The 57,671-nt window shown below is 61.0% G+C and carries 47 protein-coding genes and 2 tRNA genes (1 of these 49 cut by a window edge); 25 read left to right on the forward strand and 24 right to left on the reverse strand.

Annotation, left to right across the window (positions count from 1 at the left end; all coding sequences use genetic code 11):
- The first annotated feature begins 248 nt into the window (after positions 1 to 248).
- The 8 genes from E4021_RS09365 to E4021_RS09400 all read left to right on the forward strand — a co-directional run bounded on the left by E4021_RS09365 (position 249) and on the right by E4021_RS09400 (position 7,711).
- On the forward strand, positions 249 to 1,055 hold the full coding sequence (locus E4021_RS09365) for a TIGR02757 family protein (protein WP_136458714.1): 807 nt from the start codon (positions 249 to 251) through the stop codon (positions 1,053 to 1,055).
- Positions 1,056 to 1,144: 89 nt separating this feature from the next.
- Positions 1,145 to 1,990: an alpha/beta fold hydrolase gene (locus E4021_RS09370; RefSeq protein WP_136458716.1), complete on the forward strand. Its 846-nt coding sequence runs from the start codon at positions 1,145 to 1,147 to the stop codon at positions 1,988 to 1,990.
- Between the two features lie 5 nt (positions 1,991 to 1,995).
- Positions 1,996 to 2,436, forward strand: a complete 441-nt coding sequence (locus tag E4021_RS09375) for a MarR family winged helix-turn-helix transcriptional regulator (RefSeq protein WP_136458718.1) — start codon at positions 1,996 to 1,998, stop codon at positions 2,434 to 2,436.
- A gap of 133 nt (positions 2,437 to 2,569) precedes the next feature.
- Entirely contained in the window at positions 2,570 to 3,151 is a 582-nt protein-coding gene (scpB, locus tag E4021_RS09380) for an SMC-Scp complex subunit ScpB (protein WP_136458720.1), read from the forward strand.
- Between the two features lie 9 nt (positions 3,152 to 3,160).
- The gene (locus tag E4021_RS09385) at positions 3,161 to 3,670 is read left to right on the forward strand and encodes a DUF2480 family protein (protein WP_136458722.1); all 510 of its coding nucleotides are present in this window, start codon (positions 3,161 to 3,163) and stop codon (positions 3,668 to 3,670) included.
- 35 nt (positions 3,671 to 3,705) lie between these two features.
- Positions 3,706 to 4,800: a PorP/SprF family type IX secretion system membrane protein gene (locus tag E4021_RS09390; RefSeq protein WP_136458724.1), complete on the forward strand. Its 1,095-nt coding sequence runs from the start codon at positions 3,706 to 3,708 to the stop codon at positions 4,798 to 4,800.
- Positions 4,801 to 4,861: 61 nt separating this feature from the next.
- Positions 4,862 to 7,444 carry an OmpA family protein gene (locus E4021_RS09395; protein ID WP_168797543.1) on the forward strand — a complete coding sequence of 861 codons (2,583 nt, stop codon included), beginning with the start codon at positions 4,862 to 4,864 and terminating at the stop codon, positions 7,442 to 7,444.
- Positions 7,445 to 7,711, forward strand: coding sequence for a DUF805 domain-containing protein (locus tag E4021_RS09400; RefSeq protein WP_136458728.1), 267 nt, complete (start codon positions 7,445 to 7,447; stop codon positions 7,709 to 7,711).
- On the opposite strand, the gene nadA is transcribed toward E4021_RS09400, so the two are convergent.
- A complete protein-coding gene (gene nadA / locus E4021_RS09405; protein ID WP_136458730.1) occupies positions 7,708 to 8,715 on the reverse strand; it encodes a quinolinate synthase NadA in 1,008 nt (335 codons plus the stop codon). The genes E4021_RS09400 and nadA overlap by 4 nt on opposite strands.
- A 141-nt stretch (positions 8,716 to 8,856) precedes the next feature.
- Here nadA and E4021_RS09410 point away from each other — a divergent pair, with 141 nt between their 5' ends.
- The gene (locus E4021_RS09410) at positions 8,857 to 9,885 is read left to right on the forward strand and encodes a Gfo/Idh/MocA family protein (RefSeq protein ID WP_136458732.1); all 1,029 of its coding nucleotides are present in this window, start codon (positions 8,857 to 8,859) and stop codon (positions 9,883 to 9,885) included.
- Positions 9,886 to 9,895: 10 nt separating this feature from the next.
- Here the strand turns inward: E4021_RS09410 and E4021_RS09415 are convergent, their stop codons facing one another.
- On the reverse strand, positions 9,896 to 12,940 hold the full coding sequence (locus E4021_RS09415) for a PVC-type heme-binding CxxCH protein (protein WP_168797544.1): 3,045 nt from the start codon (positions 12,938 to 12,940) through the stop codon (positions 9,896 to 9,898).
- Between the two features lie 93 nt (positions 12,941 to 13,033).
- Here E4021_RS09415 and E4021_RS09420 point away from each other — a divergent pair, with 93 nt between their 5' ends.
- The 4 genes from E4021_RS09420 (at position 13,034) to E4021_RS09435 (ending at position 17,646) form a co-directional block, all read left to right on the forward strand.
- A complete protein-coding gene (locus tag E4021_RS09420; protein ID WP_136458736.1) occupies positions 13,034 to 13,918 on the forward strand; it encodes a DMT family transporter in 885 nt (294 codons plus the stop codon).
- Positions 13,919 to 14,002: 84 nt separating this feature from the next.
- Positions 14,003 to 15,403 carry a BamA/TamA family outer membrane protein gene (locus tag E4021_RS09425; RefSeq protein ID WP_136458738.1) on the forward strand — a complete coding sequence of 467 codons (1,401 nt, stop codon included), beginning with the start codon at positions 14,003 to 14,005 and terminating at the stop codon, positions 15,401 to 15,403.
- 324 nt (positions 15,404 to 15,727) lie between these two features.
- Entirely contained in the window at positions 15,728 to 16,612 is an 885-nt protein-coding gene (locus E4021_RS09430) for an NAD kinase (RefSeq protein WP_136458740.1), read from the forward strand.
- Between the two features lie 299 nt (positions 16,613 to 16,911).
- The gene (locus E4021_RS09435) at positions 16,912 to 17,646 is read left to right on the forward strand and encodes a hypothetical protein (protein WP_136458742.1); all 735 of its coding nucleotides are present in this window, start codon (positions 16,912 to 16,914) and stop codon (positions 17,644 to 17,646) included.
- Positions 17,647 to 17,727: 81 nt separating this feature from the next.
- Here E4021_RS09435 and E4021_RS09440 read toward each other — a convergent pair whose 3' ends face one another.
- Positions 17,728 to 18,333, reverse strand: a complete 606-nt coding sequence (locus E4021_RS09440; RefSeq protein WP_136458744.1) for a superoxide dismutase — start codon at positions 18,331 to 18,333, stop codon at positions 17,728 to 17,730.
- Between the two features lie 342 nt (positions 18,334 to 18,675).
- Between E4021_RS09440 and E4021_RS09445 the strand changes: the two genes are divergently transcribed.
- The 3 genes from E4021_RS09445 (at position 18,676) to E4021_RS09455 (ending at position 23,012) form a co-directional block, all read left to right on the forward strand.
- Positions 18,676 to 21,126 (forward strand): DUF3536 domain-containing protein, encoded by a 2,451-nt coding sequence (locus E4021_RS09445; protein ID WP_136458746.1) that lies wholly within the window; start codon positions 18,676 to 18,678, stop codon positions 21,124 to 21,126.
- A gap of 9 nt (positions 21,127 to 21,135) precedes the next feature.
- Positions 21,136 to 22,131: a glycosyltransferase family 4 protein gene (locus E4021_RS09450; protein ID WP_136458748.1), complete on the forward strand. Its 996-nt coding sequence runs from the start codon at positions 21,136 to 21,138 to the stop codon at positions 22,129 to 22,131.
- Positions 22,132 to 22,208: 77 nt separating this feature from the next.
- Positions 22,209 to 23,012, forward strand: a complete 804-nt coding sequence (locus E4021_RS09455) for a 3'-5' exonuclease (protein WP_136458750.1) — start codon at positions 22,209 to 22,211, stop codon at positions 23,010 to 23,012.
- 4 nt (positions 23,013 to 23,016) lie between these two features.
- On the opposite strand, the gene E4021_RS09460 is transcribed toward E4021_RS09455, so the two are convergent.
- From E4021_RS09460 to corA, 14 genes are all read right to left on the reverse strand, one after another.
- Positions 23,017 to 23,232 (reverse strand): hypothetical protein, encoded by a 216-nt coding sequence (locus E4021_RS09460; RefSeq protein WP_136458752.1) that lies wholly within the window; start codon positions 23,230 to 23,232, stop codon positions 23,017 to 23,019.
- 151 nt (positions 23,233 to 23,383) lie between these two features.
- Positions 23,384 to 23,456: transfer RNA gene (locus E4021_RS09465), tRNA-Ile, on the reverse strand.
- Between the two features lie 22 nt (positions 23,457 to 23,478).
- Positions 23,479 to 24,210, reverse strand: coding sequence for a ferredoxin--NADP reductase (locus E4021_RS09470; RefSeq protein WP_136458754.1), 732 nt, complete (start codon positions 24,208 to 24,210; stop codon positions 23,479 to 23,481).
- Entirely contained in the window at positions 24,207 to 25,139 is a 933-nt protein-coding gene (locus E4021_RS09475) for a GYDIA family GHMP kinase (RefSeq protein ID WP_136458756.1), read from the reverse strand. The genes E4021_RS09470 and E4021_RS09475 overlap by 4 nt, the downstream gene beginning before the upstream one ends.
- A 73-nt stretch (positions 25,140 to 25,212) precedes the next feature.
- Entirely contained in the window at positions 25,213 to 27,366 is a 2,154-nt protein-coding gene (gene rpsA / locus E4021_RS09480; RefSeq protein ID WP_136458758.1) for a 30S ribosomal protein S1, read from the reverse strand.
- Between the two features lie 119 nt (positions 27,367 to 27,485).
- On the reverse strand, positions 27,486 to 30,179 hold the full coding sequence (locus E4021_RS09485) for a T9SS type A sorting domain-containing protein (protein WP_136458760.1): 2,694 nt from the start codon (positions 30,177 to 30,179) through the stop codon (positions 27,486 to 27,488).
- Between the two features lie 317 nt (positions 30,180 to 30,496).
- Positions 30,497 to 33,211, reverse strand: coding sequence for a T9SS type A sorting domain-containing protein (locus E4021_RS09490; protein WP_136458762.1), 2,715 nt, complete (start codon positions 33,209 to 33,211; stop codon positions 30,497 to 30,499).
- 277 nt (positions 33,212 to 33,488) lie between these two features.
- A tRNA-Cys gene (locus E4021_RS09495) sits at positions 33,489 to 33,559 on the reverse strand.
- A gap of 59 nt (positions 33,560 to 33,618) precedes the next feature.
- Positions 33,619 to 35,382, reverse strand: coding sequence for a T9SS type B sorting domain-containing protein (locus E4021_RS09500; RefSeq protein ID WP_136458763.1), 1,764 nt, complete (start codon positions 35,380 to 35,382; stop codon positions 33,619 to 33,621).
- Between the two features lie 103 nt (positions 35,383 to 35,485).
- Positions 35,486 to 38,002 (reverse strand): AsmA-like C-terminal region-containing protein, encoded by a 2,517-nt coding sequence (locus E4021_RS09505; RefSeq protein WP_136458764.1) that lies wholly within the window; start codon positions 38,000 to 38,002, stop codon positions 35,486 to 35,488.
- A gap of 23 nt (positions 38,003 to 38,025) precedes the next feature.
- A complete protein-coding gene (gene dapA / locus E4021_RS09510; protein ID WP_136458765.1) occupies positions 38,026 to 38,931 on the reverse strand; it encodes a 4-hydroxy-tetrahydrodipicolinate synthase in 906 nt (301 codons plus the stop codon).
- Positions 38,932 to 38,989: 58 nt separating this feature from the next.
- Positions 38,990 to 39,946: an acetyl-CoA carboxylase carboxyltransferase subunit alpha gene (locus tag E4021_RS09515; protein ID WP_136458767.1), complete on the reverse strand. Its 957-nt coding sequence runs from the start codon at positions 39,944 to 39,946 to the stop codon at positions 38,990 to 38,992.
- A 56-nt stretch (positions 39,947 to 40,002) separates the two neighbouring features.
- On the reverse strand, positions 40,003 to 40,932 hold the full coding sequence (locus tag E4021_RS09520) for a hypothetical protein (RefSeq protein WP_136458769.1): 930 nt from the start codon (positions 40,930 to 40,932) through the stop codon (positions 40,003 to 40,005).
- A gap of 107 nt (positions 40,933 to 41,039) precedes the next feature.
- Entirely contained in the window at positions 41,040 to 42,125 is a 1,086-nt protein-coding gene (corA, locus tag E4021_RS09525; protein WP_136458771.1) for a magnesium/cobalt transporter CorA, read from the reverse strand.
- A gap of 126 nt (positions 42,126 to 42,251) precedes the next feature.
- Here corA and E4021_RS09530 point away from each other — a divergent pair, with 126 nt between their 5' ends.
- The gene (locus tag E4021_RS09530) at positions 42,252 to 45,383 is read left to right on the forward strand and encodes a PQQ-dependent sugar dehydrogenase (protein ID WP_136458773.1); all 3,132 of its coding nucleotides are present in this window, start codon (positions 42,252 to 42,254) and stop codon (positions 45,381 to 45,383) included.
- Between the two features lie 73 nt (positions 45,384 to 45,456).
- Here the strand turns inward: E4021_RS09530 and accC are convergent, their stop codons facing one another.
- From accC to E4021_RS09555, 5 genes are all read right to left on the reverse strand, one after another.
- On the reverse strand, positions 45,457 to 46,809 hold the full coding sequence (accC, locus tag E4021_RS09535) for an acetyl-CoA carboxylase biotin carboxylase subunit (protein WP_136458775.1): 1,353 nt from the start codon (positions 46,807 to 46,809) through the stop codon (positions 45,457 to 45,459).
- 7 nt (positions 46,810 to 46,816) lie between these two features.
- On the reverse strand, positions 46,817 to 47,350 hold the full coding sequence (gene accB, locus E4021_RS09540) for an acetyl-CoA carboxylase biotin carboxyl carrier protein (protein ID WP_136458777.1): 534 nt from the start codon (positions 47,348 to 47,350) through the stop codon (positions 46,817 to 46,819).
- A 17-nt stretch (positions 47,351 to 47,367) separates the two neighbouring features.
- A complete protein-coding gene (efp, locus tag E4021_RS09545; RefSeq protein WP_136458779.1) occupies positions 47,368 to 47,928 on the reverse strand; it encodes an elongation factor P in 561 nt (186 codons plus the stop codon).
- Positions 47,929 to 48,012: 84 nt separating this feature from the next.
- Positions 48,013 to 48,735 carry a RadC family protein gene (gene radC / locus E4021_RS09550; protein WP_136458781.1) on the reverse strand — a complete coding sequence of 241 codons (723 nt, stop codon included), beginning with the start codon at positions 48,733 to 48,735 and terminating at the stop codon, positions 48,013 to 48,015.
- A 63-nt stretch (positions 48,736 to 48,798) separates the two neighbouring features.
- A complete protein-coding gene (locus tag E4021_RS09555; protein ID WP_136458783.1) occupies positions 48,799 to 49,224 on the reverse strand; it encodes an NUDIX domain-containing protein in 426 nt (141 codons plus the stop codon).
- Between the two features lie 120 nt (positions 49,225 to 49,344).
- On the opposite strand from E4021_RS09555, the gene E4021_RS09560 reads away from it, so the two are divergent.
- The 7 genes from E4021_RS09560 to crcB all read left to right on the forward strand — a co-directional run bounded on the left by E4021_RS09560 (position 49,345) and on the right by crcB (position 54,496).
- Positions 49,345 to 50,430 carry a PLP-dependent cysteine synthase family protein gene (locus E4021_RS09560; RefSeq protein WP_136458785.1) on the forward strand — a complete coding sequence of 362 codons (1,086 nt, stop codon included), beginning with the start codon at positions 49,345 to 49,347 and terminating at the stop codon, positions 50,428 to 50,430.
- A gap of 34 nt (positions 50,431 to 50,464) precedes the next feature.
- On the forward strand, positions 50,465 to 51,127 hold the full coding sequence (locus E4021_RS09565) for a sterol desaturase family protein (protein WP_136458787.1): 663 nt from the start codon (positions 50,465 to 50,467) through the stop codon (positions 51,125 to 51,127).
- A gap of 20 nt (positions 51,128 to 51,147) precedes the next feature.
- On the forward strand, positions 51,148 to 51,462 hold the full coding sequence (locus tag E4021_RS09570) for an MGMT family protein (RefSeq protein ID WP_136459263.1): 315 nt from the start codon (positions 51,148 to 51,150) through the stop codon (positions 51,460 to 51,462).
- Positions 51,459 to 52,142 (forward strand): tRNA (adenosine(37)-N6)-threonylcarbamoyltransferase complex dimerization subunit type 1 TsaB, encoded by a 684-nt coding sequence (gene tsaB, locus E4021_RS09575; RefSeq protein ID WP_136458789.1) that lies wholly within the window; start codon positions 51,459 to 51,461, stop codon positions 52,140 to 52,142. Before E4021_RS09570 ends, tsaB begins: the two co-directional genes overlap by 4 nt.
- The gene (gene truA, locus E4021_RS09580) at positions 52,139 to 52,906 is read left to right on the forward strand and encodes a tRNA pseudouridine(38-40) synthase TruA (protein WP_136458791.1); all 768 of its coding nucleotides are present in this window, start codon (positions 52,139 to 52,141) and stop codon (positions 52,904 to 52,906) included. The genes tsaB and truA overlap by 4 nt, the downstream gene beginning before the upstream one ends.
- Positions 52,907 to 53,006: 100 nt before the next feature.
- The gene (locus E4021_RS09585) at positions 53,007 to 54,122 is read left to right on the forward strand and encodes a glycosyltransferase family 4 protein (protein ID WP_136458793.1); all 1,116 of its coding nucleotides are present in this window, start codon (positions 53,007 to 53,009) and stop codon (positions 54,120 to 54,122) included.
- The gene (gene crcB, locus E4021_RS09590; protein WP_136458795.1) at positions 54,119 to 54,496 is read left to right on the forward strand and encodes a fluoride efflux transporter CrcB; all 378 of its coding nucleotides are present in this window, start codon (positions 54,119 to 54,121) and stop codon (positions 54,494 to 54,496) included. The genes E4021_RS09585 and crcB overlap by 4 nt, the downstream gene beginning before the upstream one ends.
- Here the strand turns inward: crcB and E4021_RS09595 are convergent.
- Entirely contained in the window at positions 54,453 to 55,901 is a 1,449-nt protein-coding gene (locus E4021_RS09595) for an O-antigen ligase family protein (protein WP_136458797.1), read from the reverse strand. The genes crcB and E4021_RS09595 overlap by 44 nt on opposite strands.
- Positions 55,898 to 57,013, reverse strand: a complete 1,116-nt coding sequence (locus tag E4021_RS09600) for a GumC domain-containing protein (RefSeq protein WP_136458799.1) — start codon at positions 57,011 to 57,013, stop codon at positions 55,898 to 55,900. Before E4021_RS09600 ends, E4021_RS09595 begins: the two co-directional genes overlap by 4 nt.
- A 306-nt stretch (positions 57,014 to 57,319) precedes the next feature.
- Here E4021_RS09600 and E4021_RS09605 point away from each other — a divergent pair, with 306 nt between their 5' ends.
- Positions 57,320 to 57,671, forward strand: partial view of a SusC/RagA family TonB-linked outer membrane protein gene (locus E4021_RS09605; protein ID WP_136458801.1) — the 5' portion only. Its footprint extends 2,558 nt past the window's final position; the window shows 352 of its 2,910 coding nt (coding positions 1–352); the start codon lies at positions 57,320 to 57,322; its stop codon lies off the right edge, out of view.

The following is a 57,671-nucleotide window of genomic DNA, read 5'->3' on the forward strand; positions in this document are numbered from 1 at the left end:
ACTTCCAGTCGTCATGCTGCCTGTTTTTACAGCAGCCTGCCTGCTCAAGCCCGCGCAACATTCGTGCTGCCAGTATTTACAGCCGCGTGCGTGCTATAGCGGCAAATTTCAGTGGCATACTCTGATATTACAGCAGCTTGCCGGCTCAAGCCGGCGCTACGGCTAATGCTGTCTGTATTTATAGCAGCTTACCGGCGCAAAGCCGGCGCTACCAACAACCATTTTCCGCGGGTACGGGTACTCATACCGTGCAGTTAAACCGTAAACAGCAGCGGCAACGCGACGTCCTCGAACACTACCACGACCGCTTCAACACGCCCGACTTTCTGCCCGACGACCCGCTGGGGCTGGTGCATGCCTTCGACGACCCGCGCGACCGGGAGATCGTTGGCTTCTGGATCGCGACCCTGGCCTGGGGACGCCGGGCCACGATCATCGACAAGGGGCAGCAGCTGATCGAGCGCATGGGCGGGGAGCCGCTGCAGTACATTCTGGCCTATGGCGACGATGCGGACCGCATTGCGACCGACCTGGGCGACTGGAAACACCGCACCTTCACCTTCGCCGATACCCGCTACTTTATGAGCTGGCTGCGGTGGTACTATCAGCGGCACGATTCGCTGGAGGACGCCTTCGCCCGGTATTTGTCGCCCGACAGCCCCACCATCGAGCCGGCGCTGCGCGGGTTTCACGATCTGTTCTTCGGTTTGCCGGAAGCGCCCCACCGGACCCGCAAACACGTGGCTACCCCGGCCCGGAAGTCGCGCTGCAAACGCCTGTGCATGTTCCTGCGGTGGATGGTGCGCCGGGACGACCGCGGGGTAGACCTAGGACAGTGGAAGCGTATCCGGCCCGATCAGTTGTGCATGCCCCTCGACGTGCACGTTGAGCGCGTAGGACGTTCCCTGGGCCTGCTGCAGCGTAAGCAATGCGACTGGCTCGCGGTCGAGGAGTTGACCCGGAACCTCAAGCGGTTCGACCCCCAAGATCCTACCCGCTACGATTTCGCCCTCTTCGGAATGGGGGTGGAGGGGGTCGCGCTGGATACCGTTTAGGCGGGCCGACTAAAGTGCTGATTTATAGGGGTGGGTCATACTTTAGGGGGCTGACGCTGTTGTACCCCAAACCCTGTGATTCCCGGCTTATGACTTCTGAATTCTGGCTGACCGGCAAATATCCCAAACAATACTCCGACGCACCGGACAACCGGCTCTACGTGCGGCAGTATGGCAACGGTCCGCATATCCTGATCGCCCTGCACGGCTTCGGCCGCAGCGGCGCGCGCCTCGAACGACTGGGTACACACCTCGGACGGCATTTCACCACCCTGGCCCCCGACCTTCCCTACCACGGGAAATCGGAGTGGTACAACGACCGATACGGGATCGAGGAGATCACGGGGATGATCCAGCAACTCCTGGATCGCTACCGCGACCGCCGCGTCTACCTGCTCGGCCACAGTCTGGGCGGGCGGTACCTCAGTGCCTGTCTGTGTAAACTCGAGCACCCCAACCTGCAGGATATGGTCCTCGTGGCCCCCGACGGGGCGGGCGGGCGGTATACCAACTGGATCGATACCCTGCCGCAAACCCTGATCCGGCCGCTGGCCAAACTGTCGGAGCGACCGCGCACCATATTGCGGCTTTCGCAGTGGCTGCAGAAGCGCGGGCTCATCAACGGATATTCGGCCGAATACCTGAAGTACAACCTCAACAATCGCCCCTTCCGCCGGCGGCTGGCCGGCACCCTGCGCAGCGTGCTCAAGTTTCCTCCCGCCCCGGATGTCTTCGAGCGGGCGCTCGACCAGCGGGGCATCCGCTGCACGGTATTCGTCGGAGATAAGGATCCGCTGCTGCACCACGACCGCCTAACGCGGATGTACGAGCCGCTGCCGTCGGTGGATATTCACCGGTACGTGGGCAGCCACTGGCTGCCGGAGCGGCTGCTGGCCGATTACTACTTGGATAGTTTGGTGGCAGTGTTACCTTAGCTGCCGTGAAACCCCTGGCTTACCCCAACGTCGGTACCATGCTTGACCGGACTACCCGGTTGCTCAAACAGCATTATCTGCGGGCCTTCCGTGAGGAAGGAATCGACCTGAGTACCGAACAGTGGGTACTGCTGGACCGCCTCTTCACCCAGGGAGATGCCAGTCAGACCGAACTGGCCAACGGAACCTACAAGGACGCGCCCACGGTAAGTCGCATCATAGACAAGCTGGCCCGCAAAAAACTCGTGGAACGCCGCCGCTACCCGAACGACCGCCGCCGCTACCTCGTTTCGATAACGCCCACCGGCCGGAAAATCCACGAACGGATCACACCCTACGTCCAGGATCTCCGGCAGCAAACCTGGCAGGGCCTTTCGGAAGACGACTTCCTGCGCCTGCAGGATATCCTCCGACATATCCGGGACAATTTTGAGGAGGAGGAATAGTTGAAGATCTTTGCCCGCACCGAGTGATGACCCTCACTGTGGTTGGCTCTGTGCGGAGGCAGTAAGCCTCTACTGGTAATACTCTTTGGCCGTGCAGCCGCCCCCCGTCCCGGACCATAATCCTGAAGAACAGATGAATTCCCTGCCCCAGCACATCGAAGCCCTCATCTTCGCCGCCCCCCAGCCGATCCCCCTTAATGAGATCCAGTCGGTACTCATGGACAGCGTCGGAATGGAGTTTGCCGAATCGGTGCTGTTGCAGGCTATCCAGGACCTGAAGCGCCGCTACGACCACGCGCAGCACAGTTTTGAGGTAGTGGAGATCGCCGGGGGCTACCAGTTCATGACCAAGGGTGCCTACCACCAGACCATCGGTGCGCACCTGCGGCAGCAGAGCACCAAAAAACTCAGCCGGTCGGCCCTGGAAACCCTGAGCATCATCGCCTACAAGCAGCCCGTGACGAAGTCGGACCTGGAGAAGATCCGCGGCGTGAGCTGCGACTACGCCCTGCAGAAACTATTGGAAAAGGAGCTTGTTACCATTACCGGTCGGGCCGACAGCGTAGGCAAACCCCTGCTTTACGGCGTGACCGACAAGTTTATGGATTACTTCGGCATCCGCTCCCTGAACGACCTGCCCCAACCCCGGGAATTCAAACTTCCCGAAAATACCATCGGGGAACCCGAGGAACTCATGGTGGACGCCGACAACTAGCACAGCCCCATGATGGTCAATAAAGTCGCCGCTTCCGGACTCATTACACTCAAACTTGAGGACTACTGGCCCAGCCGCCCGCTGGTGTCCTTTGACCTGAAGGATTACCTGTTTCAGGAACTGATCCTGAAGGAAAAGGACTTCCGCGACGCCATTAAGGAACACGACTTCGAACAGTACCAGGATAAGGTACTATTGGTCTTTTGCTCCGCGGATGCCATCATTCCCGCCTGGGCCTATATGCTGGTGGCCGCTTCCGCCGCTCCCTACGCGGCGGACATCTACCAAGGTACGGAAGAGGAATACCTGCGCGACTACTACCGGGAAACCATTGCCGGCTTTGACCTGGCCGACTACGAAGGGCAGCGTATCGTGGTGAAGGGCTGTGGCGACCGTCCGGTACCTCCCGCGGCCTATCTGGAAGTCACCGCGCGCCTGCGCCCCGTGGCCCGTTCGATCATGTTCGGCGAGCCGTGCAGTACCGTTCCGGTGTACAAGCAACCCCTGGTCCGCAAGTAAACCTTGGTGCTTATCTTGGGCCGTAAATATCGCCCATGCGACCCAGCCTTTACCTGCTTGTGGTACTGTCCTTATGTTGCTCGTTGGCAGTAAAGGCACAGGACACCCACTTTACCCTGCACGACTATAATCCCCTCTGGCTCAATCCGGCCCAAACCGGTGCGTTCAGCGGCTCTGTGCGGGTGGGCGGCATCTACCGCGGGCAGTGGTACACGCTGAACGGACTTAGCACGCCCAGCGCCTACGTCGACGCCCCCGTCATCCGGGGCCTGCGGCGCTATGACTGGATCGGGGTGGGCGCCAACCTCATCAATGACAAAGCGGGCATGGGCGCCGACCTGGGCCTGCAATCCAACTACTTCGGATTTTCGGCCGCCTACCACCTGTCGCTCGACAACAACCGCCGCAACGTGGTTACCCTCGGGGCCCAGTACGGCAGCACCACCTACAGCCTCGACGTGAACGGCATCAACCTGCTGCAGCAGCTCACCATCGATCCCGCGCTGGGCGGCGGCGGCCTCTCTCAGGGGGAGATCCGCATGAGCGAGGGCAACGGCTCGAACGAGAGTTACAACAACATCAACGCCGGTATCATGCTGCGTTCCGTACTCGACCCGGGCAAGGACAACCGCTTCGAGGCCGGGGTGGCGGTACTGCACCTGAATAACCCGAAGAAGAACACCTTGCTGATCGCGCCCACCGACAGTATGGGGATCGACAGCACCACCGTGGGCCGTTTCGATCCCGACGACCGCCGTCGTCGGCCCACGATCCACGCCCACGCGCGGCTCGACCTGGAAGTCAGCGACAACTGGCGGTTCCAACCTTCGGTCTTTGCTCAAAGCTCTTCATCGGTTACCTCCGTCTCGCTGCAGGCCTGGGGTAGCCGTGCCCTGAAGCCCGACGTCAACCTCCGTCTCGGTCTCGGCTACCGCACCGGCGATGCCGCCCAGATACTGGTGGGGCTCGACTACGAACAGCTGCGGGCGGCCCTCAGCTACGACATCACCCTGAGTCAGGCCCGCGTGGTCGACAATTACCAGGGGGCGTTCGAGCTTTCCGCCCAGTACATCCTCAACATTTACAAGAAGCCCACTGTCGTGCCCACGATGCTGTGCCCGAAAATCTGACGCCCCGGCGAAGGATACGCCCTGCGGCCCCGTTCTTATGGTTCACCTACTCCCGACCTCTATGACAAGTACCCTTACGGACACCCTTCGGAACCTGCGATGGCCGCTGGTGGCCGTGCTCGCGGTCGCCGCTCTCCCCCTGGTCGCCCAGCCGCTGGCCGGGAGTTCCAATCTGGAGCAGCTGCTGGCCGCTGCCGACTCCGCCCGGGTCTCCTACAACTGGTCGGTGGCCCTGGACAACTACCAGCAAGCGTACGACATCGAGGAAGACGAAGACCTACTGCCGCTCATCGCGCAGATGAATTACGAGCTCCGAGACGTAGCGGCCGGCATCCGGGGATATACCCGGGCGTTCCGCAAAACGGAAGCGTTGGATAGTACCAACAACATCCACCGCTTTTACTTCGGCCGCTTGCTGAAAATGGATAGGCAGTACGACGAGGCCGTCACCTACCTGCAAAACTTCCTGCAATTCAACCGCGATTCCGTGCTCGGCATCCTGGCCCGCGCCGAAATCGAAGGCGCCCGCCTGTACCGTGATGCCCCGACCGAAACCGGGGAGGTGGAACTTGAACTCATCGATCGCTCCGTCAATACCGTCTGGAGCGAATACTCGCCCGTACTTTCTCCGGACGGAAATTCCCTCTACTTCGCGACCGTGAAGGCCACCAGCCCCGTGGAATTGGTGGACGCCAACGACAGCGAGAAATTCATCCGCATCTTTCGCAGTGAAAAGAGCGAAGAAGGAGACTGGGAACGCCCCGAACCCCTGGAAGCGGAGGTCAACCGCCCCGGCGTGCACACCGCCAACCCCAACGTAAGCGCCGATGGCCGCCGGCTCTATTACAACCGGCTGCTGATGAACAGCAATAAGGTAGCCCAGGCCAAGATCTACTACAGCGACGTCGACGACGACGGCTGGAAGAGTGGCAACCCCGTCTCCGGCATCAACAGCGACGACTACCTGGCCCTGCAACCCGCTACCGGAGAGCTGTTCGGCAATGAGGTGCTCTTCTTCGTCAGCGATATGCCGGGCGGATTCGGGGGCTACGATATCTACTACGCCACCTACGAAGGCGACGGCCGCTACGGCTCACCCGTCAACCTCGGCGAGACTATCAATACCGTCGGCGACGAAACGACGCCCTTCTACTTCGACGGCACCCTTTACTTCAGCACCAACGGCCTGCCCACTATGGGAGGGACGGACCTGTTCTACAGCACCTGGAACGGCAGCAACTGGAGCGCGCCTACCAATATGGGGCCCGGCTTCAACAGCAGCGTGGACGATCAGAGCCTCAGCATCTACAACGAAGGCCTGGTGGGATTCATGACCAGCAACCGGCCGGGGGAAGGGCGATCCGTCAAGAGCCAGACCTGCTGCGATGACATCTACGCCTTCGAGGTGCCCCGGCTTTACGCCAACCTCGTTGTCGGACTGTTCAATACCGACCGCCAGCCGCTGAACAACGGGACCATCGAACTGCAGCCGATCCGCAACGGGCGGCCGGTCGGCAGCGGCAGCCAAAAAACCCGCGACGACGGCAACCGCTTCGATTTTGGCCTCGACCTGGAAACGGAGTACAGCATCGTGGCCTCCCACCCCGGTTATTTCCCCGACACGGTGGAACTGAGTACCCTGGGCCTGCAGGAGAGCAAAAGCTTCGAACAGGTATTCTTCCTGCGCGTCGACCCCTCGACGATCCCGGTGTACGATACGATCCAGATCGAGGAATCCATCGCCCTGGAGAACATCCTGTATGACCTCGATAAGTCCGATATCCGGCCCGATGCCGAAGGCGATCTTCAGGTGCTGGCCGACCTGATGAAGGAGTACCCGGACCTGGTGATCGAGTTGAGCTCCCACACCGACTTTCGCGGGCAGGACCGCTACAACGAGAGTCTCAGCAAGCGCCGCGCCGATTCCGCCCGCCGGTGGCTCATCACCAAAGGGGGCATCGAGGCTGCCCGCATCAAGTTTGCCGGTTACGGCGAAACCCAGCCCCTGGTCGTGAGCGAACGGCTGTCCCAGCGTACCGGAGGTGTCTTTACCGCCGGCGACACGCTTTCCGAGCCCTACATCAATGCCCTGCCCACCAACGAGCAAAAGGAACTGGCCCACCAGCTGAACCGGCGTACCGAGTTCAAGGTCCTGGAAGGCCCCACCGAGATCATCATCCGCCGTGACATCATCGAGCGGGTCATTGACGGTGCCAACCGCAACGGCAATCCGAAGCCCGCCGCCGGTCCTTCCCTGCCGGATTCGATCAGTCCGATGAGCAGCCTGCACGGCAAGCCCGCCGCCGAGGTGGCCGGTTTACCCGTTTTGGTCTTCGAGCAGCGTAATATCGATCTGGGTGCCGTACGGAAGGGGGAGCAGAAGAGCTTCACCTATTCCTTTATCAATCGGGGGAGTGTGCCGGCCAAGGTCATGCTCATCCAGGCCTGCGACTGTACGACCGTCACCCACGACGACAGCAAGGTGTACCAGCCGGGCGAGCGCGGGACCATCGCCGTCACCTTCGACAGCACCGAAAAAGAGGAAGCCGAGACCTTGGGCATCGATATTTTCCTGGAGCAGAGCCACCCCAACGGCCGGCCCGTGACGGAAATGATCGAGTACCGCTTCGACATCACGGAATAGGTGTCCTGGTCGCTGCGGTCCCTCCTGGAAGGTTACCGCGAAGGTTGGCGGCGCTATACCGATTTCACCGGGCGGAGTACGGTCGGGGAATACGTGGCGTTTCTGGTGGTCAATTTGCTGGTGGGGTTACTCCTGCACCTGCTCGAAAGCATTACCGAAGACGGCCTTTTCGGCTTTGTCGGTGGCGTATATGCCCTGGCGGCCCTGTTGCCGGGTATAGCGGTGACGGTGCGGGTTTTGCGAACCTGGCTGCGTCCGCGGCCTTAGAGTCCGGCCCGGGCCGAAATCTCCAGCATCCGGTCGATGCTCTTTACCCCCTTTTCGATGACCCACTCGGGCAGGATGATCTCCGGCTGCTCGTACTGCATGCACAGGTACAGCTTTTCCATGGTGTTGCGCTTCATGTGGGGGCACTCGTTGCAGGCGCAGGTATTGTTCGGCGGGGCGGGGTAGAAGACCTTGTCGGGGCTGGCCAGTTCCATCTGGTGAATGATGCCGGGCTCGGTGGCCACGATGAACTCCTGGTACTCGCTCTCGCGGGTAAACCGCAGCAGACTGGAGGTGGAGCCTACGTGGTCGGCCATGTCCAAAATGTGGGCTTCGCACTCGGGGTGGGCGATGAAGGCGGCGCCCGGGTGGGCGATCTTCAGTTTGGTCACCTTTTCGTGGCTGAAGATTTCGTGTACCATGCAGCTGCCGTTCCAGAGGACCATGTCGCGGCCGGTCTCCTTGACGAGCCAGCGGCCCAGGTTGACGTCGGGTGCGAAGATGATGGGCTGGTCTTCCGGGATGGAATCGATAATGTGCCGGGCGTTGGTGCTGGTGCAGCAGATGTCCGTCAGCGTCTTGAGTTCCGCCGTGCAATTGATGTAGCTGACCACTACGTGGTCGGGGTACTTCTCCTTGAACTTGGCGAATACCGGGGCGGGGCAAGAATCGGCCAGGCTGCAACCGGCCTTGAGATCGGGCAGGAGCACCTTCTTTTGCGGACTTAGCATCTTGGCGGTTTCGGCCATGAAGTGTACCCCGGCGAAGACTATGATGTCGGCGTCGGTGCTGGCGGCCTGCTGGCTGAGTCCCAGGCTGTCGCCGATATAGTCGGCAATGTCCTGAATCTCGGATTCCTGGTAGTAGTGGGCCAGGATCACGGCGTTGCGCTCCTTCTTCAGCCGGTTGATCTCGGCCGCGAGGTCGAGGGTAGGATCAACTTCGAGGTCAAGGTACCCCCGGCGCTTCAGGTTCCGGGTGGCGAGATCGAGATCGGCAGACATAGGTAGTGGTTTTACTTGCGGACGCGAATATAACAGCGGCTTTGCCGATAAGTTGCTTTGCTTTAAAGTTAAACTAAGTAAGGGGAGGTAGCCGGCATTCTGGGAATTCGTACTGCACCTGCGCGCCGCCGCCCCGCGTGAATGTGCTACATTAGCCGCGCACCAAACGCTACCGCCATCGCTACTTTCAACTGGGCCATCCTCGGCCTCGGCAAGATCGCCCGCAAGTTTGCCGAAGACCTGCAACGCATTGATGATGCCCGCCTCGTGGCCGTCGGTTCCCGCTCCCTGGAGCGTGCCCGGGCCTTTGCCGCTGACTTCGGGGCAGAGCACGCCGCCGGCAGCTACGCCGCCACCTTCGATGGGCCCCGGGTAGACGCGGTGTATGTCGCCACCCCCCACACCGGGCACCGGGAACTGACGCTGCTGTGCCTGGAACGCGGCATACCGGTGCTTTGCGAAAAGCCAATGGGACTGAACTACGCGGAAGTGGAAGAGATGGTCAACGCCGCGCGCCGGACGAACACCTACCTGATGGAGGCGCTCTGGTCGTGCTTCATCCCGGCTCTGGTGGAAGTGAAGCGAACCGTTGAGGCCGGAGCCATCGGTACGTTGGAGGGGCTACGGGCCGACTTTGGCTTTCGCGGCGTGGCGCGGGAGGACTTTGACCGCGACCGGCTGTACAACCCCGCCCTGGGTGGCGGCGCCCTGCTGGATATCGGGATATATCCCATCTGGCTGGCCCAGTACCTGTTTGGGGCACCGGAGGAAATCCATGGCGTAGCTCGCCTTACGGAGTTGGGGGCCGATGTAGACACGCAGGTGACCCTCCGCTACCCGGGCGGGCGGCTGGCGCACTGCTACTCCACGCTGCTGGGGGCCACGAAGACCGACGCCTTGCTGCTCGGGTCGGAAGGTGAGTTGCACCTGCACTCCCGCTTCCACCACGCCCACGGATTCAGTTTGCTCAAGGGCGACGAGGTGCCCCCCACGAACCACTACCACCGCTTTGAGGGCCACGGCTACCAGTATGAGGCCCGCGCGGTGATGGACGACCTGCGCGCCGGCCGGAAAGAATCTCCGATCTGGTCGCTCGACGACAGTCTCCTCCTGCACCGGACCCTTACGGAAGTGCGGCGGCAGATCGGGGTGGTCTACCCAGGCGAATAAGTCCTTCTTATTATTTAATGGCCTGTAAGCCCTGTAGGTAGGCGAGCAGGTCGGCCAGTTCCTGTTCCTCCATTATGGTGTGCAGGCCTTCCGTCATCAGGCTTTCGCCGAGGGGCTGGCGTTCCTGGATGGCGGACTTTTCGAGCACGCGGCTAACCCCGCCCATCATGCGCACGGTAAGCTGGTCCTCGGTTTGGCTCTCGATGTATCCCACGAGCTGGCTGCCGTCGGCCAGGGTGAAGGCGTAGCCTTCGTAACCGAAGCCAATACCCTGGCTGGGATAGGCGATTGCGGCGAGCAACCCGCCGGCGTCGAGTTTTTCCCCGATGTGATCGAGCTTGGGTCCGAAGCGTACCCCCTGCCCGTTCACCTGGTGGCAGGCGGCGCAGTATTCGGTGAAGACCCCTCCGCCACGGCCCGGGTCACCTTCCATGCGGGCAATGGCGTTGAGGTCGACTTCCTCACCCGTGCGGTGCTCACCGAGCCAGGAGATGGCCCCTTCGCGGATGTCCGACCGCCAGGCCTGGGTCAGCACGCGGGCTACGTAGCGGCTGTCGTCGGAGGCGGCGGTGTCGGCCCTGATTTCCGCGAGCAGGAATGCCATGCCGTTCCACATATTGGCCAGGCTTCGCGTGGCGGTTTGCCGCAGGGCGGTTGGCGCCGTGGCGTCGGTGCGCAGTTCCTTGAGCCACTCGATGATCGGGCCGTGCTGGAGGTACCGTGCGAGATCGACCAGCCGTGTCTGCTCGGTAGCGTCGGCCTTGCGGTAGCGTTGCAGGTAGTATTCCGGACCGCTCAGGCCGTAGGCGATCTGGGCGGCGCGCTCACGGAAACTGTTGTCCGCGCTCACCAGGGCGGAATCCAACAGTACCGGTGCCTCGCTCTTCAGTTTCGCGTTGTCGGCCACCATCAGCCAAACGTCGCTGCCGCGTAGTTCGGGCATGATCTCCCTTACGCGCTGCTGGAGCCGGCGGTTGTTCTGAAGTCGATCAGGATCCAGGCTGGCCAGGGCGTAGCGGACCATTTCCTGCCGGCGGGGATGGTTTTCGTTGAAGATTGCCCGCTCGATGACCGGCTCCGCCGCTTCGGGTGCCTGAAAATGAAGGGCCCGAAAGAAGCGGGCCATTTCGGCCGGGCTTTCCGCGTCTTGGAGATAACGTTCGTAGGTGTCGATCGCTTCCGGGGCGCGGCTGCGCCAGACGAGGTCGCGGGCGGGCGATTGCGCCAGATCCGGCTCGGTGGCCAGCCAGGCCGCGTAGCGCTCGCTGGGGTAGCGATCGGAAGCGATGCCCAGGGCTTCCAGGTACCAGCGGTCGTTGCCCGTGTACCGGTTGGCCAGGCGGGCGAAGAGGGCATTGGCCTTTTCGCTGTTGAGGTAGCGGAGTCCGAGGGCGGCCTCCCGCAGCAGGGCGGGATTGTCGGTGCTTGTGGCCTGTTCGATGAGGGTCAGCAACTGCTCGTGGTTGGCGCCGGGGTATTGCCGGGCCATGCGGAGCGCCAGCTCTTGCAGCTCCCGGTTGTCGCTGTTCCAGAGCAGGGGGGCCACTTGTTCCATCCCGTCGTTTCTTTCGGCCAGTACCCAGGCGGCGCGGGCGCGGGTGCGGGGTGGGGTGGAACGGTCGGACAGGGCGGCCCGGAGGGCATTGTCCGCTTCCGGGGTGTCGGCCAGGTAGCGATAGGCCAGGTGGCGCGTGGCCTGGTTGGGGTGGTTCAGGGCGGCCAGGGCGCCGTCGGGCGTCTTGAGGTTGGGAGGCGTGACCTGATATTTTTCGGCGCCACTTCCGTAGAGGCGGTACACCCGTCCGCGCTCAATATCCGCCATCAGGTGTCCGCCTACTCCGCTGTCGTACCAGTCGGATACGAAGAGCGAGCCGTCCGGGGCGGTACAGACGTCGCTGGGGCGGAACCACTGGTCCTCGCTTTTCATCAGGTTGACGATGCGGGCGGCGTATCCGGACCCGTCCGGGGTGACGGGGTAGGAGCGAACCACATTATGGCCGGGTTCGCAGTGGATCATCTGGCCGTGGAATACTTCCGGCAGGGATTCACCTTCGTACACCAGGATACCCGTGGGCGAGCCGCTGCCGGTCTGGAGGAGGTTGGGCACCACCCCGGGGTCGTTAAGGTGCCAGTGGCGTTTGGGGATCTCGGGGTCCATGCCCACGCGGGCCTGCTGCCAGGCTGCGCCGGTGATCTCGTCGTGGTAGCCGTAATTGCCGTAATCCATCACGTAGTTGATCCGGGTGCCTTCGTTGCCGTCGTCGTCGTTGTCGCTTTGCCACATCCGGCCAAAGGGGTCTAGGGCCACTTCGAAGTTGTTGCGGAAGTTGTGGCCCATGATCTCGAGTTCTGAACCGTCGGGGTTGCAACGGAAGATCATGCCCTGCCGGAAGGTCTTGCCTTCTTCCACCACCTGTCCGTGCAGGTCGCGGGCAAGTTCCCCGTTCTTCAGGCGGAGGCGTTTGCCTTCGTTGCCGAAATTGAAGTACAGTTTCCCGTCGGGTCCGAACACCACGGCGTGTACGCCGTGATCGTGGTCGACCCCCGACAACCCAGTAAAGAGGGTATCCAAATGCTCCGGTACATCGTCGCCGTCGGCATCGGTAAATACCAGCAGATTGGGGCTGGCGGCTACGTACACCTTGTCGCCGAGTTTGGCGATCCCCAGGGCGGCATTCACTTCGGGGCCCTGGTAAAACACCTTGGCGGTATCGGCCCGGCCATCTTGGTCCAGGTCTTCCATGATCAGGATCCGGTCGCCGGCCGTACGTTCGGGGTGGTCGTGGTTGAAGCGGCGGTAGTTCTGGGCTTCGCAGATCCATACCCGGCCCCGTTCGTCCACGTCGAGGTTGGTGGGATTGGTCATCATGGGTTCGGAGGCAAAGGTTTGCAGTCCGAGTCCGTGGTGTAGGGTAAAAGAGGCCGCGGCGTGCTCCGGCAGGCGCTTGTCCGCTTCGCTCAGGGTGGAAAAATCGATGGAGGCCTCTTCTGTAGGCTCCGGTTGGCAGGCGGTCAACAGCAGCACGAGCGAAGAGAGCAGTAGGGGTCGCAGCATGGGAGCGGGCTTGGAAATGAGTCGGAATATAGGAGGAAATTGCATGGGTTAAGCGGCGACCGGTTCCTTCCGCGCCTGTAGTACCTTCGCCGCATGCAGGAGCGACCGACGGTGCTGGACTTCCTTACGCTGATCGGACTGAGCCTGATCTGGGGTACGAGTTACATCCTGATCAAGTGGGGACTGGAGGTGTTCAGCGCGCAGCAGATCGCCGTATTGCGCCTCGGGCTTTCGGCCCTGGCGCTCTCGCCCTTTGCCATTACGCACCTGCGGCGGATCAGCCTGCGGCAGCTGCCCGTTCTGCTGCTCGTAGGGCTCACCGGGACGGCCATTCCCTCTTTCCTTTTTCCTATTGCGCAGACCCACCTAAGCAGTAGCCTGACGGGAATGCTGAGCAGCCTCAATCCGCTCTGTACCTTTTTGGTAGCGTGGCTGATCTTCCGTACCCGTCCGGTACGCGAGCAGGTTATCGGGCTGACGGTGGGCCTGCTTGGGGCGGTGCTGCTGGCCTACGTTACGCCCGGCGAGGGTGGGCAGAGTACGCAGCTGGCCTACGCGGGACTGGTGCTCGCGGCCTGCTTTTGTTACGGCACCTCGGCGAACCTGGTGGCCAACTTCTTCCGGAAGCTACCTTCCCTTACCATTACGGTGACCAGTTTCTTTGCCGTGGGCCTTCCCGCCCTGATCTATGCCTTCACCCTGGGCGGGGTGGTCCCGACGATCGTCCAGGCCGGGACGGCGGGCTGGTGGGCACTGGGATACGTTACTATCTTGGCGGTCGGCAGCACCGTCCTGGCCAGTTTCGTGTTCTTTCGATTGGTACAGCGCACCGGGGCAGTCTTTGCCAGCACGGTGAGCTACCTGATCCCGGTGGTGGCGCTGCTTTGGGGCCTGCTGGACGATGAGCGCTTTGCCCTGCTGCAAATGCCGGCGATCGTCCTGGTGCTGGTGGGCGTATTTCTGAGCAAGCGCAAGTAATGGGACAGTTGCTCCGCGTTTGAATTGCGTACTTAGCGTCGTGCTGGCTCAGGTAACCCGATGTTCCCTTACCCAACGTTCTATATGAAGCTATATACCGCCTTGTTGTTACTCATGTTGCCGCTTATCGGCTGGGCGGGGCCGGCGGATTCCGTCCGGATCGACGAGGTGCTGCTCATAGGGCACAAGAAGACGCGTCCACGGGTGGTGTTTCGGGAGATGACCTTCGGCAGCGGCGATGTACTGGCGGTTGAGGACCTTGACTTTGCCATGGGCCGCAGCTATAATAATCTGATGAATACCGGTCTTTTCGCGAGCCTCGAGATCGCCTACGATACGGCGGCGGTAGCCAGTGGGCATACGACTGTCACGGTGACGATGCGGGAAACCTGGTACATCTATCCGGTTCCGGTGTTTTCGCTGGCCGACCGGAATTTCAACGTGTGGTGGGAGGAGCAGAACCGCTCCCTCGACCGGGTGAATATCGGGGGCAAACTGAATTACTACAATTTTACCGGCCAGCGCGATAAACTTAAACTCGGGTTCACCACGGGCTATACCCGTTCTCTGGAGGCAAGTTATACTTTTCCCTATCTGAACCGGGAGGGGTCGATCGGTATGGAGGTGAATTTCGGCAGCCTGCGGCGGCGGGAACAGAACTACCTCACGCGCAACAACCAGCAGGAATTTTATCTCGATCCCAACGCCTTCGTTTACCAACGCTCGCAGGCCACGCTTTCTCTTTCTTACCGGCGGAAGATCTACGTTTCCCACTCCATCGACCTGGGCTGGCGCTACTCCCGTGTAGCCGATACCATCGGGCGGGTGCTGAATCCTGATTTCTACGGCGGCGGGCGGGTCCGCCAGAAGTATTTCCGGGCGGGTTACGACTTCCGGATCGACCGGCGTGACGTGCGCAACTACCCGTGGAAAGGCATGTTCTTTACCGCCGGTATCGCGAAGGAGGGTTTGGGCATTTACGGGGAGCGCGACGGGCTGGAGGTGCACGCCGACTACCGGCGCTTTATACCCTTCGGTAAAAAATTCTCCTTCAATTACGGGGTAGCCGGAAAGTACAGTCTCATTCGCACCCGGCAACCCTTTCTGGAGAACCGGGCCATTGGTTTCGGGAATAACGGACTTACGGGCTACCAATTCTACGTGGTCGACGGACTGGATATGCTGATCTGGCGGCTCGGCGTACGGCGGGAGATCTTCAACACCAAGGTGGATCTGGGCAAGCTGGTCTTTATCGACGCCTTCCGGTATATCCCCATCCGGGTACTCCTGTCGCTGCAGTTCAACCAGGGAATCGCCAACGCACCCTTTGTCGACAGCTCCAACCGGCTGAACAACAACCTCCTCACCGGAATGGGGGCTAGCGTTGATTTCGTGTTCTTCTACGATATGGTGGGCGGAATACAGTACAACCGGAACCACCTGGGGGAAGATGGTATATACCTGAATTTCATGCTGGGCTTTTAAAATATGATATTGGTTTCCGGCAGAGGGTGGAACCCCTGTAAATTGATAATATTACATCCAAAATTGATATGTTGAAAAAACATATCGCAGTATTTTCTTTAATATCAGATATAGTGCGAAAAACCGCAGCCCTTCACTTGGTTTTGAGCAATACCTTGTCCGTATTCCGTGCGGGAAGGACGATATGTATTGCACCTGCGCTCGCCGGCTGTATTTCCGACGTGGGATAGGAGGGTAGGGCCGGGCGAACCTACCTTTAGAGGCCGGGCACGCCTAACTTTTCGTAACCTTGTACATCCGGCGTCCTATAAGCCGGCCCCTACTATGCAGGTAGTCATCTACAGCCAGGTATACAAAGAGACCGACCGGGAGCACGTACAGGAACTGTTCGACCTGCTGGCCGCCGAGAACTTCTCCACCTACGTTTACGGGCCGTACCTGGAACAGATACGCCAGCATATTCACTTCACCAAGGACGTAGGCATATTCGAGAGCCACCTGGACTTCCGGATCAAGAAATTCGATATGTTGATCACGCTGGGGGGTGACGGTACCATCCTCAGCGCTATCCTTATGATCAAGGATTACCACATACCGGTGTTGGGGATAAACCTCGGCCGTCTGGGTTTTCTGGCCCGGGTGGAAAAGGTGAAAATGCGCGAGGCGCTACGTTTACTGGCGCGGGGGCGCTTTGAAACGGAGAAACGCGATATGCTGTACCTGGAAAGTAATCTTCCGATTTTTGGGGATACGCCATACGCATTGAATGACTTCACGCTGCTCAAGCGGGACACCTCGTCCATGATCACCATCCATACCTATATCAACGGCGCTTACCTGAACAGTTACTGGGCCGACGGGATCATCGTAGCCACGCCCACCGGCAGCACGGGGTATAGCCTCAGTTGCGGCGGACCGATCATCTTTCCCGGCAGCGGCAACTTTGTCGTGACCCCCGTAGCCCCCCACAACCTCAACGTACGCCCCATCGTCATCAGCGACGATGCCGTGATCAGCTTTCAAATTGAAGGGCGGGCCGATAACTTTTTGTCGACGCTCGACAGCCGATTTGAAACGGTAACCGCGGTACACGAACTCGCCGTGCGGAAAAACGACTTCGGGATCGATCTGGTAAAGTTGCCGGATATAACCTTTATGGATACCCTGCGGGGGAAATTGAATTGGGGAGAAGACCGCCGCAACCACTGAAATAGTTATAATTGGTTAATTTCGTGTGAGAACTATATATTTGCAGTAGCCCCGAGAACATTTGGGGTAATTGGTTATTATAGCATTTATAAAGTTGGCCGTTAGTGGCTAAATTGATGTACAAAACACTTTCCTTTGGCTGCCCACCCTGATTGGAGCGGCACAAGATACTCGCCGGCATATTCCCCAGTACGTTAGGTCCGGCCAAGATCAATCACCTGCTACCCATGCGCTACTTACCTATGATCTTGTCCGATCCCGGGCGGTAACCGATCTATTCACTCTAAACAGATTTTATAATGGCAAGTCTTAAAAAAGAATTACGCGCGGTACTCGCACGCTTTGAAGCGGCGCAGGAGGCGTTTATTGAAGGTACCCAATCCCAAAAAAAGAATAAGAAGAAAATTAAAAGCTCGAAGGCAAAGATCAAGAGCCTCGAGCAGAAGGTCGCCAGCCTGGAGCAGCAGCTGCAGGTGATACAGCGGCAGCAGGATATGGTAGTGGATTCCACCGCCGCCCCCCTCGAAACCACGCCCAAGCCCTCGACTCCGAAGCGCTCGGGTGGCCGCCGCGGCGGAAAGAAGAAGGATGCTCAGTCATCGACCAGCGATAACACCACCAGGGCAACCGCCGCTGAAATGGCCGAGGCGGTAAGCGACGCCCCCGATTCCGTAAGCGAAGCCGCCGCTGAGAAGACCACGCCGAAGCCCCGCCGCGGTCGTCCCCGCAAAACCACCGGCGCCGCCAAGTCCGCCCGCAAGTCAGGGTCGGCCACCAAGCGCAAGAGCACCGGCCGCCGCGGCCGCCCCTCCACCAAGGGCCCGGAGAGCGAACTCACCAAGATCAGCGGCGTGGGAGTTACCATGGCCAAGCGATTCGAGGAAGCCGGCGTGACCAGCATCGAGCAATTCGCTAATCTTTCCGACGACGATATGAAGGACGTACTGCAGAAGTGTGGCCCCCGCTACCGCAACGCCGACAGCGACCGCATGGAGTCCTACCGGGAATCCGCCCGCCAGGCCATGCAGGAATAGTCCAGCGGTTCTGATACCAAAAAAACCGCCGCTCGGAAATCCGGGCGGCGGTTTTCTATTTACTCTACCGAGTGCTGGAACCTAGCGGGCAGCGCGGTAGCGCTCGCTTACTTCGTCCCAGTTGATGACCTCGAAGAAGGCATCTACGTAGTCGGTGCGGCGGTTCTGGTAGTTCAGGTAGTAGGCATGCTCCCAAACGTCGAGGCCGAGGATCGGCGTGCCGCGCTCGCTCACCACGTCCATCAGGGGGTTATCCTGGTTGGGGGTGGAGGTGACGGCCAGCTTGCCATCGTTCTTTACGATCAGCCAGGCCCAGCCGGAGCCGAATTGTCCGGCAGCGGCGCTGGAGAACTTCTCCTTGAAAGCATCGTAGCTGCCGAAAGCCTTATCGATCGCGCTGGCGAGTTCTCCGCTGGGCTTTCCGCCACCGTTCGGACTCATGACGGACCAGAAAAGGCTGTGATTGTAGAAACCGCCGCCGTTGTTACGGACGCCCGCTCCCGCCGAGCTGACCTTCGACAAAATTTCTTCGATATCCTTGCCGGCCATATCGGATCCCTCAAGGGCGGCGTTTAACTTACTGGTGTAGCCGGCATGGTGCTTGCCGTGGTGGATTTCCATCGTACGGGCATCAATGTGCGGTTCCAGTGCATTCGAAGGGTAGGGTAAATCGGGAAGGGTAAACATAGTAGTATGATTTATAAGTAAACAAAAAAGCCCCGTTACAGGGCGGGCGCGCAGGTGCAGCGTCCCACGGTGTGAACGTGGCAATGTTTCCGGGGTTGAGTATCAATGTACCTGATCCCGGCTAGATCGTAAATATGAAGTAAAGAAGTAAATAGGTCAGTGTAAGCCAAAACCCCATCCTTACCAGGTCGCGTTTCATTCTTGCGTTACTTTACCCGGTCGACGGGTGTTAGTTTTTTTTATCTAACCCAATCCCAACCGCCCAGGTTCGTATGCCCGGGCGTCGGGCTTCGGACGCATTCGCTTTCACATTTAAACAGGCTGTTGCCGTAATTTTGAACCATGATCCCAGCCAGTGCCCCAATCAAATTCGTTTGTATTCACGGTCATTTTTACCAGCCCCCCCGGGAAAATGCCTGGTTGGAGACCATCGAGATCCAGGACAGCGCCGCCCCCTTCCACGACTGGAACGAGCGCATCAACGAAGAGTGCTACGCACCCAACGCCACCGCCCGCGTGCTCAACGACGAGCAGCATATCCGGGAGATCTCCAACAATTACGCGCGCATCAGTTGGAATATGGGTCCGACCCTGCTCTCCTGGCTGGAGCAGCACGACCCGGCCACCTATCGCCGCATCCAGGAGGCGGACGCGAAGAGCCGCCGGCGTTTCAACGGACACGGATCGGCACTCGCCCAGAGCTACAACCACATCATCATGCCGCTGGCTAATGCCCGTGACCGGATCACGCAGATCAAGTGGGGCATTGCTGATTTTGAACACCGTTTCGGCCGCAAGCCCGAGGGAATGTGGCTGGCCGAAACCGCCGTCAGTACGGAGTGCCTGGAAGACCTGGTCGCCTGCGGCATCACCTATACGGTACTTGCCCCGCGGCAATGCCAGGCGGTTCGCCCCACGGAGACCGATGAGTGGCATGAAGTACACGGCGGCGTCGACCCCCGACGGCCCTACCGCTGCGTGCTGCCGAGCGGAAACTCGATCGCCCTGTTCTTCTACGACGGCGACGTGGCCAAGGCGGTCGCCTTCGAAGGATTGCTCAACGACGGCCGTTACCTGGCCAATAAACTGACCGACAGCCTGGACGCGAACGATGAAGTCCAGCTGGCCCACATTGCTACCGACGGCGAGAGCTATGGCCACCACCACGCCAAGGGTGAAATGGCCCTGGCGGCCTGCCTGGAAGAGATCGACCGCAACCCGAACGTGCGCCTGACCAATTACGGCGAGTTCCTGGAACTGCATCCCCCGACCTGGGAGGCCCGCATTCACGAGAACAGTTCCTGGTCGTGCGTACACGGCGTGGAACGGTGGCGCAGCGACTGCGGCTGCGAGACGGGCGGTGAACCCGGCTGGCACCAGCGCTGGCGCGCGCCATTGCGCGAAGCCCTGGACGAGGTGCGCGATCGTCTCGCCGGAGTGTTCGAGCGGGAGGGTAGCCTTATGTTTACCGACTGCTGGCGGGCCCGCGACGCTTACATTGAGCTGGTACTGGATCGTTCCGGCGGCCGCACCGATGCCTTCCTGACGCAGTGGGCCAAAAGCCGGGAGATCACCCCCCGACAGAAAATCCGCATGCTCCGGTTGCTGGAAATGCAACGCCACGCCATGCTGATGTACACCAGTTGCGCCTGGTTCTTCAACGAAGTAAGCGGGATCGAAACCCTGCAGGTGCTGCAGTACGCCAACCGGGCCATCCACCTGTGTGAGGTACTGACGGGCAAAAACTATCACCCGGACTTTATCGCCCGGCTCGAGAAGGTGGAAAGCAACGTACTGCCTAACGCCGCCGTGGCCTACCGGGAGTCGGTAATCCCCGCCCGCGTGGGCCTGCTGCGGGTGGGTATGCACTTCGCCGCCGCGAGCCTCTTTGAGGATCGGCCCGCGGATCTCGAACTCTTCAACTACCGTAGCCAGATTCATAGCCTCAAGCAACTGCGCGCCGGTGCCTTCCGCCTGTCGGTGGGACGCATGACGATCCTTTCCAACATCACCTCCAGCAGCTCCAACTTCAGCTTCGCCGTGCTCTACCTGGGCCAGCAGGCCATGATCGGCGAGATATCGCAGGATATGGACATGCGCGACTTTGACGCCCTGCTGCCCGAGCTCGAACGGCAGTTCCGGGTAGGCCACGTCAGTGAGGTGATCAATCTGATGAAGGACAACTTCTCCGGGCAAAGCTTCTCGATCTGGCATCTGTTCCGCGACGAGAAGCGCAAAATCCTGCTGGAGATGACCGAACGTACCCTTGAGATTGCGGCATCCAGCTTCTCCGACGTTTATTACGACAATTACCAGTTGATGAGCACCATGCGGGCCAATGACCTGCCGCTCCCCGACAGCTACCTGGCCGCCATCAACTTCACCATGCACCGGCGGCTGCTTGATCTGCTGACCGGGGACAGCCAACCCGACCGCGCCCGCCTGCACCGCATCGTGACCGATTACCTGCACTGGGAACACGAATGGAAAGACACCGCCAAGCTGGACAACGCCGCCGAGCAGCGCGTCCACCTGCTGGTATCCAAATCCTTCGACAGCCCCCAGCTATGGACGTGGACGCACCAACTTGTGGAAGGCCTCCGCAGTCTGGGCCTCAGGCCCAACTTCTACCGGGCGCAGACGATCTTCATCGAAGGCTGGACGCCCGCTTACGTAAAAACCCTGTCCGCCGCTCAACTGGAGGCCGGGCTGGCTTTCGCCCGGCAACTGGATATTCAGCTCGGATTCGTAGCGTTCCAGCCCGTGCTGGTACCCGCGGGGATGCGGGGATAACGGAACAAGATGAAAATTGCCGTCCTCGCCCCCTTCGCCTTTCCCGTCCGGGAGCCCTACGCCGGTGGCCAGGAGCGGCATACGGCCCAGTTGGTACGGGGTATGGCAGCCCGGGGGCATTCCGTCACCCTGCTCGCCCGCCCCGGATCGGATGCGCCCGAGGGGGTACGCCTGCTGCCCATAACCGGTGGCTACGCCGCGGCCTTACGACAACTGCGTGCGGGCGGATTCGACATCGTTCACAACAACAGTCTGGATTACCTGCCGGTACTGACGGCCTGGCGGATGAATTGCCCGGTGGTCACCACCCTGCATACCCCACCGTACCGGGCCCTGCGATTGGCTGCGCGAGTGGGGAGGTGGTCCGACCGGCTCCACTTCGTGACGGTCAGCGCCTTCATGCAGCGGCTGTGGGCCCCCTATACCGGGCGCTCCACCATCATCTACAACGGTATTGACCCGCAAGCCTGGCCTTTTTCTCCGCAGGGGGAACCCCGTAGAGCGGTATGGTCGGGCCGGATCAGTCCGGAGAAAGGGACCGAATACGCCATTGCCGCGGCCTCTCAGGCGGGCTACGCGCTTGACCTGGCGGGGCCCATCCACGATCAAGCTTACTTCGCGCGGGAGGTATCACCATACTTGAACGATCGCATTCGATACCATGGATCGCTTTCGGGAACGGAACTGGCGCGGCTGATGGGCGGGGCAGGGGTAGGCCTGTTTACCTCCGTGTGGGACGAGCCTTTCGGACTGGTCATTCCCGAGATGCTGGCCTGCGGTACGCCAGTGGCCGGTTTTGGGAGCGGGGCGGCTACCGAACTCCTCTACGAGGGGGTGGGGCAACTTGTCGAAAAGCGGGACGTTACTGCCTTGGTGACCGCCATGAACGCCGCCGCCCGGCTGCAGCGCCGCCACTGTCGCGCCCACAGCGAGCGTAACTTTCACCTGGAAACCATGATTTCCGGTTACGAAGAACTTTACCGGCGGATCCTCAACCGGCGGTGACCGGCCCTTCTTTTATTTCATTCCCGTGCTTTGCTTATGGTTTCGATTCGTAGCATTGCCGTTCCTAATCTTTTGCAATGCTGAAACTTCCCAACGACCTCGTCTTTTTCGACCTTGAAGCTACCGGACTCAACCTGACCCGCGACCGCATCGTACAGATCGCGCTCATCAAGTTGTTCGCCGACGGTCGGCCCGCCGAGGAACTGGAAATGAAGATCAACCCCACCATTCCCATCAGTACGGAAGCCTCCTCGATCCACGGGCTGACCAACGACGACGTAGCAGGCGCGCCCACCTTTCAGGAAGTGGCCCCGCGCCTCTACGAATTCATCGGGGACGCGGACCTGGGCGGATACAATTCCAACCGCTACGACGTGCCCCTGCTGCAGGAGGAATTCTACCGTGCCGGATATTTTCTGGATACCGGTAGCCGCCGCCTGATCGACGCCCAGCACATCTTTTACCAGATGGAGCCCCGCACGTTGAGCGCGGCCCTGAAGTTCTACGCGGGTAAGGAAATGACGGATGCCCACGATGCGCTGGCGGACGTGCGCGCGACGGTCGACGTCTTCCGCGGGCAACTAAAGCATTACGCCGGAGCCACCTATACGCGTGAGGACGGGGAGGTGATCGAGCCCTTTACCGACATTGACTCCGTGGCGGAATTCTGTCGCGACGACCGCTTCCTGGACGCCACGCGCCGCATCAAGCGCGGACCCAATGGCGTGCCTACCTTCAACTTCGGCAAACACGCGGGGCAACCCGTCGCGGACGTGTTCGCGAAGGAGCCCAGCTACCTGAAGTGGATACTGGATAAGGATTTCACTACCGAAGTGAAGGCCCTGGTGCGGGCCATTGACGAGGAGCGCCGCAAACGATAGGGTACTAGGCCAGCTCGTCCTTATCGAAGCCAGAGCCGTGGCCGTATCCTCCCTTGCTGCTGTCTACGTTCTTGAGGTCGTCGTCATCCTGATCGTCGACGTTCTTCTTGGGGGTGGCTGTGGGAGCTTTCTTGTCCTTGTCGCCGTCGGCGGCCAGGATGGGCTGCTGGGTTTTCGCGTCAAAAATCCGGTAGCGTGAAGGCTTGTGATTGAATTGCATGGTCGAGGGTTTTTCTTGTTTCCTCAACCTGAGGTCGGCAACCGAGGTTCGCTGCGCCCGGGCCGGAATACGGCACCCGCGTCCGCGGCAGAAGCGAAAAGCAAAACGGGGAATTACGACAGTTCTCCGCCGTAATTCCCCGCTGAAAAAGTGGGCCCAGTAGGATTTGAACCTACGACCAACGGATTATGAGTCCGCTGCTCTAACCACTGAGCTATGGGCCCGAAAGCGCGCAAAGATAGCACGCTATCCGTACAGCTCCAAAATGACTTGCTGCTCGGAATACCCGAGTTTCAGCAGGCGATCGCGGGCCTCATCCACCATCTGGCTCCAGCCGCAGAGGTAGAAGCGAACGTCTTCCCGCGGGGTGGCGTAATCGCGCTCGTACACCTGATGCACGTAGCCCGAAAGCACCTCAAAAGGGGGCTTGTCCTGGGGCATTTCCCGACTGAGGGTGGCCGTATAGGTGAAATGGGGGTGGCGGCGCGCGAGTTCCTCCAATTCATCGCGGTAAAGCAGATCTTCAGGTCGGCGGCAACCGAAGATGAGGTGGAAGCGGCGGGTTTCGCGGTCGAGCCGCTCCTGCAGCATGGACCGGAAGGGGGCAATGCCCGTGCCGGTACACACCATCACTACGTCGTAGTCGAGCGGCCGTTCCGGTAGGGTAAATACACCGCCGGGTTCCTTGGTCAGCAGCTGGGTACCTACGGTCGCTTCCTCGAAGAGGTAGGTGCTCCCCTTGCCGCCCGGGAGGTGGACCACGCAGAGTTCGGCCTGGTTGCCCCCGTTCGGAGCCGAGGCGATGGAGTAGCTGCGCCAGCGATCACGGCGGCGGTCACTGATCGGCAGGTCGAGGGTAAGGAACTGTCCGGGCCGGAACTCGAGCCGCTCGCGGTCGGGCAGTTCCAGCCAGAAGCTGCGCACCGTGGGGCTACGTTGCTCGATGCGGGTGACGATCGCTTCCTTCCATTTACTCATAGTACCATATCGTTGTAGGGGATAACGGTGGGGTAGCCGCGCTCGTTGAAGTAGGCGCGGGTATTTTCCAGGGGCGCCTCGCTGATGGCCCAGACGAAGTCTCCCCCCCAGGCCCCCAGGCTTTTGACTGTACCGTCGAAGTCGCGGAAGTGCTCCTCCTGCACGGGCGTCAGCCCCAGTTCGTCCGCGATAAGGCGTTCGTAGGCCGTGGCCACGCGGGCGGCGGCGCGCAGGTGCGGGGCCTGGAGAAAAAGCCGCGACATTTGGCCCGCTTCCCAGATCGTCTCCACGTCGATGTCGATGGTGGCGTAGCGTTGGAGGGCTTCCCGGCTGTTCTGTTTGCGGTTGCGGTAGACGAAGCAGGTACTTTCCAGCCACTCGGGCCGCCAGTCCAGCTCCGTTACCGTGGGCCGGCTGCCGTTGCGGGAATACAGGAGGGGGCCTTCGGCTCCGGCGCAGGCCAGGTCGTAACCGCTGCCGCCGAAGGTGCGCTCGAGCAACTCGTACGCGTTTACGCCAAGCCATTCGCTGAGGAACCATACCAGGGTGGAACTGCTGCCGAGACCCCAGGCCGGGTCGAATTCGAGGGTCGTGGTGATTTGGGTATCGGCCAGTTTGCGGGTGGCCCCGGGGAGAAGCTGTTCGGCGACGTGGAAGAGCTGGAGGAGGCGGTGGCGCACGGGATCTTCATCGGTGGGCGCCGCCCGCCATTCGTCCGGTGTGAAGGCGAAGCGGCGGTGGGCGGAAGGGTCGCCGGCCACTTCCATAGTCCATTCCAGGGTGCCGGCGGAATCGGAAGGGCGGGGCGTAACCCGGAAGCGCTGTCCGCGCCGGGTGGGGACGGCCAGGGCGGTGGCGCCGTCGAGGACGAAGTATTCGCCCAGCAGGAGCAGTTTGCCGTGGCCGTAAAATTCCCGTTCGTGATGCATAGGTGGGGTAATGTAAAAAGGCCACCCTACCGAGGTAGCGTGGCCTTTATTCAGTCATACGATTCGGAGCGACCTACTTTTCGTCGTCGTCCTCGTTTTCGTTGTTGAGTTGCTCGCGCAGCTGCTCGAAGGCGGAAAGGTCGCCGAGGGTCGAACGCTCGTTGCTGGAGTTGGTTTGCTTGACCGCCTTGCGGGTGGTCTCGCGCTCCTCGCGGCGCTCGCGTACTACGGTGTCCTTGGCTTCGCGGCGGATGTCGTTGACGTAGCGGCTGTGGCTGACCATCAGCTTCTTCTGATCGCGGTCGAACTCGATGACCTTTACGGTCAGGGTTTCGTCTACTTCAGCGATGCTGCCGTCTTCCTTGCGCATGAGCTTGATCGGCGCGTAGGCTTCCAGACCGTAGGGCATCTGTACGATGGCGCCGCGGTCGTCCTTGCGGAGTACGGTGGCCTCGTGGTAGCTGCCTTCGGGGAATACCGACTCGAAGCTGTCCCAGGGGTTCTCTTCGAGTTGCTTGTGACCCAGCGACATCTTGCGGTTGTGCTCGTCTACTTCGAGTACGACTACGTCGATGTCTTCGCCTACCTTGGTAAACTCGCTCGGGTGACCGAAGCGCTTAGTCCAGGAAAGGTCGCTGATGTGGATCATGCCGCCGATGCCGTCGTTGAGTTCAACGAATACACCGTAGGGGGTGAGGTTCTTGACCTTGCCCGTGTGGCGGGTGCCCACGCTGAAGTTCTCGTAGATGTTGTCCCAGGGATCCTGCTGCATCTGCTTGATGGACAGCGACATCTTGCGGTCGTCGCGGTCGATCGTGACCACCTTGGCGTTGCGGGTTTCGCCGACGGTGAAGTACTCGCGAGCGTTGATGGGCTGGTTGCTCCAGCTTACTTCGCTTACGTGTACCAGACCCTCTACGCCCGGCATGATCTCGAGGAATGCGCCGTAGTCTTCGATGTTGACTACGCGGCCTTCGACGGTGCTGCCTTCGGTGATGTTGTCGTCCAGTACTTCCCAGGGGTGGGGCTGCAGTTGCTTGAGGCCGAGGCTGATCCGCTTCTTGTTCTCGTCGAAGTCGAGTACGGCAACGTTGACCTTCTGGTTGAGCTCCAGCACGTCGCTGGGGTGGTTGATGCGTCCCCAGCTGATGTCGGTGATGTAGAGGAGGCCGTCGACGCCACCCAGATCGAGGAATGCCCCGAAGTCGGTGATGTTCTTAACGATACCTTCCAGCACCTGACCGCGCTCGAGGCTGGCGATGATGGCTTCGCGCTGCTCGGCCAGGTCGCTCTCGATGAGGGCCTTGTGGGAAACTACGGCGTTCTTGATGGTCTCGTTGATCTTGACCACCTTGAATTCCATGGTCTTGCCTACGTAGGCATCGTAGTCGACGATCGGCTTGATGTCGATCTGCGAGCCGGGCAGGAAGGTCTCCAGTCCGCCGCAGTCGGCGATGAGGCCGCCCTTGGTCTTGCTGATTACCTTGCCGTTGATAACGGTGCCGTTGGCGTAGGAATCGCGGATGCGGTCCCAGGCGCGCAGCAGCTTGGCCTTGCGGCGGCTGAGTACGAGCTGGCCGCGGTCGTCTTCCTGCTGTTCCACGTAGACTTCTACGGTGGTGCCCACCTCGATGTCCTGGTCGCGGAATTCAGAGAGGGGCAGCAGGCCGTCGCTCTTGTAGTTCAGGTCGAGGATAACGTCGCCGTCGATGATGGCCGATACCTTGGCCGACATGATCTCGGCTTCCTGGATGTTGGTCATCGAGGCCTCGTACTCCTTCTCCATGGCTTCCCGCTCCTCCTTGGAGTAGCGGTTGTCGATCTTGGCGATCGCGTCCCAGGCGAAAGCGTCGTGGGCAGAACCGGTGGCTCCGCTGGTGTCGGCTTCGTCGATTTCTACGGCTTCTTCCTTCACCTCCTCGGTGAGGGCTACGGCTACGCGGGTTGATTCCTTGCGGATCACCTTGGCGCTGCGCTTGTCGTCGTCTTCGTCCTCATCCTCGTCGAGGCTTTCCTCGGCGTCTTCAGTGGCCTGGGCTACGTCTTCGTCCGTGGCTTCGGGGCCGGGCTTGATCTTCGACTGGGTCTCGGTGATCTCGGGGGTCACTTCCTCGGTGTCGGGGGTAGCTTGTGCTTCGATGGATTCGGTTGCCTCCGGCGTAATGTTATCGGTGGAGGTCTCTTCGGTCCCGTCTTTTTGCGGGTCCTTATCATCGTCTACTTGCATGACGTGATAGGTTTAGTAAAGTTAAACAGTCGGGCCGCTTCGGGGGCGGCTTTTCCCCTCCCAAGCCAGGGTATGGCTTAGGAGGCGCAAAGATACGACTTTTTAACGGTCGGGAAAAGCTACAGCCGCAGGAAAGTTTTTACCCAGCGCCGGTCGCCGGCCACCAGCTGCAGGCGGTACACGCCGGGTGCCAGGTCGGCCACCGGAAGGCTGACGCGCAGCGTTCCAGCCTCCTTCTCATATTGTAGGTCGCGCAGTCGCCGGCCCGCGGCGTCAAACACCTCGCCGAAGACGCGGCCGGCATATTCGTTATCGAGTTCGATGGTGAGCTCGTCCAGCACCGGATTGGGGTAAAGACTGACTTGGGTAGCGGGCGCTACCGTCAGCCGAGCGGGGGCAGCGGATGCCACGTCGTCCGATCCGCAAGTGTCGTCCGACGGCAGCGAAGAAACGTCAGGAGTCTCGTCCAAGGAAGTGACGTAGATCCCGTCCAGCCACGTCCCGTCCTCCCGGTAGGCGAACTCGATCGTGTGCCGGGTGGAGGGGGTAGCGGGGAGCTGGAAGGGCAGGCGGTTCCATTTGAAGATTCCGGGACCGTGCCGCAGGGTCTTCCAGGCGTACCACTCACCACCGTTGAGGCGCACCCAGAAGGAATCGTCGTCGGGAGCGGCGGCGGCGATGCGGCCGTAAACGAAGAGTTGCTGGCCCTGCCCGGTGGCGGGGACGTCGACGTGGAAGGTGACGAGGTTATCCGGCACGGCCGGCGGCACGGTGGATAGGGAGTTATCGTCCAGGGCTACGAGGTAGGCCCCGTTGCTGGCCTCGGCGTCCGGCTGGTGCGTCCACGCTGCGCCGTGGGGTGCGCACTCCGCCTCATGCCACTGGGCGATGGGCTGCAGGGGTTCAAGCTCGCAGTCGGGGTCCTCCGCTCCGGTACCATTGATCGGGTCCGTGGTGGGTCCGAGGTAGATTTTGTCGAGCTCGGTGCCGTCTTCCCGGTAGGCGAAATCGATAGTGTTGTGGCCGGCGTCGAGTGTCAGGGGCCCGCCGGGGAACAGGTTCCAGTGGAAGCCGGCGCGCTGGCGGATGCCCGACTTCCAGGCGTGCCAGGGCCCTTCGTTGATCCGCACGTAGTAGGAATCGTCGAGGTTGCTCGGGGCGTTGATGCGGGCCTGCAGGTAATAGGCACCGGCGGCGGCGTTGTGCACCGAGAAGCGCACGTAGTTGGCGGGCTCATCCGCCGGCGGGGAGGAGTAGGCGTTAGGACCGTCGACGACGAGGTAGCCACTGCGGGACGCGTCGGGGGCGTTGCGCAGCACCCACTGCCCGCCGTAATCGGCGCATTCGGCTTCGAGCCAATACTCGGAGGCATCCGGGCACGTAAGATCAATTACCCTATGGGGGTATAGATAGTCGGGATTAAAGAAACTGGGGTACCCAGTGTCCGGACTCAGTACTAGGTAGTTGACTTGCAGTTCCGGACTACAGTAAGCCAGGCGGATGGTATTGTCACCTTCTTGCAGGTCGAAGGCGAATTGGTTGAAGTACGAATATTCCTGAATGACCGTCCATTTGACCCAACCCGTCTCGTTAATATTAACCCATACACAATTGTCCTCGGGACTGGGCAGGGTAAATACTCCTCCCAAATAGTATCGTGAGTAATATTCATCAAAGTCGGCCGCAGGTACGTCGCGAATGACGTAGCGCAGTTGATGCTCAGGCAAATCGTCGGGAGGGCTTTCCGTTGATGCGGCCGTTCCGCCGATTGCGGACGGGCCGTACTCACTTGCGGGTTCGGCGGAGAGGCTCCAGTAATCACCCGCCTGGGCGCAAGCACTGCCCAAGCGGTAGTATGGCCGGTTGCTGGTGTACAGGTCGCCGGGAAAAATCCGCCAAAGGCTGGTATCGCGGCCGGACGCGCCGTACCAATCGTACACCGTAACGGCTACTTCCTGATCCTGACGGTTATCAAACGTAAATCTGAAATACGGTTCAGCCGGATCATAATCCCCGAAACCAGCGGAAGTGAAATCGTAGCTCACGATAAATCCGTCGGGATCGTACGAGTCGCTCGCACTGGTAGAAAAAGACGGATACGGTTCCTTGGTCATGTTTTCCTCGCCCGGATCCAGGATCGCCACCGGCGGAATGTTAACAAAATCAGGGCAGTTCGTTCCTTCCAGCCGGGCATCGAAGGGCAGGGGGAGATATTGTCGGGAGGTTATACCGGGATCTTCCAGGTATACCTCATCGAGTTGCTGGTCGGGGTGGGTGAAGGCGATATCGAGCGATTTCAGCGTGTCACCGTTCAACCCCAGACCGGCCACCGCGGCGTCGTCATATACCCATTTCCACCCTGCGGCATCGGCAGTCGTGGGGTGCTCGGCAGGAAATGTGCGCAATTGCCACGTGCCGCCATTGGCGCGCAGCCATAGCGATGTGTGACCGGTTCCACCCTCGCGGATCCGGAAGTAGGGGAGGTAGTCTTCCGGGGGGTATCTGCTGGGGTAGGGACTGAAGTGCAGGCGCACGTAGTGCGCGGCCTCTTCCCCCGGCGCGTCGGTGGGAAACACGGTTGAGGTAGCGGCCAGGTATTGTCCGCTGGAAGCCGTTGTATCGTCGACAATGTTGAGCGCGCTGCCGACCTGCTCGCATTCGGGTTCGTAAAGGAAACGGCGGGCCACGAAGTCAGGGACGGGTTCCGGTGCGAGGCCGGACTGGGCGGCCACAGCGGTGGAACACAGGATGATGATGAACAAGCCGCGGCCAAAAATGACCAGTCGGCACAATCGAGTGAAGCGGTGTTGCATAGTGGCGTTTATGTTGTTTATAAGGATCATTCAAAAAGGTTTCCCACCTTTCGGGAAATAGTCCCTCCAACTGGGCCGCGCCCTCCACTAATATGCCGGTTTTATTTCATTTCATGTACCTGATTTGACCTTCTCCTAGGGGGGCTGAAAAATAGAAGGTTCCATAGGTAGCCGGATCGGGTCTGCACTTTCGGAATTATCCCTCGAAATAACTGCAGGGCTGTTGCCTCAAGGCGGTTCGTTAGGCAATGAAACAGGCGTATCCCCGCCGGCCCGGGCCGGCGGGGATACGCGCTAATTATCCAAGCAACTGCCCACTACAGCCGCAGGAAAGTTTTTACCCAGCGCCGGTCGCCGGCCACCAGCTGCAGGCGGTACACGCCGGGTGCCAGGTCGGTGACCGGAAGGCTGACGCGTAGCGTTCCAGCCTCCTTCTCAAATTGTAGGCCGCGCAGCCGCCGGCCCGCGGCGTCGAAGACCTTGCCGAAGACGCGGCCGGCGAATTCGTTATCGAGTTCGATGGTGAGCTCGTCCAGTACAGGGTTGGGGTAGAGACTGATCTCGGCAGCGGGCGCGCTTGTCGGTTGCGCCGTGTTAAGGGAAGAACCAGATAGGGTTAAGGCTTCCGGTCCGCAGGATTCGTCCGGGGGCAGCGATGAGACGTCCGGGGTCTCGTCCAGGGAAGTGACGTAAATCCCATCCAGCCACGTCCCGTCCTCCCGGTAGGCAAACTCGATCGTGTGCCGGGTCGAAGGGGTAGCGGGGAGCTGGAAGGGCAGGCGGTTCCATTTGAAGGTTCCCGGCGCGTGCCGCAGGGTCTTCCAGGCGTACCACTCACCACCGTTGAGGCGCACCCAGAAGGAATCGTCGTCGGGAGCGGCGGCGGCGATGCGGCCGTAAACGAAGAGTTGCTGGCCCTGTCCGGTGGCGGGGACGTCGACGTGGAAGGTGACGAGGTTATCCGGCACGGCCGGCGGCACGGTGGATAGGGAGTTATCGTCCAGAGCTACGAGGTAGGCCCCGTTGCTGGCCTCGGCGTCCGGCTGGTGCGTCCACGCTGCGCCGTGGGGCGCGCACTCCGCCTCATGCCACTGGGCGATGGGCTGCAGGGGTTCAAGCTCGCAGTCGGGGTCCTCCGCTCCGGCACCATTGATCGGGTCCGCGGTGGGTCCGAGGTAGATTTTGTCGAGCTCGGTGCCGTCTTCCCGGTAGGCAAAGTCAATAGTGTTGTGGCCGGCGTCGAGTGTCAGGGGCCCGCCGGGGAACAGGTTCCAGCGGAAGCCGGCGCGCTGGCGGATGCCCGACTTCCAGGCGTGCCAAGGCCCTTCGTTGATCCGCACGTAGTAGGAATCGTCGAGGTTACTGGGGGCATTGATGCGGGCCTGCAGGTAATAGGCACCGGCGGCGGCGATGTGCACCGAGAAGCGCACGTAGTTGGCGGGCTCATCCGCCGGCGGGGAGGAGTAGGCATTAGGACCGTCGACGACGAGGTAGCCACCGCGGGATGCGTCGGGGGCGTTGCGCAGCGCCCACTGCCCGCCGTAATCGGCGCATTCGGCTTCGAGCCAGAATTCGGAGGCCAGGGGTTCATCGCAGGTGACATCGGCGACTTTGCTCGAGGGGTCGAGGCCCCTATATATCGTATAGGGATAGTTCATACCGATAGCCGGGCTAAAGTTCAAAAATCTCACCTCTAGATCGGGACTGCAATAGGCCAATTCGATGACGTTATCACCGGGTACCAGATTGATTCCCAGCTGTATAGACACGTCCTCTATCACTTCCCATCGGTGCCATCCCGTACCGTTGGTATTGATCCACAGGCAGTTTCCTTCTGGCTCCGGCAGGGAGAATACACCGAGGGCATAGTAGTTGTTGGTAGAATAGTTGACTGACTCGGGAACATCAGGAATTACGAAACGCAATTTATTGGCCGGCACATCTTCTGGTACCTCACTGACGGACGATTTTGAGGGGGCAACTGCGATCGCACCGCCTGGAATACTCGGATCGGGCTTCAGCGTCCAATTACTTCCTGCATCCGCGCACTGCACGTTTATGCGGTAATACGGGCCATACCCCTCATCATAATCACGATGCACTATTTTCCAGAGGGAGGTATCCTTATCGTTGGCCCCGTAAAAGTCATATACCGTCACTGAGGTACTGGATACACCATATCCGTATCGCCAAAGAATCGTGGGTTCACCTGGGTTAAAGTAATCATAATCAAGTTCGCCCGTTGAGGCACGAAAATCATAGTGCACTATCACCCCGTCGGGGTCGTAGGATTTTGCGGCGTTGAGGTTGAAAACGTTGGTGTTCACACTGACAATCACTTCACTCCCCAACTCAAGCATCGCCACCGGCGGAAGGTTGGTGAAGTCCGGGCAGTTGGTCCCCGGCAGGTCATATTCGAAGGGGCGCAGCGCGGAGTAATAATAACTATAAAAATTTACGGATTCCAGGTACACCTGGTCGAGTTGCTGGTCGGTGCGGGTGAAGGCCACGTCCAGCGTCAGGAGGGTATCGCCCTGCAGTCCGAGGACGTTTTCTTCGTCGTGCACGAGTACGTCGGGTACCCAGGTCCATCCCCCGTCAGCAATGCGGGCGTAGGCGGTGGAGTAGGTGCGCAACGTCCATTCGCCGCCGTTGGTCCGCAGCCACAGGGACACGGGGCCGGGGGCGGTCTGTCGCACCCGGAAATAGGGCTCAAAATCGTATTCGCCGGCGGCATCCGACTGGGGGTTAAAGTGGAGGCGCACGTAATCATTCGGGTCATCGCCTGGCGCACTTTCGGGGAATACCGCTCCGTTTGGCACCAGGTACTCGTCGCTGGTGGCGGTCGTGTCCTGCATGACCGCCAGGCCGGTTCCTACCGCCTCGCATTCGGGTTCGTAAAGGTACCGCTGAGAAAAGGCCTCGGGAATTTGCCCGTATTGGGCGGATAACGATCCGCAGAAGAACAATAACAGACACAGGGCCATAGCCCCGGCGGGCGCGGGGCGCCCCGGATTGGGTAATGCTCTCATGATTTGGGTAATGGTTAGTTCATAGTGATAAACCAATGGAAAGTATATCGCAAATCGCTGATTACCAATAGTCATTTAGTTAAATTTTCCGTGGTATTGGGCGCGCACGCAGGTGCCGGGTAATAACCAGGATAGCCTATTACCGTACGTAACTTTATATCGGGTAATCATCCGTTACCAACGGTGGAAACGGCCTTTCGGACCTCCATCATCAGGAGCGGCCCGGAAATAAAACGGCCCGAACGCCTGACCAATGTCAGGCTCCGGGCCGTGGGGGAGGTTGGGAGCGGATTCGAACCGCCGTACAAGGTTTTGCAGACCTTTGCCTAGCCACTCGGCCACCCAACCATTAGGCCGCAAAAGTAAACGGGGGCGCGGGGAGCGCCAAACTTTGCGACTGGTTTCTTTCAGTAAAGTAAGTGCACAACGCCGGACTCCTGCACTAAGTTTCCCAGCGCAGAGGTAAACCGCAGGATATACACGTAGCTGCCGGCCGGCGCCAATTGCCCGCCGAGACTTCCGTCCCATCCCACTAAAGGATCTTCTCCGGAAAACAGCAGTCCGCCCCAGCGATCATACACCTGCAATTGGTAGCCGGTCAGGCCCGTTGGGTCGGTGAAAATCGGGCGAAAGCTGCGGTTCACTTCCTGGTCGGCGGTCGGACTGAAGGCGTTGGGAAGGTAGACTTCGGTCTCGCGGGCTACGCAGACCACGTTCGACCAGAACGTGAAATTCTCCGCTTGCCCCTCTGGACGGAAGTCCGCTTCCACTACGTAGCAGGGCAGTTCTCCGCTCATGGGGGTTTCGTCGATGAAGGTAAGCGCGGTAATTCCGGTAGCCAAAACCGTGGCACTGCTGTCCGCCGAGAGACGGTACACCGTGTAGGTAAGCGTACCGGGTAACCCGTTCTCCAGGGGCGTCCAGGCCAGTTCCACCGCGTCGGTGGGCAAGGTGGCCGCCGCCAGTACGACCGGACTGACGTAGTTACTTCTTCCGCTGCGGCCGCAATCGTCGGTCAGCACGAAACGGAAGGAATCCCGGGCCGCTACTGCCACAGCCTGATCTATAAACACCACTTGTTGGCTGAGCAGGGAGTCGACGGGCTCCGGAATATTGATTGGGCCGGAGGGACCGAGGCGTTCGAGTTGGGTAGCGTAGGTGGCCGGCGGTGGATCCGGATAGGAATAGGCGAAGCGCAGGCGACCGTCGGTTCCGAGTTCCACGCCATACAGCGGGAAGTCCCGCACCGGCTGAGCAAATTCAACCGTCTGGCAAAAGACGGCCGTACGCTGGTTGATGTCGCGGCCCGCATAGTCGATCTCCACGTAGAAGCAAAGGCTGTCGCCGTCGTTGGCGTCGCGGTAGGTGAGGAAGGGCACCGTATCGGCGGCTACGGCGGGGGAGGGGCGGTAGGCACCTCCGTTAACGGAAACGAAGAGCTGTAGGCTATCACCCGCGGCAAGTTGGAAAACAGAATCCGAGGAATTCCCGGACGAATCGCGCCCCACCACCGGAAAGAAGGTTATCTCGGAGTCGCAACCCTGGCCACCGGTACCGCCCAGGCCCAGGGCCGATCGGATTGCGCTTTGCGGACTGTCGTTGCCGCACGCGTCCAATGCCGCCACCCGGAAGCGGCGGTCAAGGTCTTCCTCCGGGGATCTACCGGGCAGACGGTAAGACGTAACCAGCCCCACGGTATCCAGGGGAATAACCCCGCTGTCGGTCAATTCCAGGATCACGTAGCGGTTCACCTCCGGCGAAGGGGAGGGGTCCCAGTAGATAACCAGATCACCGTCGACGACGCTGACGAAGTGGACCTCGGGCGTCACGGGGATGAAACTGTCCAGCGTATCGCTGCGCAGTACCTCCTGGCCGGGGCAATCGTAATCGTATTCCAAATAGTAGAACAGCTGCAGGCCCGCCGGATTTTCGTCGCGGTACTCCGTGGCGGCCGGGTCGGTCAGGGTGGCCAGCAGGGCATACGGGCCCGCGGCGGCCTCCGCTCGGTAGATGCGCGTACCCAGGTAGGGACCGCAGTCGTTGGCGACGTTTTGCCAGGTGAGGATCTCACCGCCCGCCTCGGAGCGGGTGCACAGGAAGTCCGGTGCGGCGATCTGCGCGCGCAGACTGCCCAGCAGCAGCAGTGCCAATAAAGTAAGGGTAGTTCGCAAGGGTGTTGATGTAAGGGTTCCTACTCTTCGCCATAACACCGCAAGGCCCCCGGGTGTTATCGGATCCAATGGTCGGCGGTACGACCGGCCGGCAACCGTGGACTCATTCGTCGGTGTCTTCCAGGGTCGGAAGGAGTTCGATCGGGGTCTGGAAGCTTTCCTCCAGCGCGGCGCGAATGCGGTCGCGGCGGTAGGCACTGCGACGAAAATCGTCCTTGACGGCGGATTTGTCGGTTTCCACTACGTAACTCTCCAACGGACCGGTGATGGTGTAGTAGAGATTGAACAGGCCATTGCGGGCCGGCAGCACTTCCAGCTTATCGTCGTGGCGGCTGATCTTGTTGGCAATCACCTGGCCCGCGTTCACCTTGACGTAATATTCGAGGTACTGGTCGAAGGTGTGGGTGCCGCTCACCGTGAGGTTGATGGCGCTGCTCTGGATGAGCATGGCCGGCAGATAGACGGTCCGGTCGGAAATCTCGATGAAGTTGGCCAGGCGGGTAAAGCGAACGCGTTCCAGGTCGCCGGACTTGAGCGCGAATGCGAAGTTTTCCAGCATGGCAAAATCGTGCAATTCCCCGTCCAGGATCTCCATTCCTACCTGGGCCCGCAGCCGGGGATAATCGATCTCGCCGGCGTCGTCGTAGTACAGGTCAAGGAGCATCCGTGCATTAAGACGACCGCTCAGGTTGTCGGCCGTCAGGAATTCCTGTCCGAAATTTTCGTTCTGCAGGAAGAAGGTCTCGGCGTCCACGTCATCCGCCGTAATTCGGGCCCGGGTATGGGTCAGGAGTCCGAAATCCGTGGTGGCATCGATGCGAAATTCCCCTTCCATGGCGTCGGTAAGCCCGCGTACGGTTACCTGGCCGGGGGAGAATAGCAGCTGTCCCCGAAAGTTATCGCCCGCCAGTTCGTCCCATCTCCACTCCGCGATGGTGGCTTCGAAGCGTCCGTTGAGCAATTCGGTGATGCGGCCCCGACGCTCCCGGGCCCGCTGCCCCAGACTGTCGAGGGTGACCGGCCCGGAAGATTCCTGCACTTCGGCGTCGGGGCCGGACAAGGCCAGTAGTTCGCCAACGTCAAAATGGTCGCTGCTCAATGTGGCGTTGAAGACGAGGGCCGCGTCGCGGGTATTCAGGCTGTCGGCGAACAGCACCGGCACCAGGTTAGTGGCCGTACCGCTAAGTTGCAGCCTGGTATCTCCCGTTTCTACTTCCAGATCGGTCAGGGTGAGCGCGTTGTCGTCGAGCACCAGGGTGCCGGTGGGCAGCATTACTTCCTGACCATTGACGGTAAGTGCGGCGTCCACGAAGGTGACGGTCCCCCCCGTTGAGACGCGGCCCATGCGGCGGGGCTCCACCATATCAGCGTATCGCCCGCCCAGGGTGACCTGGCTCAGTTGCAGGGTGCCTTCCCCGCCGTTAAGCATATCGCTCGCCAGGAAACCGGAAAGTGCCGCCACCGGGAAACTGCCGTCGGCTTCGAAAGTGATGCGGGGGTCGGTGAGGTCTTCCATCCGAAGTTGAACGGCAAATTCATCGCCGTCTACCGTGCCGGTAAGTCGGTCGATGGAAAAGGTTTGCACGCCCCCCGTGGGGCCGTCCACGTAGGCGAAAGAGGCTTCGAGGTCCAGGTCGCGCGCCTCGACGTCGAGGCGCGGACTCTCCACCCGGCCGTCGGTCAGCGCAAGGCGACCGTCGAAACGCGGGTAGGCCCGGGCCGACCAGGGTCCCACGACGGTGGCCGACAGGCTAAGGTCGCCGCGCGTCTCCAGTTCTTCCAGGGGGGCGGCGTAGGCGGGGGGGAGCAGGGCGAGTACATCTTCGAGGTTCCCGCTGCTGCTGCTGAGTTCCAGGTCGGTCACGACGCCCGCTTCGGTAGGGTGGAGGCTGCCGGTGGCTTCCACGGTCAGGTCGCCGGCGGTGAGGCGGAGCGGTGCAAAGGTGTAGGCATCCGCGATGTGATCGATGGTGGTGTGGGCGTCGAGGCTCAGGGACTTTCCGTCCAGATACCGGTAGCCTTCCTGGTCCAGGTAAGCTACCTCCAGTTCAGCCTCGGTGTTGAGCACGTACTGCCGGGCCCCGAAATCTCCGCTGAAGGTGGCTGAAGTGGCGGTTAGCAGCGCATCGGTGCGCAGACGCGCGTCCTGGTACACCAGCACCACGTTGCGGAGCCGCGCCTCATCGATGGCGAATTCCACCGGCCCGGCACCCGCGTCCGCGCCCTCATCCCCTACGGATGTGTAGCCGGCCAGCTGATAATTGGTGTTGCCGTCCACGTCGGTGAACAGTTGGAGCTTCCCGTTCTCCACCACGATGCCATTGATGCGGATCTTGCCGAAAAGACTGCTCAGGTCGAGCCGGCAGGCCAGCCGTTTGGATGCCAGCAGGGCACTGCCGTCGCTGCCCGCTACGGTGACCCCGTGGAGATCTACCGAGAGATAGGGAAAGGACCGCAGCAGGCTGAGGTCGTAGTCCTGAATGACGATCTCGGTCTGCAGCCGTTCGTTGAGCGCGCCCACTACCTGCCGGGCGATGGGCCCGCCAAAGAGTTGCACCGCCAGCAGGGGCAGCAGGACGATAATGACGAGCAGGACGAGCGTAGTGCGAAGGAAGCGCATGGCGGTAAAAGCCGGGTGGCTGACTAAGGTTGCAGGTCGGGTACCTGATCCAGTACCAGGCGCAGTTTTTCCTGCATGGCCCCGCTCAGGGGTACGAGGGGTACGCGCAGGTGGTTGTCGCAGAGGCCGAGCAGCGATACGGCGGCCTTGATCCCTACCGGGTTGCCCTCGCAGTACAGCAGGGGGTGCACGTCGAGCATATCGAAATTGAGGCGCCGGGCTTCGGTAAGGTTGTTGTTGAGGGCGGCGGTGACCATGCGGCTGAAGTGGGAGGGCAGGGCATTGGCGATCACGCTGATGCCCCCGTGCCCGCCTACGGCGATCATGGCGGTGGCCAGGGGATCTTCTCCGCAGAGGACCCCGAAGCGCTCGGGTCGGTGGCGGAGGATCTCGGTGGCTTGCGAAAGTATACCACTGGCCTCCTTGACGGCGGCGAAGCGATCGCTCTCCTCGGCCAGGCGCAGGACGGTCTCAGGCAGTACGTTGCTGCTCGTGCGGCCGGGCACGTTGTAGATGATGAGGGGGCGGGGCGCTACTTCGGCGATCCGCATATAATGCTGGTAGATGCCTTCCTGCGGGGGCTTGCTGTAGGCGGGGCTGCTCGACATGATGCCGGCCACGCCATCGAAGTTGTACTCCCGGATGAAGGTGGCCAGCCGCTCGGTGTAGTTGCCGCCGAAGAAACCGGCGACCACCGGCACGCGCTCGTCCACGTGGCGCAGGGTGAAGTCCAGCACCTCCCGGCACTCCTGGGTACTCAGGGTGATGGCCTCCCCGGTGGTGCCCAGGCAGACGAGGTAGTCCACGCCTCCGTCGATGACGTAGTCGATGATGCGCCCCAGCGCGGGGTAATCGATGGATTTGTCCGCCCGAAACGGCGTAATGAGGGCGACGCCGGTGCCGCTGAAGGGGGGGAGGGACTGCTGCATGGGAAAGTTGGAATCAGCGGGGTGAACCGGGTGGCAAGGTACGGGAGCCGGCCGGACTTCAGTCGGCGTGGGTCACCGGCCCGATGGCCACGTATTTGTTGATGCGGTCTTCCACCATCTGGTCGATGGGCTTCTCCTGGATGGCGGCGATGGCTTTCTTGAGCTGGCGCTTCAAGGTCTTGGCCATCTCGTCGGGGGCGGAATGGGCCCCGCCGTGGGGTTCCTTGACGATCTCGTCCACAATGCCGAAGCCGTGCATGTCCTCGGCGGTAAGCTTGAGGGCGTCGGCGGCCTGTTCCTTGTAGTCCCAGCTGCGCCACAGGATGCTGCTGCAGCTTTCGGGGGAGATTACGGAGTACCAGGTATTCTCCAGCATGATCACGTGGTCGCCAAGCCCGATACCAATAGCGCCGCCGCTGGCACCTTCACCGATCACGGCGCAGACGATGGGCACCCGGAGCTGGGCCATCTCGAAGAGGTTGCGGGCGATGGCCTCGGCCTGCCCTCGCTCCTCGGCCTCGATGCCGGGGAAGGCCCCCGGAGTATCGATGAGGGTGATCACCGGAAAGCCGAAGCGCTCGGCCAGTTTCATCAGGCGCAGGGCCTTGCGGTAGCCCTCGGGGTTGGCCATACCGAAGTTGCGGTACTGCCGCATCTTGGTGTTGACGCCCTTTTGGTGGCCGATGATGACTACGGTCTGCCCGTCGAGGTTGCCAATGCCGCCCACGATGGCCTTGTCATCGCCGTAGCAACGGTCGCCGTGGAGCTCCACGAACTTGCGGCACATCTGCTCAATGTAGTAGAGGGTATAGGGCCGCTCCGGGTGGCGGCTCAGCTGTACGCGCTGCCAGCCGGTGAGGTTGGCGTAGATGTCGCGGCGGGTCTGCTTGATCTTCCCTTCGAGCTCTTCGATGGTGGACTGCATATCGACCACCCCGTTTTCGCCTACTTCCTTTACCTTTTCGAGCTGTTCGTAGAGCTGTTCGAGGGGCTTTTCAAATTCCAGAAACACCATCAGTTGTTAGCTTTTTATCATTTCCCGTAATCCCGTCCCCGGCTGCTGAGCCAGGTTTACCGCAGTTGCACCTTGGCCGAACCCAGCATGCCGACGTCGGTGTAGATCTCGGCCCGGTAGAAGCCTTCGGCGAGCTTGTCGTCGAGTTCGTGGGTGAAGGTCAGTCGCTGGTTCCGCTCGATATTCACGTCGCGGCCTTCGAGGGCGATGATGTCCTTCTCCGCTCCGTTGACAATGCTTTTGGCCCGTACCGGATTTTCGCTAATGACCGGGGTGGCCGACTCGTCGGTCAGTACGAGGTAGATCGGGCGGACGCCCAGGTACTGCTCCGGCACGTCGGTCAGGTCGAAGCTCACCGAAATGCGGCGGGCGCGGCTGGCGTTGGCGGTGTTGGAGCCGTTTTTGCGCAGCAGGTCCACCTGCATGGCGGAAGCGCGGAAGGCCCCCAGCGTCATGCGCTCCAGGTCGGCCTCCATGCTTTCGTTCATCCGGCTCAGGTTGTCGGCCTTTTTGGTGGCATTGTAGGCTTCGGTCTTGGCGGTGCTCAGGTCGCGCGACAGGGCCACGTTGCGTTCGCGCAGGTCCTGGTTCTCCTCCTCCAGCTCGGTGATGCTGGTTTCCAGCATGGTCCGCACGTTGATGAGGTCCTCGATCTGCACGCGCATCTGGTAGGCCACGTTGTTGTCGTTCTTGCGGGCGGCCTGTGCCTGCCGCATGTCGTAGAGGGCACGCTTGGCGGTTTCCTGGGCCTCGGTGAGTTCCCCCTGCAGTTCGGCGTTCTCGTTCGACACCTCGGTGAAGGCCTGGTCGAGGCTATCGACCGACTTCATCAGTTTATCGCGCAGCAGGGTGAGCTGTTCGGCTTCGGCCGATTTCTCGGTATAGTCTGCTTCCAGCTTGCTTTGGGTAGTGACGCCCCAGATCAGGGAGCCCACCAAAAGCAGGGCCAGAATAACGGCGATAATGGTGAGGGTACGTTTATTCATGGGCGCGAACGCTTTGTTGAAGGCGCAAATTTACAAATCCATTTCCGGTTTCCGGGAAAGCATCCGCCGCACCCCTCCGCATCCGGGGCCGGCACACGGCCGCGGAACTAGATCCAGCGCCGGCTGCGGAACCAGGCGAGCATGCCGAGAATAATGCAAATCATCACGCCCCAGAGTACGAAATAGCCGTACTGCGTGTGCAGTTCCGGCATATTGTCCCAGTTCATGCCATACACTCCGACCAGGAAACTCAGCGGGATGAAGATCGTAGATACGATCGTCAGCGTCTGCATCACGCTGTTCATCCGGAAGCTGATTTCGCTCACGTACAGGTCATACAGGCCATTGGTCACGTCGCGGTAGGTTTCCACCAGGTCGGTGATCTGGATGACGTGGTCGCGCAGGTCGGCCACGTACACCTGGGTGTCGGCGGTGATCTGCCGGCTCTCCGTATCGCTGAAGCGGTTCATAAGTTCCCGCAGCGGACTGATGCTCTTGCGCAGGGTGAGCAGGGCCAGTCGCAGGTCGTGAATCTGGCTTTTGGTCGACATCTCCGGCGAGCGCATGATGGTGTCTTCCAGCTTGTCGAGTTCACTTTCGATCTGATCAATCACCGTGAAGTACTTGTCCACGATGTTGTCTACCAGGGCGTAGGCCAGGTAGTCCGGCCCCCGGCTGCGGATGCGGCCGCTGGAGGTCTCCAGCCGCTTGCGTACGCTGCGGAACAGGTCGCCGCCGTCTTCCTGGAAGGTCAGCACGGTGGATTCGGAGAGGTAGATCGACACCTGCTCGATGCTCAGGTCGCGGGTGGTGGGCTCGAATGCGAAGGCCTTGATCACGATCAGTACGCCGTCTTCGTAGACTTCCATCTTCGGCCGCTGGTGTACGTCCACCACGTCTTCGAGCGCCAGGGGGTGCATGCCGTACTGCTTGCCGAGGCGCTCCACGAGTTCCAGATTGTGCAAGCCGCGCATGTCGTACCACAGGGTGGCTTCCTCGGTGCGGGGGGTGGGGATGTCTTCTTCCACGGTCTGCACTTCCAGGAAATCGCCGTGGTACTGCGTCAGGTGCATGTGTACCTGTTCCATCTGCCGGTGACCGGTGTACACCATGGTGCCGGGTGGGGCGCCGGCCTTGGTCCGGGTGGTTACAGCTTTTTCTTCCTTGGAGCGCAGCAGGTTGTAGATTCGCATAGGGGCAGGTTGGCGCGGACGCGGGTGCAAGGTAAAGCAGCAAGAGCAAGGTAAGTAAACGACAGCGTTTGCCCCGGGCCGCACCACCGGCGGGTAGTATCTTGGCGGGTCGATAGTTTTACGCTTATGCTTCGGTATTTCCTTCCCCTTTTCGCCCTTCTGATTCTCTTTTCCTGCTCCGACGGCCGCCGCTCGCTGGAACACGTGGAATTGCCCGACGATAGCCCCCTGCTGGTGGTGGGGGGAGCGGGCAACGGCTGGCTGGACGGACTGGGCGACCTGGGTGCCCGGGCGGCCGGTAGCTACGCCCTGCTCGACGAGGATTCCCTGTTCCGGTACCGCAACCTCGCGCTGGTGGAGCCGACCTTCGACAGCCTGACCCCCCACCGGCGGCGGGCCGTGGAGCGCTTCGTACTGGCCGGCGGGCGGTTGCTCATCCACGATGATCGCCCGGATGTCCCCTTTGAGTGGGACTGGTACGCCCGTATCCGGAAAGCGGCCGTCGGCAAAATCGAGCCTCATGGCCTGGGGCGGGTGTTTGCCCCGGCCACGCTGCCCGCCAAAAATGAGGTGCAGGCTTTTTACACCACCGCGGATCGCCCGACGGGAGAAGCCGTGGACCTGCCGCCCCCCGCGCCGCAGTGGGATCGCTTTCAGGTGGAGGTGCTGGATAATGACATCTACGAGCCCATGGAAATGGAACTGCTGCCCGGCGGACAGATCCTCTTCCTGGAACGCCGGGGCAAGATGAAGCTCTACGATCCCCGCCGCGGGAGTACCCGGGTGGTGCGGGAGTTCGACGTCTGCACGGAAGGCAACTACGAGGACGGCCTGCACGGCTTGGCCATCGACCCGGACTACGGCCGCGAAAACCACTACATCTACCTTTACTACAGCCCCGCCCCCTGCGATTCTACCGATCAGCTGCTCAGCCGCTGGGAGTTCCGCGACGGTACGCTGGTGGAAGGTTCGGAGACCGAAGTGCTGCGGGTGCCGGTGCAGCGCGAGACTTGCTGCCACTCCGGCGGGAGTGTGGAATTCGGACCGGACAGACTACTCTACCTCAGTACCGGCGACAACACCAGCAGCAAGGAAAGCGACGGCTATACCCCCATCGACGAACGCCCCGGCCGCGGACCCTTCGACGCCCAGAAATCCAGCGGAAACACCCACGACCTGCGCGGCAAGATCCTGCGCATCCAACCCCTGGCGGAGGGTGGCTACGCCATACCCGACGGCAACCTCTTTCCGGCCGACGGTTCTGACGGCGCTCCGGAGATATACGTTATGGGAGCCCGCAATCCTTTCCGGTTAACCGTGGACCCCTGGACCAACTACCTGTACTGGGGCGACGTGGGCCCGGATGTGGGAGAGGCTGGTCGGTACGGCCCCCAGAGCTACGACGAGTGGAACCAGGCCCGCGAGGCCGGCAATTACGGCTGGCCCTACTTCGTGGGAAACAACTTCGCGTACCCCGACCGCGACTTTGCCACCGATTCCGTGGGTGACCTCTTCGATCCGGCCGCCCCGCGCAACTACTCGCCCCACAATACCGGACGCCGGGAACTGCCCCCGGCGCGGCCGGCGCTTATCTGGTACCCCTACGGGCCGAGCACGGAATATCCCCAGTTGGGTCAGGGATCGCGATCGGCCATGGCCGGTCCCTTTTACGATTCCACCCGCCTGCTGCCCATTGCCGGGCGGGCCCTGCCCGAGTACTACCACGGCAAGTGGTTCATTTACGAATGGGCCCGCAGCTGGATCAAGGTCGTCACCCTCGACAGTGCCCGGAGCACTGTCGTCCAGATCGAGGACTTCCTGCCCGACTGGCCGGTCAGCAAACCCATCGACCTCAAGATCGGCCGCGACGGCGCCCTGTACGTGCTCGAATACGGCAACGACTACTTCATGAATAACCCCGACGCCCGGCTGGTCCGCATCACCTACAGCCGGGGCAACCGGCCCCCGGTAGCCGTGGCCGACGTCTCGGAAACCGCCGGCGGTATTCCCTTCCGGCCCCGGCTGAGCGCGGAGAAAAGTTTTGATCCCGATCCTGCAGACAGCCTGTCTTACCGGTGGTTCGTCGATGGCAAACTCGTAGGCATGCAGGCAGTGCTGGAACCCACCCTGGCCACCGCCGGACGACACCTCGTACGGCTGGAAGTGCGTGACCCAAGTGGGGCCCGTAGCGAGGCCAGTCGGGAACTGGTAGCCGGCAACGCCCGTCCCCGCGTCACCCTGGTCACTGCCGGCAATGCCAGCTTCCTCTTTTCCGACGGGGCGGAAGTCAGCTACCGGACGGTGGTAGAGGACGAGGAGGACGCCGCCGACGGTAGATTGGAAGTTGGTCAGGCCGTGGTGAACGGCGACTGGATCGACGATCCGCAACTCGTTGCCGCCCTGCGGCGCGGCGAGCGCCAACTCCCGGCCGGCGACCTGCGCTACGCCGCCGGGCAATCGCTCATCGATGAAGGGGATTGCTACACCTGCCACAAGGAACGCTCGGCGAACGTCGGCCCTTCCTACCTGGAGGTGGCCGAGCGGTACGACGATGCGCCGGCCACCATCAACCGGCTGGCGGAGAAAGTCATCCGCGGCGGCAACGGCAACTGGGGCGAACGCATGATGTCTGCCCACCCCACGCTATCGGATGAAGATGCCCGCGTGATGGTCGGTTACATTCTTTCCCTCAATAATGCAGGTCGCATGCCCCTGGCCGGTACCGTACGTCCCGGTAAGGGAGCGGGTAGTTACGTGCTGTCAGCCAGTTACCGCGACGGTGGGGGGAAGGGCAATACGCCGGCCCTCACGGGGCAGGGACTCGTGGTACTGCGCGACCCGAACCTCGAAGCCGAATCGGCCGCCGATGAGTTGTACCGCGCCGCGGTGCCGGGCAGCGGACAGCGCAACGCCTTCCGCGTAGTAAGCTTCCGGCCCGGCGGCTGGATGAAACTGGCGGATGTTGACCTCACGGACCTCGGTGGAGTGCAACTGCAGCTCCACGCGGAGCGCGAAGGCGACCTGGGACTTTACCTGGGCGGACCGGACGGAGAATTGCTGAGCCAGGCCACCGTGGCGGCTGCGGAAGGCTACCGGGAGATCGATCTCCGACTGCCGGCCCGGAACGAGCGGGGGGACCTTTACCTGGTCTGGAAAGGAGAGGGTGGGGTAGTAGCCGACGATATGGGCCACCACCGGCCCGCCGACCTGGGGTGGATCGATCGCTTGACCTTTTATCGCGGCATGCCCGGAAAATAAACACCCGGCCCTTGCGGGCCGGGCGGAGTATTAGCGATTTTGAAAGGGGTAAGGCGTAAGCCTTTGCAGTACACTAGTTGCGGGGCAGTTGCTGCTTGCCGAGCCAGCCCGTGTCGAAGTTGCCTTCGCGGAAGTCTTCTTGCTTAAGCAGCCACTGGTGGAAGGGGACGGTAGTCTTGATGCCTTCCACGATGAACTCGTCCAGCGCTCTTTCCATCTTGGTGATGGCCTCGGCGCGGGTGGGGGCCCGCACGATGAGCTTGGCGATCATGCTGTCGTAGTAGGGGCTGACCGTGTAACCGGCGTAGACGTGGGTATCCACCCGGACGCCGTGGCCCTTGGAACTGTGGAAGCTGGTGATCTTGCCCGGGCTGGGGCGGAAATCGTTCCAGGGGTTCTCGGCATTGATGCGGCACTCGATGACGTGGCCCTTGGGGAAGTAATTCTTGCCCGTGAGCCTTTCGCCGTAGGCTACCTTGATCTGTTCCTTGATGAGGTCGTGATCGATGGATTCCTCCGTGACCGGGTGCTCTACCTGGATACGGGTATTCATCTCCATGAAGTAGAAATTCCGGTCGGCATCGACCAGGAACTCCACGGTACCCACACCCTCATAGTTGATGGCCTGTCCTGCCTCGATGGCCGCTTGTCCCATCCGCTGCCGGAGGTCGTCGGTCATGAAGGGGCTGGGGCATTCCTCCAGCAATTTCTGGTGGCGGCGCTGTACGGAACAGTCGCGTTCGCTCAGGTGTACGACGTTGCCGTACTGGTCGCCGATGATCTGGATCTCGATGTGGCGTGGCTGAACGATGTACTTCTCCATGTAGATGCCATCGTTGCCGAAACTGGCCTTGGCTTCGGCGCGGGCGCTGTTCCAGGCGTTGATGAATTCATCCTTGCTCTTGACGATCCGCATGCCCTTGCCGCCGCCGCCGGCGGTGGCTTTGATCATGACGGGGTAACCAATCGCCTCGGCGCGCTGCATGCCGTCTTCGGCACTCTTCAGCAGGGTGCCGTCGCCGGGCACGACGGGTACGCCGGCGCGGATCATGGTGTCCTTGGCGGTGATCTTGTCGCCCATGTTCCGGATTTGCTCCGGGCGGGGGCCGATGAACTTGATGCCGTAGTCCTGGCAGATTTCCGCGAAGTCGGCGTTCTCGCTCAGGAAGCCGTAACCGGGGTGGACGGCGTCGGCGTTCGTGATCTCGACGGCGGCCATGATCTTGGGAATGCTCAGGTAGCTTTCGGCGGAGGCGGGCGGACCGATACAGACCGCCTCATCGGCGAAGCGCACGTGGAGGCTTTCGCGGTCGGCGGTGGAGTAAATGGCTACCGTCTTGATGCCCATTTCCCGACAGGTTCGGATAATGCGCAGCGCTATTTCGCCACGGTTGGCGATGAGTATCTTGTTGAATTTCTGGGCCATGCTGAGGTTAAGAGGGGTCTACCAGGAAGAGCGGTTGATCGTATTCAATGGGCTGGGCGTCTTCGACCAGTACCTTGACGATTTTACCGGCCACTTCCGATTCGATTTCGTTGAACAGCTTCATGGCTTCCACGATACAAACGGTGTCGCCTTTGGCGATGCGGTCGCCTACCTTGACGTAGGGCGGCTTGTCGGGGGAGGAAGAGCGGTAGAAGGTGCCGATCATGGGCGACTTCACCTCGAGCAGTTTGGTCTTGGACTCTCCATCGCTCTTGCCGGAGGACTCGTCCGATCCGCCGCCACTGGGGGCCGCCGGTGCGGGAGCGGGGGCAGCAGCGGGAGGACCGTAGCTGGGAGCAGCGGGGGCCGGTGCCGGTACGCTGATGATGGACGGGGCGGGGGCCACCGCACCGGAGGCGGAAACCGGATTATAGGATTTGCCGCGGATGTGCAGGGATACCTGCTCGTCCTTGTACTTGAACTCCGAGACCTCGGTCTTGGTGATCAGTTTAATCAGTTCCTGAATGTCTTTAAGCGTCATGCGTTGGGCGTTGTGAGTTACACACGGCTCATGTAAGAGCCGCTGCGAGTATCTATCTTAATTTTGTCCCCGGTGTTCACAAAGAGGGGCACCCGAACCTCCGCGCCGGTCTCCAGGGTCGCGGGTTTGAGGGTATTGGTGGCGGTATCGCCCTTCACGCCCGGTTCGGTGTAGGTCACCTCCATTTCCACGTACTGGGGCAGGTCGATGGTCAGGGGAGTATTGTCTTCGGTGTTGTAGAGCACTTCGATGGTGTCGCCCTCCCGCAGGAAGCCGGGGTTGTCGATCATGGCTTCCTGAATGGTGGCCTGCTCGTAAGATTCGGCGTTCATGAAGTGGTAGCCCATGTCGTCCTTGTAGAGGTACTGCATCTTGTGGCGTTCCACCCGTACTTCGTCCACCTTATGGCCGGAGGGGAAGGTCTCGCTCAGTACGCGACCGGTCGAAAGGCTCTTGATCTTGGTGCGCACGAAGGCGGCACCTTTGCCCGGCTTGACGTGCTGAAATTCGACTACGCTGAAGATATCGTGGTTGTGCCGGAAGGTGAATCCGTTCTTTATATCTGAGGTGGAGGCCATATGATTCGGTTTAGGGCACGGGACAATGTAAGCATTCGGCCCGTATTCGGTTAGGAAGCGCGAAGATAGGATTTCTCCCTATATCTATTCCGCCCCCTCCAGCATTTGGTGGTCGGCGAAGCTGTAGTAGCGCTGCCCGGCCACGATGAGGTGGTCCAGGAGGTGCAGGTCCAGACTCCGGGCCGCCCGGGCCAGTTTGGCCGTAAGCCGGATGTCGGCGGCGCTCGGCTGCAGTTGTCCGCTGGGGTGGTTGTGCGCCAGCACCAGGGAGGTCACGCTCCCGTGCTGCAGGGCGGTACGGAAGATCGTGCGGGCATCGGCTACGGTGCCGGTGGTGCCGCCCCGGCTGATGGTGTGGGCCCCCAGCAGCCGGTTGGCGCGGTTGAGGCAGAGGATGTGGAACTCCTCGTGGTGTAGATCGGACAGCCGCGGCCGCAGGTGCCGGAAACAACTGGCGCTGTCCGAGAGTAGTGGTTTCGCGCGCGGATCTACCGACTCCCGTCGCCGGCCCAGTTCGAAGGCCGCCACCAGTTGCATGGCCTTCACCTTGCCCACACCGGGCGTCCGGGTCAGGTCCTGCACTTGCCGCGTGGCCAGGTCGTGCAGGTCATGACAGGCATCGAGAAGGAGGCGCCGGGCCAGGTCGAGGGCCGAGACGCCCCGCATGCCGCTGCGCAGCAGGATAGCCAGCAACTCGGCGTCGGTGAGGCTGCGGGGGCCGTGGTAGAGGAGTTTTTCGCGGGGTTGCTCATCGGGGCACAGGTCGCGCATCTGCAGCGGCGGCACCGTAGGGGATATATAAGTCATCGGGCGGTAGTTGGCGGACCGCCGGGGAGGGAGCAACGGCTCAAAGATAGGCCGCCCGCCGGATTACTTCTCCATTTCGGAATAGAGACGACCCCGACTGTAGGCCTTCAGCACGTGGCGTACCGTGGAAGTGAGGTTGGCGGGCAGGGACCCGTAGGGGTGCCACTCCACGTTCTCGAATTTTTTGCGCTCGCGGCTCTCCGGCTCTCCCTCGTAGTGGTGGGCGCGGAAGTACAGCACGATGCGGTGGGCTTTCTTGTAGCGTTTGTGCAGTACGTGCACCAGGCTCAGGTCGGCCGGGGTAAGCCGGATACCGGCCTCCTCGAAACTCTCGCGGATGAGGCTTTCTACGGCGTACTCCTTGCGCTCGATTGTGCCTCCGACCAGACTGTAGTTCCCGCCGTTGGGTTTGGTCTGTTTCAGCAACAGAATACGACCGCGATCCTCGAGGATGAGGCGTGCTTTCAGGGAAACCTTAAATTTGGCCATGCAGGGGAGTGACGTATGTTTGCGCAGGCTTGCGGGGCGCAATATACCCAACCCAAGGTACTGCCCGGGCGTTAACGCCCTAGCCGTTACCTTTGCCCGGCTTTTAATCCCCACACGTTTATGCGTCACGACAGTGTTCTACAAGCTATCGGCAACACCCCCCTGATTCGCCTCGATCGCATTTGTGGTACCAGAATTCCCGCTACCGTTTACGGCAAAATGGAATCCATGAACCCCGGGCAGTCCGCCAAGGACCGCGCGGCCCTCTACATGATCGAGCAGGCCGAACGTAAGGGACGCATCCTGCCGGGCGCCACGCTCATCGAGGCCACCAGCGGCAATACCGGTTTCAGCATTGCCATGATCGCCGCCATAAAGGGGTACAAGTGCATCCTGACGCTTTCGGACAAGGCCGGCCCCGAAAAGCAGGCACTGCTGAAGGCCCTGGGTGCCAAGATCGTGCTCTGCCCCAAGGACGCCGCCCCGGAAGATCCGGCCTCCTATTACAGCAGGGCCGAAGAACTGGCCGGCACCATCCCGAACAGCTTTTACCTGCGACAGAACTGGAACCTCGACAACAGCGGTGCCCACTACCACAGCACCGGACCGGAAATCTGGGCCGATACCGAAGGCAAGGTTACCCACTACGTATGCTGCGCCGGCACGGGCGGTACCCTCTCCGGCACCGCGCGTTACCTCAAGGAAAAGAACCCCGACGTCACGGTGGTGGGCGTCGACGCCTACGGTTCGGTACTGAAAAAGTACTGGCAGACCGGCCTTTTCGACCCCGAAGAGATCTTCAGCTGGAAGGTGGAAGGATTGGGCAAAACCATTATCCCGGACAATGTCGCTTTCGACCTCATCGATGAGTTCATCAAGGTAGGCGACCGCGCGGCGGCCCTGCGGGCGCGGGAACTGGCCCAGCGCGAAGGACTGTTATTGGGCTACAGCAGCGGAGCGGCCCTGGAGGCGGTTTTCTCCCTGCGCAAGCAACTAACACCGGACGACGTGGTTGTCGTTCTTTTCCCGGATCACGGAAGCAAATACCTGGGCAAGGTGTTTAATGATGAATGGATGCAGGAGCAGGGTTACCTCAAACCCAACGGGGAACCGGCTTCCTACAGCGTAAAACACCTGCAGCGGATGTATCGCGTTTATAAACGGATGTATGGCCGCAAAATTAAACAACGCCTTAACTTGGTATAAGTCCGGGGAAACCCGATCAACCTAACTGGCACCCATGAAAGCCCGAACACAAAAATTCAAATCGAACGCGGACGTCTCACCACCGATGTTCGAGAACAAGCTATTGAATCGGCTGACGCAGACCCACATCGCCACGCCGATCATCATCTTTTTTGTCTACGCGATCGGTCTGCTCTGGTACACCGAAGCACGCACCGACATACCCGCCCTGATCGTCGTGGCCGTCTTCTTCGCCGGCATCCTTGGCTTCACGTTCACGGAATACGCCGTTCACCGCTGGGTGTACCACCCCCCGCACGGTGCCTCCGAAGCCTACCGCAAGGCGACCTACAAGATGCACGGTATGCACCACGACTATCCCAAGGACAAGCGTCGGCTGGCAATGCCCCCGATCGTGGCCATTTTTCTGGCCACCAGTCTGTTGTTCCTCTTCGAAATGGTGCTGGGCCAGTATTCATTCTCCTACCTGGCCGGCTTCGTGGTGGGCTATGCCCTTTACCTCGTCGTACACTACACCGTGCACATCTACGCCCCGCCCCGCAACTTCCTGCGCGCCCTATGGGTGAACCATTCCATCCACCACTACAGTGAGGATGATGTGCTTTTTGGCGTGTCGCAGCCCCTGTGGGACTACGTTTTTGGTACCATGCCGCGGTCGGAAAAGGACAAGAAGATGGCCCGGGAAATCCACCGCTAGGCTTGGCGGCGGGCTCCTATATGGAAGACGTCCGGGAGGTTACCCGCCTCATTCCCCCCGGCCGGGTCACGACCTACGGGGCTATAGCCGATTTCCTTACCCTGGGTAGCGCCCGGATGGTCGGGTGGGCCCTTTTTCAGGGAGTAACCGTGGCCGATGACGTGCCGGCCCACCGGGTCGTCAACCGCCGCGGCGAACTCAGCGGCCGCAATCACTTTATTACGCCTACCACCATGCAAGAGCGTCTCGAGGCGGAGGGGGTAGTCGTCCGCAACGATCGGGTGGCCGATTTCGCGAGCCGCTTCTGGTCACCCAATGAGTTACTCAATCCATGATTCAATTATTGCTGGAAACCGCCACCGAAGTCTGCTCCGTGGCCGTGGCGCGCGACCAGGAACTCCTTGCCGAAGTCACCGCCGCCGGCCCACAGCAGCACGCCAGCCGGTTGACGCTGTTTATCGCCGAAGCGCTGGAAAAAGCCGGGCTTAGCCTGCACGAGCTGGATGAAGTAACGCTCAGCGACGGCCCCGGAAGCTACACCAGCCTGCGGGTCGGGGCCGCCACCGTTAAGGGACTCTGCCTGGCCCTGCCGAACCTTCATTTTAGTGCCGTGTCAACCCTGGAGGCACTGGCCTACGCCGTCCAGGCTGGTGGGGCGGACCGCATCCTGGCGACGGTGAACTCCCGCCGCAACGAAGTATTCGGCCAGGTATTTAACGCCGAAACCTTAGCGCCGGAAACCGAGGTAATGAACGTGCGCCTCAGTGATAGCCAATGGCGGGGCCGGTTGCTCGACGGTGCCGGGCTGGGCAAAATCGTGGTGTGTGGCCCGGGACAGGATCGCGTCCGGGAGGTGCTCGACGGCGACAATGCTTTCTCCTTCGCGGAACCAACCGCCCCGGCGGCCCGGCATTTGCTGGCACCCGCGCGCCGGCGCCCCGACGTAGCCGCTTACGAACCCTTTTACCTCAATCCGCCCTTCGTGACGCGCTCGAAGAAGAAATCCCTACTGTGAGCACCCGACGCTACCTGCTGGAACTGGCCTACTGCGGCACGGACTACGCCGGATGGCAACGGCAGCCCAACGCGCTGTCGGTAGAGGAGACCATCGATACGGCCCTGTCGACCATGCTGGGTACGCCCATCAAACTGGTGGGCTGCGGACGGACGGATGCCGGGGTCCACGCCGAGGACTACGCCGCGCACTTCGATTTCGAGGGTGAGCTGCCCCCGCGTCTGCTGGGACGGCTGAACCGGTACCTCCCCGCCGACATCGCGCTGCGGGCCCTTCACCACGTCCCGGAAAGTCTGCACGCCCGCTTCAGTGCCACGGGCCGCTCGTACATCTACCGCATGAGCCTGGAGAAAGATCCCTTCCGCCCCAACACCGTGGCCTGGGTGCCGGCGCTGGGTGCCCTAGATCACCGCAAGATGGAGGAAGCTGCAGCCCTGCTCCTGGAGTATTCCGCATTTGCCCCTTTTTGTAAGACCAATTCCGACGCCTATACTATGAATTGCGCGCTGACGGAGAGCCGGTGGGAATTCGGCGAACGGAGTCTGACCTACCATATCTCGGCCAACCGCTTTCTTCGGGGGATGGTCCGGCTCATTGTCGGGATGTGCCTGCGCGTGGCAGAGGGGAAGTTGTCGCTGGACGAAGTGCGGGTGGCTCTGGACCGGCAGCAACGTCTGCCCCGGCCGTGGAGCGCCCCGGCCGCCGGGCTGTATTTGTCGCGGGTGATCTACCTGGATCGAACGTCCTGGAGGGGGGTTCCATAATACTGATGTCAAGCGTTATCTTTGCTCCGGACAACACCCTGCCTTAAGCACCTGCCGCCGTTCGGCCCCTATGGGCTAAGTACCCACCCAAAGCACACCTATGTTCGTATTTATACTCAGCTTTCTGATATCCTTTGCGCTAGTATTTGCCATCATGCCTAACGTGATCCGCATTGCTATCGAAAAGAAATTGGTGGCCACGCCGGAAGCACGGAGTAGCCACGACATCATCACGCCCTGCCTGGGTGGTATACCCATTTTCCTGGGCATTCTTTTCTGTGCCCTGTTGCTTACGCCGCTGGACCAGTGGGGGGCGCTACAATACATTCTCAGTGCGCTGGTGATCGTGTTTATGATCGGGACCAAGGACGACATCAGCCAACTCTCGGCCGGGAAAAAAATGGCCGGCTTGTTTATCGCTATCGCGATTCTAGTGACCCGCGGGGAAGTCCGGCTGGAAAGCATGTACGACCTCTTTTACATTTCCGGCGATCTGCCCTTCTTGCTGTCCATCGCCGCCAGTGCCTTTACCCTACTGGTCATTTCGAATGCTTTCAACCTCATAGACGGCATCGACGGACTGGCCGGCACAGTCGGTGTGATCGCGATGGTCAGTTTTGGAACTTGGTTCTTCGTCGTAGGTATGGTGCACCTGGGCGTCCTTGCCCTGGCCGCGGCCGGCGGCTTGCTGGCCTTCCTATACTACAACGTATCAAAGGTGCAGAAAACCTTCATGGGCGATAGTGGAGCCCTGGTAGTCGGGATGCTGCTGGGCATCATGACTATTGAATTTATTGATGTGTGCGCCACAGCTTCCATCCCCTCGATCTACCGCTTCAACCAGCCGATCGCCGTAGCGGTGGGGATTCTGATCATTCCCCTCTTCGATACCATCCGGGTATTTATCACCCGCTTGTTGCGCGGTCAGAGTCCAATGAAACCGGATCGACGCCACATCCATCACCTGTTGATCGATTCCGATCTTTCACACGTGCAGGCCACCTTCGTACTGGCCATGGTCAACCTGGCATTCATCAGCCTGGCTCTTTTCCTTGATCCGCTCTTCGACCTTCACCTAATCTTGGTTGTAGAGATCGGATTGGCCTTGGGCCTAACTTATCTACTGTACCGGCATGCTTTGCGCATCAAGCGCCAAAAGCGCGAGATGACGAATCCGGCCACGCCCGCCTCTGTCCCCCAGCCCCAGACCGTTTGAATGCGCTTTTAGTCTTCCTGGGCGGGGGGCTGGGTGCCTTATGCCGTTACGGGCTGGCGCGCCTGCTGCCACCCGCGGCGCTGACGGAGGGTCAGTTTCCCTGGGCGACCTTTCTGGCCAACCTTTTGGCCTGTATCATTTTGGGTGTCGCCCTCGGTCTGATGACACGCGACCAGTTGTCCCGCAGCGGTCAGCTGCTGTTGGTCACGGGCTTCTGCGGCGGATTTTCCACCTTTTCCACCTTTGCTGCCGAACTGACCGAGCTGCTGCAGGGCGGTCACGCCGGGGTAGCCCTGCTGTACCTGGGCGGCAGCCTTCTGCTAGGAATTATCAGTATCGGGGCGGTGGTATACCTGACGTCGGCTCCGATTTAGCCGGGCTGTAGGTGCCCATGCTGATCAGGATGGCGGTACTGATGAAAAAGAGGGACCCCACCTTGTCCGTCTCCAGCAAGTCGTTGATGATGCTGAAGGCGGCCACCACCGTTACGGAAAGCAGACTGGCCACGACGGCGGCGCGGGCGGCCGGATCGTCCTGTTGGAGGTAAAGCGATTGGCCGAAATAGAAGATACTGAACAGGAAAGCAACCAGCAGGAACAGGCCGGGATAGCCCTGCTCGACCAGGGTCATGAGGAAGTAATTGTGGATACCGCTGCGATCCTGGTTGTCACTGACGTAGGTCTGGAAGTTGTTGTTGGTATACCCCTCGTAAAGCTCCACGAAACTGCCGGGGCCGAAGCCCGTGACCGGCCGGTACGGCACCATATTGCCGCCTGCTACCCAGCGGTAGAAGCGCTCCATGGTACTGATGTCCTCCAGTTTGTAGGTAGCCGAAATGAGGTTGTCGAATTCCTGGTGGGCAATGGTGGTGTCGTAATTCGGGGCGTACTCCAGGTACTGGTTGTCCTGCACGAAGTATACCGCTACCCCGGCGGCGGCGACGAAGGCCAGGGTGACCGCCGGACGCAGTAGCCGGTACCGGATCAGGGCGTAGGCGGCCGCGGCAAGCAGCAGGGCCACGTAGGCCGCCCGGGTGTAGGAGAAGAAAATAGTGGCCGACCAAATGGGCACGATCAGGTAGAGCATCCAGCGGTAGGACTTCCCCCGGTGGCGCCGCGACCAGATGAAGTACCCCAGCCAGGGCGTGAAGGTGGCCAGGCATCCGGCGTAGGATACGTGGTTGCGCATGAAAGGACTCATGGTGCGGAACTGGTCCGCGAAGCTGAAGCCGTAGCCTGCGTGGCGGACCAGCGTCTGGACGGCTACAAACAGCAATGGCCAGAATACGCAGTGCGCAAAGATGGTCACCGCCCGCGGCGTACGCAGGAGCAGCAGGGGCAGGAGGAAGAAAGCCCCGACGTACCACAACTTGGCCAGCGAGAACTTCAGGCTGATCACCTTGAGCTCTCCAAACCCGCTGGCCACCAAGATCCAGGCCACGTGCAGGTACAGCAGGAGGGCGATAGGGTGGAGGAATGTCCGGTGGTCGTAGGCGGGCCAGTGACGGGCAGCGTGCAGCAGCAGCCAGCCGGTCAGTCCTACTGCGATGGGTTCGGTGGGCAGGTCCGTACCGATGCCCCCGGGCAGCTCGATCTCCGTACCCAGGGGGATCATCACCAGCAGTAACCAGAAGAATGGGCGCACGTCTACCGCGGCCTGCATGCCCACCCACAGCAGCACCGGCAGCCCGGCGATCCAGTAATGGCCGCTGCCAACTGCCAGCGCAATGCTCAGTACGACCACCACGGCGTATCCGCTGTAAAGTCGCACCGGGCTCATCGCGTAATGCTTCCCCAGTCGTATTGTCGGCCGCTCTCGAGCAGCAGTACGCCGATCACGGCGCACAGGAAGGTGAGCACGGTAGTGGCCACGACGATCAGCCAGCGGATGGGCGAGCTCTTGACCAGGGGCGTGCGGGCGGCTTCGATCACCTCCAGGGTGCGCCGATCGCCGTCGAGGATGCTCTGGTACTGCTTCAGGCGGGTGCGGCTTTCGCTGAGCGACTCGTTCGCCTGCAGGCGTTCCTCCTCCAGGTTGTCGATTTGGCCGATGCTCGCATTGAGTTTGGCCAGTTGGTCGGTGAGGGCACCCCGGGTTTGGCGCAGGCCGGTGAGATCGACGGTCAGTTTGGCGATGCTGTCCCGCACACCCATTTCCCGGAAGGCGGTCAGGCGGGCCTGGGTACCCGCGATCTGCTGGTCGAGCTTGCTGGCCGCGGTGGCCAGGGCTTCGCTCTGCGCCTCGGTATTGTAAATTCCGGAGGTTTCGCGGAGTTCGGAGAGCCGCTTGTTCAGTTCATCCAGGCGGCGCTGGCTTCCTTCGGCCTCCTGCTGCAGGCCGCTGGCGTTGCGCCCGTGGGTAGCGCGGATCAGCCGCAGGTTAACCTCGTTGATGCGTTCCCGGGCGGCGTTGGCCATTTGGGCGGCGCGCGCGGGATCACGGTCCTCAACCGTGAGTTCAATGATGTCGCGGGGCGTACGCTCCACCGCGTAGCGCCGCTGGAACTCCTCTACGACCCGCACCGGCCCCTTCCGGTTGGTACTGTCGATGTCGTATACTCCGTACAGGTTGAAGGTGTCGATCATATAGTCGATCACTTCGTTGCTTTCGGCGATGCTGAGGAGCCGGTCGATGTCGTCCCCGGTCCCGTAAAACTGGATGCGCGCGCCCGCGGTTCCGAAGGTGCTTTCGATGGAAACCTGTTCCGGGCTGATGGCCACAAAGGATGTATAGCCGGTATAGTACACGGGCAACAGCAGCGAGATGATAATCGCAACGACCGCGCCGGCGGCGGTGGTGAACAGGATCGCCCGGCGCCATTGCCAGAGGGTGCGCAGTACCCCGAGAAGGTGAACGGGTGGGGGAGGGGAAGACGAATGGGTAGACGGCATAGATTAGCTTGGGGATCGCTCGGGGCAAAGGTAATACGCCCCGGCGCGGCGCGGCCGAATAGCCACCAGGGGTGTGCCGTGATCAGGGCGAAGGTGGGAGCCGCTGGCCTATCCTGATACCCCATCAATGCCTAATGTGGTATCGCATTCGGATCCGGTAGGCCATGTTTGTTGGGCAAATTCGTGGTTGTCAGAACAACTGTTTGGCAGCTTATTGCCAATCATCACTTACATTTAGGCAAGCAAGGCAGCACCTGCAACGGTTCTACCGTTTAGCCTGCAAGCCCCAAATCACTAACCATCATTATGTTACGAACCAAAAATCCACTCGCAGGCAGCCTGATCATGGCCCTGTTCCTGCCTTGTCTACTCTTCGCCCAGTACCCCGTAACGGGTACCGTCACCGACGTAGACGGTGAGCCCCTGATCGGGGTTTCCATTTTGGTGGTTGGTACCACTTCGGGTACGGTCACCGATTTTGACGGCAATTTTCAGGTTGACGTGCCGGACGATCCGGCCCAACTGCGCCTCAGCTATACCGGCTTTGCACCTCAGGTAGTCGAAGTATCGCGCGGCATCGGCCCGGTCGAGATCATCATGCAGGAAGATATCGCCAATCTCGAGCAGGTAGTGGTGACGGGCCTGGCTTCCACCATCA

Source organism: Neolewinella litorea (genome assembly GCF_004803465.1).
Taxonomy (GTDB): domain Bacteria; phylum Bacteroidota; class Bacteroidia; order Chitinophagales; family Saprospiraceae; genus Neolewinella; species Neolewinella litorea.

Bases quoted from the DNA above. Each gene is read 5' to 3' on its own strand.
- E4021_RS09370 (WP_136458716.1), top strand. From the start codon at position 1,145: ATGACTTCTGAATTCTGGCTGACCGGCAAATATCCCAAACAATACTCC.
- scpB (WP_136458720.1), top strand. From the start codon at position 2,570: ATGAATTCCCTGCCCCAGCACATCGAAGCCCTCATCTTCGCCGCCCCC.
- E4021_RS09385 (WP_136458722.1), top strand. From the start codon at position 3,161: ATGATGGTCAATAAAGTCGCCGCTTCCGGACTCATTACACTCAAACTT.
- E4021_RS09390 (WP_136458724.1), top strand. From the start codon at position 3,706: ATGCGACCCAGCCTTTACCTGCTTGTGGTACTGTCCTTATGTTGCTCG.
- E4021_RS09395 (WP_168797543.1), top strand. From the start codon at position 4,862: ATGACAAGTACCCTTACGGACACCCTTCGGAACCTGCGATGGCCGCTG.
- nadA (WP_136458730.1), bottom strand. From the start codon at position 8,715: ATGTCTGCCGATCTCGATCTCGCCACCCGGAACCTGAAGCGCCGGGGG.
- E4021_RS09410 (WP_136458732.1), top strand. From the start codon at position 8,857: ATGTGCTACATTAGCCGCGCACCAAACGCTACCGCCATCGCTACTTTC.
- E4021_RS09415 (WP_168797544.1), bottom strand. From the start codon at position 12,940: ATGCTGCGACCCCTACTGCTCTCTTCGCTCGTGCTGCTGTTGACCGCC.
- E4021_RS09420 (WP_136458736.1), top strand. From the start codon at position 13,034: ATGCAGGAGCGACCGACGGTGCTGGACTTCCTTACGCTGATCGGACTG.
- E4021_RS09425 (WP_136458738.1), top strand. From the start codon at position 14,003: ATGAAGCTATATACCGCCTTGTTGTTACTCATGTTGCCGCTTATCGGC.
- E4021_RS09430 (WP_136458740.1), top strand. From the start codon at position 15,728: ATGCAGGTAGTCATCTACAGCCAGGTATACAAAGAGACCGACCGGGAG.
- E4021_RS09435 (WP_136458742.1), top strand. From the start codon at position 16,912: ATGGCAAGTCTTAAAAAAGAATTACGCGCGGTACTCGCACGCTTTGAA.
- E4021_RS09440 (WP_136458744.1), bottom strand. From the start codon at position 18,333: ATGTTTACCCTTCCCGATTTACCCTACCCTTCGAATGCACTGGAACCG.
- E4021_RS09445 (WP_136458746.1), top strand. From the start codon at position 18,676: ATGATCCCAGCCAGTGCCCCAATCAAATTCGTTTGTATTCACGGTCAT.
- E4021_RS09450 (WP_136458748.1), top strand. From the start codon at position 21,136: ATGAAAATTGCCGTCCTCGCCCCCTTCGCCTTTCCCGTCCGGGAGCCC.
- E4021_RS09455 (WP_136458750.1), top strand. From the start codon at position 22,209: ATGCTGAAACTTCCCAACGACCTCGTCTTTTTCGACCTTGAAGCTACC.
- E4021_RS09460 (WP_136458752.1), bottom strand. From the start codon at position 23,232: ATGCAATTCAATCACAAGCCTTCACGCTACCGGATTTTTGACGCGAAA.
- E4021_RS09470 (WP_136458754.1), bottom strand. From the start codon at position 24,210: ATGAGTAAATGGAAGGAAGCGATCGTCACCCGCATCGAGCAACGTAGC.
- E4021_RS09475 (WP_136458756.1), bottom strand. From the start codon at position 25,139: ATGCATCACGAACGGGAATTTTACGGCCACGGCAAACTGCTCCTGCTG.
- rpsA (WP_136458758.1), bottom strand. From the start codon at position 27,366: ATGCAAGTAGACGATGATAAGGACCCGCAAAAAGACGGGACCGAAGAG.
- E4021_RS09485 (WP_136458760.1), bottom strand. From the start codon at position 30,179: ATGCAACACCGCTTCACTCGATTGTGCCGACTGGTCATTTTTGGCCGC.
- E4021_RS09490 (WP_136458762.1), bottom strand. From the start codon at position 33,211: ATGAGAGCATTACCCAATCCGGGGCGCCCCGCGCCCGCCGGGGCTATG.
- E4021_RS09505 (WP_136458764.1), bottom strand. From the start codon at position 38,002: ATGCGCTTCCTTCGCACTACGCTCGTCCTGCTCGTCATTATCGTCCTG.
- dapA (WP_136458765.1), bottom strand. From the start codon at position 38,931: ATGCAGCAGTCCCTCCCCCCCTTCAGCGGCACCGGCGTCGCCCTCATT.
- E4021_RS09515 (WP_136458767.1), bottom strand. From the start codon at position 39,946: ATGGTGTTTCTGGAATTTGAAAAGCCCCTCGAACAGCTCTACGAACAG.
- E4021_RS09520 (WP_136458769.1), bottom strand. From the start codon at position 40,932: ATGAATAAACGTACCCTCACCATTATCGCCGTTATTCTGGCCCTGCTT.
- corA (WP_136458771.1), bottom strand. From the start codon at position 42,125: ATGCGAATCTACAACCTGCTGCGCTCCAAGGAAGAAAAAGCTGTAACC.
- E4021_RS09530 (WP_136458773.1), top strand. From the start codon at position 42,252: ATGCTTCGGTATTTCCTTCCCCTTTTCGCCCTTCTGATTCTCTTTTCC.
- accC (WP_136458775.1), bottom strand. From the start codon at position 46,809: ATGGCCCAGAAATTCAACAAGATACTCATCGCCAACCGTGGCGAAATA.
- accB (WP_136458777.1), bottom strand. From the start codon at position 47,350: ATGACGCTTAAAGACATTCAGGAACTGATTAAACTGATCACCAAGACC.
- efp (WP_136458779.1), bottom strand. From the start codon at position 47,928: ATGGCCTCCACCTCAGATATAAAGAACGGATTCACCTTCCGGCACAAC.
- radC (WP_136458781.1), bottom strand. From the start codon at position 48,735: ATGACTTATATATCCCCTACGGTGCCGCCGCTGCAGATGCGCGACCTG.
- E4021_RS09555 (WP_136458783.1), bottom strand. From the start codon at position 49,224: ATGGCCAAATTTAAGGTTTCCCTGAAAGCACGCCTCATCCTCGAGGAT.
- E4021_RS09560 (WP_136458785.1), top strand. From the start codon at position 49,345: ATGCGTCACGACAGTGTTCTACAAGCTATCGGCAACACCCCCCTGATT.
- E4021_RS09565 (WP_136458787.1), top strand. From the start codon at position 50,465: ATGAAAGCCCGAACACAAAAATTCAAATCGAACGCGGACGTCTCACCA.
- E4021_RS09570 (WP_136459263.1), top strand. From the start codon at position 51,148: ATGGAAGACGTCCGGGAGGTTACCCGCCTCATTCCCCCCGGCCGGGTC.
- tsaB (WP_136458789.1), top strand. From the start codon at position 51,459: ATGATTCAATTATTGCTGGAAACCGCCACCGAAGTCTGCTCCGTGGCC.
- E4021_RS09585 (WP_136458793.1), top strand. From the start codon at position 53,007: ATGTTCGTATTTATACTCAGCTTTCTGATATCCTTTGCGCTAGTATTT.
- E4021_RS09595 (WP_136458797.1), bottom strand. From the start codon at position 55,901: ATGAGCCCGGTGCGACTTTACAGCGGATACGCCGTGGTGGTCGTACTG.
- E4021_RS09600 (WP_136458799.1), bottom strand. From the start codon at position 57,013: ATGCCGTCTACCCATTCGTCTTCCCCTCCCCCACCCGTTCACCTTCTC.